Source organism: Aquimarina mycalae, from assembly GCF_029906345.1.
Taxonomy (GTDB): Bacteria; Bacteroidota; Bacteroidia; order Flavobacteriales; family Flavobacteriaceae; genus Aquimarina.
The window spans coordinates 1-57671 of record NZ_JARYGY010000005.1 but is presented as its reverse complement, the minus strand read 5'-3'; the positions used below and the strand labels follow the sequence as shown (position 1 = coordinate 57671).

Annotated in this window: 62 protein-coding genes (1 of these 62 running past the window's edge); 52 read left to right on the top strand and 10 right to left on the bottom strand. The window is 31.6% G+C overall.

All coding sequences use genetic code 11. From position 1 onward, the window contains the following. A protein-coding gene (locus tag QBK95_RS12635) for a DMT family transporter (RefSeq protein ID WP_280934276.1) crosses the window boundary here: on the top strand, nucleotides 1-384 show its final stretch. Its footprint begins 450 nt before the window's first position; the window shows 384 of its 834 coding nt (coding positions 451-834); the start codon falls outside the window, past its left edge; it ends in the stop codon at nucleotides 382-384. Between the two features lie 11 nt (nucleotides 385-395). On the opposite strand, the gene QBK95_RS12630 is transcribed toward QBK95_RS12635, so the two are convergent. The 3 genes from QBK95_RS12630 to QBK95_RS12620 form a co-directional block, all read right to left on the bottom strand. After that, a complete protein-coding gene (locus QBK95_RS12630; protein ID WP_280934274.1) occupies nucleotides 396-2009 on the bottom strand; it encodes an FAD-binding protein in 1614 nt (537 codons plus the stop codon). Nucleotides 2010-2039: 30 nt separating this feature from the next. Then, on the bottom strand, nucleotides 2040-2363 hold the full coding sequence (locus QBK95_RS12625; RefSeq protein ID WP_280934272.1) for a hypothetical protein: 324 nt from the start codon (nucleotides 2361-2363) through the stop codon (nucleotides 2040-2042). Nucleotides 2364-2749: 386 nt separating this feature from the next. Then, nucleotides 2750-3001, bottom strand: a complete 252-nt coding sequence (locus tag QBK95_RS12620; protein WP_280934270.1) for a hypothetical protein — start codon at nucleotides 2999-3001, stop codon at nucleotides 2750-2752. Between the two features lie 196 nt (nucleotides 3002-3197). Between QBK95_RS12620 and QBK95_RS12615 the strand changes: the two genes are divergently transcribed. From QBK95_RS12615 to QBK95_RS12580, 8 genes are all read left to right on the top strand, one after another. Continuing rightward, the gene (locus tag QBK95_RS12615) at nucleotides 3198-3866 is read left to right on the top strand and encodes a DUF2293 domain-containing protein (RefSeq protein WP_280934269.1); all 669 of its coding nucleotides are present in this window, start codon (nucleotides 3198-3200) and stop codon (nucleotides 3864-3866) included. A 61-nt stretch (nucleotides 3867-3927) separates the two neighbouring features. Continuing rightward, complete coding sequence (locus QBK95_RS12610) at nucleotides 3928-4095, top strand: hypothetical protein (protein WP_280934267.1); 168 nt, start codon at nucleotides 3928-3930, stop codon at nucleotides 4093-4095. Continuing rightward, complete coding sequence (locus tag QBK95_RS12605) at nucleotides 4092-4478, top strand: YchJ family protein (protein WP_280934265.1); 387 nt, start codon at nucleotides 4092-4094, stop codon at nucleotides 4476-4478. Before QBK95_RS12610 ends, QBK95_RS12605 begins: the two co-directional genes overlap by 4 nt. A gap of 375 nt (nucleotides 4479-4853) precedes the next feature. Then, nucleotides 4854-5066 carry a hypothetical protein gene (locus QBK95_RS12600; RefSeq protein ID WP_280934263.1) on the top strand — a complete coding sequence of 71 codons (213 nt, stop codon included), beginning with the start codon at nucleotides 4854-4856 and terminating at the stop codon, nucleotides 5064-5066. 132 nt (nucleotides 5067-5198) lie between these two features. Then, nucleotides 5199-6422: a radical SAM protein gene (locus QBK95_RS12595; RefSeq protein ID WP_280934260.1), complete on the top strand. Its 1224-nt coding sequence runs from the start codon at nucleotides 5199-5201 to the stop codon at nucleotides 6420-6422. An 85-nt stretch (nucleotides 6423-6507) separates the two neighbouring features. After that, complete coding sequence (locus tag QBK95_RS12590; protein ID WP_280934258.1) at nucleotides 6508-6816, top strand: hypothetical protein; 309 nt, start codon at nucleotides 6508-6510, stop codon at nucleotides 6814-6816. Between the two features lie 104 nt (nucleotides 6817-6920). After that, on the top strand, nucleotides 6921-7739 hold the full coding sequence (locus QBK95_RS12585; RefSeq protein ID WP_348637338.1) for an OmpA family protein: 819 nt from the start codon (nucleotides 6921-6923) through the stop codon (nucleotides 7737-7739). 74 nt (nucleotides 7740-7813) lie between these two features. Beyond that, a complete protein-coding gene (locus QBK95_RS12580; protein ID WP_280934254.1) occupies nucleotides 7814-8383 on the top strand; it encodes a hypothetical protein in 570 nt (189 codons plus the stop codon). A 6-nt stretch (nucleotides 8384-8389) separates the two neighbouring features. Here QBK95_RS12580 and QBK95_RS12575 read toward each other — a convergent pair whose 3' ends face one another. Beyond that, a complete protein-coding gene (locus tag QBK95_RS12575; RefSeq protein ID WP_280934250.1) occupies nucleotides 8390-9262 on the bottom strand; it encodes a pirin family protein in 873 nt (290 codons plus the stop codon). Nucleotides 9263-9424: 162 nt separating this feature from the next. Between QBK95_RS12575 and QBK95_RS12570 the strand changes: the two genes are divergently transcribed. From QBK95_RS12570 to QBK95_RS12445, 26 genes are all read left to right on the top strand, one after another. Further along, nucleotides 9425-10738 (top strand): cation:proton antiporter domain-containing protein, encoded by a 1314-nt coding sequence (locus tag QBK95_RS12570; RefSeq protein WP_280934249.1) that lies wholly within the window; start codon nucleotides 9425-9427, stop codon nucleotides 10736-10738. Nucleotides 10739-10747: 9 nt separating this feature from the next. Beyond that, nucleotides 10748-11422 carry a helix-turn-helix transcriptional regulator gene (locus tag QBK95_RS12565; RefSeq protein ID WP_280934246.1) on the top strand — a complete coding sequence of 225 codons (675 nt, stop codon included), beginning with the start codon at nucleotides 10748-10750 and terminating at the stop codon, nucleotides 11420-11422. 143 nt (nucleotides 11423-11565) lie between these two features. Continuing rightward, nucleotides 11566-11880, top strand: a complete 315-nt coding sequence (locus QBK95_RS12560) for a hypothetical protein (protein WP_280934244.1) — start codon at nucleotides 11566-11568, stop codon at nucleotides 11878-11880. A 22-nt stretch (nucleotides 11881-11902) separates the two neighbouring features. After that, nucleotides 11903-12739 carry a DNA alkylation repair protein gene (locus tag QBK95_RS12555; RefSeq protein WP_280934242.1) on the top strand — a complete coding sequence of 279 codons (837 nt, stop codon included), beginning with the start codon at nucleotides 11903-11905 and terminating at the stop codon, nucleotides 12737-12739. A gap of 219 nt (nucleotides 12740-12958) precedes the next feature. Further along, nucleotides 12959-14374, top strand: a complete 1416-nt coding sequence (locus QBK95_RS12550) for a glycogen synthase (RefSeq protein WP_280934240.1) — start codon at nucleotides 12959-12961, stop codon at nucleotides 14372-14374. After that, nucleotides 14371-15642 (top strand): glucose-1-phosphate adenylyltransferase, encoded by a 1272-nt coding sequence (locus QBK95_RS12545; RefSeq protein ID WP_280934238.1) that lies wholly within the window; start codon nucleotides 14371-14373, stop codon nucleotides 15640-15642. The genes QBK95_RS12550 and QBK95_RS12545 overlap by 4 nt, the downstream gene beginning before the upstream one ends. Nucleotides 15643-15731: 89 nt before the next feature. Continuing rightward, nucleotides 15732-17645, top strand: coding sequence for a 1,4-alpha-glucan branching protein GlgB (glgB, locus tag QBK95_RS12540; RefSeq protein ID WP_280934237.1), 1914 nt, complete (start codon nucleotides 15732-15734; stop codon nucleotides 17643-17645). A 178-nt stretch (nucleotides 17646-17823) separates the two neighbouring features. Continuing rightward, nucleotides 17824-20229, top strand: a complete 2406-nt coding sequence (locus QBK95_RS12535) for a glycoside hydrolase family 31 protein (protein ID WP_280934235.1) — start codon at nucleotides 17824-17826, stop codon at nucleotides 20227-20229. A 124-nt stretch (nucleotides 20230-20353) separates the two neighbouring features. Next, complete coding sequence (locus QBK95_RS12530) at nucleotides 20354-21175, top strand: M48 family metallopeptidase (protein ID WP_280934234.1); 822 nt, start codon at nucleotides 20354-20356, stop codon at nucleotides 21173-21175. An 85-nt stretch (nucleotides 21176-21260) separates the two neighbouring features. Continuing rightward, nucleotides 21261-22553, top strand: a complete 1293-nt coding sequence (locus QBK95_RS12525) for an MFS transporter (protein WP_280934232.1) — start codon at nucleotides 21261-21263, stop codon at nucleotides 22551-22553. A gap of 305 nt (nucleotides 22554-22858) precedes the next feature. Continuing rightward, on the top strand, nucleotides 22859-23338 hold the full coding sequence (locus QBK95_RS12520) for a lipocalin family protein (RefSeq protein WP_280934229.1): 480 nt from the start codon (nucleotides 22859-22861) through the stop codon (nucleotides 23336-23338). 16 nt (nucleotides 23339-23354) lie between these two features. Further along, nucleotides 23355-24047: a YiaD family glycine zipper/OmpA-like lipoprotein gene (locus QBK95_RS12515; protein ID WP_445012627.1), complete on the top strand. Its 693-nt coding sequence runs from the start codon at nucleotides 23355-23357 to the stop codon at nucleotides 24045-24047. 189 nt (nucleotides 24048-24236) lie between these two features. Further along, nucleotides 24237-24719, top strand: coding sequence for a lipocalin family protein (locus QBK95_RS12510; protein WP_280934223.1), 483 nt, complete (start codon nucleotides 24237-24239; stop codon nucleotides 24717-24719). A gap of 39 nt (nucleotides 24720-24758) precedes the next feature. Further along, entirely contained in the window at nucleotides 24759-25448 is a 690-nt protein-coding gene (locus QBK95_RS12505) for a YiaD family glycine zipper/OmpA-like lipoprotein (protein ID WP_508093694.1), read from the top strand. 78 nt (nucleotides 25449-25526) lie between these two features. Continuing rightward, nucleotides 25527-26654: an NAD(P)/FAD-dependent oxidoreductase gene (locus QBK95_RS12500; RefSeq protein ID WP_280934219.1), complete on the top strand. Its 1128-nt coding sequence runs from the start codon at nucleotides 25527-25529 to the stop codon at nucleotides 26652-26654. Continuing rightward, nucleotides 26648-27325, top strand: a complete 678-nt coding sequence (locus QBK95_RS12495; RefSeq protein ID WP_280934217.1) for a methyltransferase domain-containing protein — start codon at nucleotides 26648-26650, stop codon at nucleotides 27323-27325. Before QBK95_RS12500 ends, QBK95_RS12495 begins: the two co-directional genes overlap by 7 nt. Nucleotides 27326-27377: 52 nt before the next feature. Beyond that, a complete protein-coding gene (locus tag QBK95_RS12490) occupies nucleotides 27378-28430 on the top strand; it encodes a type III polyketide synthase (protein ID WP_280934216.1) in 1053 nt (350 codons plus the stop codon). 26 nt (nucleotides 28431-28456) lie between these two features. Continuing rightward, entirely contained in the window at nucleotides 28457-29563 is a 1107-nt protein-coding gene (locus tag QBK95_RS12485) for a retropepsin-like aspartic protease (protein WP_280934214.1), read from the top strand. A 3-nt stretch (nucleotides 29564-29566) separates the two neighbouring features. After that, entirely contained in the window at nucleotides 29567-30046 is a 480-nt protein-coding gene (locus QBK95_RS12480) for a hypothetical protein (protein ID WP_280934212.1), read from the top strand. A 12-nt stretch (nucleotides 30047-30058) separates the two neighbouring features. Then, on the top strand, nucleotides 30059-30490 hold the full coding sequence (locus QBK95_RS12475) for a 3-hydroxyacyl-ACP dehydratase FabZ family protein (protein ID WP_280934210.1): 432 nt from the start codon (nucleotides 30059-30061) through the stop codon (nucleotides 30488-30490). A 14-nt stretch (nucleotides 30491-30504) separates the two neighbouring features. After that, nucleotides 30505-31404, top strand: coding sequence for an alpha/beta hydrolase fold domain-containing protein (locus QBK95_RS12470; RefSeq protein WP_280934208.1), 900 nt, complete (start codon nucleotides 30505-30507; stop codon nucleotides 31402-31404). Next, on the top strand, nucleotides 31397-32671 hold the full coding sequence (locus QBK95_RS12465) for a beta-ketoacyl-[acyl-carrier-protein] synthase family protein (RefSeq protein ID WP_280934206.1): 1275 nt from the start codon (nucleotides 31397-31399) through the stop codon (nucleotides 32669-32671). Before QBK95_RS12470 ends, QBK95_RS12465 begins: the two co-directional genes overlap by 8 nt. A gap of 14 nt (nucleotides 32672-32685) precedes the next feature. Further along, on the top strand, nucleotides 32686-32940 hold the full coding sequence (locus tag QBK95_RS12460) for an acyl carrier protein (protein ID WP_280934204.1): 255 nt from the start codon (nucleotides 32686-32688) through the stop codon (nucleotides 32938-32940). Beyond that, a complete protein-coding gene (locus tag QBK95_RS12455) occupies nucleotides 32937-33482 on the top strand; it encodes a 4'-phosphopantetheinyl transferase family protein (RefSeq protein ID WP_280934201.1) in 546 nt (181 codons plus the stop codon). Before QBK95_RS12460 ends, QBK95_RS12455 begins: the two co-directional genes overlap by 4 nt. 73 nt (nucleotides 33483-33555) lie before the next feature. Next, entirely contained in the window at nucleotides 33556-36402 is a 2847-nt protein-coding gene (locus tag QBK95_RS12450) for a M16 family metallopeptidase (RefSeq protein ID WP_280934199.1), read from the top strand. A 186-nt stretch (nucleotides 36403-36588) separates the two neighbouring features. Continuing rightward, the gene (locus tag QBK95_RS12445) at nucleotides 36589-36735 is read left to right on the top strand and encodes a hypothetical protein (protein ID WP_280934197.1); all 147 of its coding nucleotides are present in this window, start codon (nucleotides 36589-36591) and stop codon (nucleotides 36733-36735) included. 22 nt (nucleotides 36736-36757) lie between these two features. Here the strand turns inward: QBK95_RS12445 and QBK95_RS12440 are convergent, their stop codons facing one another. Then, the gene (locus tag QBK95_RS12440) at nucleotides 36758-37363 is read right to left on the bottom strand and encodes a YceI family protein (protein WP_280934196.1); all 606 of its coding nucleotides are present in this window, start codon (nucleotides 37361-37363) and stop codon (nucleotides 36758-36760) included. A gap of 196 nt (nucleotides 37364-37559) precedes the next feature. On the opposite strand from QBK95_RS12440, the gene QBK95_RS12435 reads away from it, so the two are divergent. Further along, entirely contained in the window at nucleotides 37560-37733 is a 174-nt protein-coding gene (locus QBK95_RS12435; protein WP_280934194.1) for a hypothetical protein, read from the top strand. Nucleotides 37734-37757: 24 nt separating this feature from the next. On the opposite strand, the gene QBK95_RS12430 is transcribed toward QBK95_RS12435, so the two are convergent. Further along, complete coding sequence (locus QBK95_RS12430) at nucleotides 37758-38954, bottom strand: multidrug effflux MFS transporter (protein ID WP_280934192.1); 1197 nt, start codon at nucleotides 38952-38954, stop codon at nucleotides 37758-37760. Between the two features lie 97 nt (nucleotides 38955-39051). Here QBK95_RS12430 and QBK95_RS12425 point away from each other — a divergent pair, with 97 nt between their 5' ends. From QBK95_RS12425 to QBK95_RS12405, 5 genes are all read left to right on the top strand, one after another. Further along, nucleotides 39052-39744 carry a DUF6090 family protein gene (locus tag QBK95_RS12425; protein ID WP_280934190.1) on the top strand — a complete coding sequence of 231 codons (693 nt, stop codon included), beginning with the start codon at nucleotides 39052-39054 and terminating at the stop codon, nucleotides 39742-39744. Nucleotides 39745-39895: 151 nt separating this feature from the next. Beyond that, nucleotides 39896-40996: a type 1 glutamine amidotransferase domain-containing protein gene (locus tag QBK95_RS12420; protein ID WP_280934188.1), complete on the top strand. Its 1101-nt coding sequence runs from the start codon at nucleotides 39896-39898 to the stop codon at nucleotides 40994-40996. Nucleotides 40997-41111: 115 nt separating this feature from the next. Beyond that, entirely contained in the window at nucleotides 41112-42167 is a 1056-nt protein-coding gene (locus tag QBK95_RS12415) for a helix-turn-helix domain-containing protein (protein WP_280934187.1), read from the top strand. Between the two features lie 99 nt (nucleotides 42168-42266). Beyond that, nucleotides 42267-43394, top strand: a complete 1128-nt coding sequence (locus QBK95_RS12410) for a helix-turn-helix domain-containing protein (protein ID WP_280934185.1) — start codon at nucleotides 42267-42269, stop codon at nucleotides 43392-43394. 301 nt (nucleotides 43395-43695) lie between these two features. Beyond that, entirely contained in the window at nucleotides 43696-45036 is a 1341-nt protein-coding gene (locus QBK95_RS12405; protein ID WP_280934182.1) for an amidohydrolase family protein, read from the top strand. Nucleotides 45037-45099: 63 nt separating this feature from the next. Here QBK95_RS12405 and QBK95_RS12400 read toward each other — a convergent pair whose 3' ends face one another. Further along, the gene (locus QBK95_RS12400; RefSeq protein WP_280934181.1) at nucleotides 45100-45987 is read right to left on the bottom strand and encodes a LysR family transcriptional regulator; all 888 of its coding nucleotides are present in this window, start codon (nucleotides 45985-45987) and stop codon (nucleotides 45100-45102) included. Nucleotides 45988-46121: 134 nt separating this feature from the next. Between QBK95_RS12400 and QBK95_RS12395 the strand changes: the two genes are divergently transcribed. The 7 genes from QBK95_RS12395 to QBK95_RS12365 are packed head-to-tail and all read left to right on the top strand — an operon-like array spanning nucleotide 46122 to nucleotide 51026. Beyond that, a complete protein-coding gene (locus QBK95_RS12395) occupies nucleotides 46122-46427 on the top strand; it encodes an NIPSNAP family protein (RefSeq protein WP_280934178.1) in 306 nt (101 codons plus the stop codon). A gap of 15 nt (nucleotides 46428-46442) precedes the next feature. Then, nucleotides 46443-46835, top strand: a complete 393-nt coding sequence (locus QBK95_RS12390; RefSeq protein WP_280934176.1) for a rhodanese-like domain-containing protein — start codon at nucleotides 46443-46445, stop codon at nucleotides 46833-46835. Further along, entirely contained in the window at nucleotides 46829-47287 is a 459-nt protein-coding gene (locus QBK95_RS12385; protein ID WP_280934175.1) for a GNAT family N-acetyltransferase, read from the top strand. The genes QBK95_RS12390 and QBK95_RS12385 overlap by 7 nt, the downstream gene beginning before the upstream one ends. 6 nt (nucleotides 47288-47293) lie before the next feature. Further along, complete coding sequence (locus QBK95_RS12380; protein ID WP_280934173.1) at nucleotides 47294-47629, top strand: avidin-fold protein; 336 nt, start codon at nucleotides 47294-47296, stop codon at nucleotides 47627-47629. Nucleotides 47630-47635: 6 nt separating this feature from the next. After that, complete coding sequence (locus QBK95_RS12375) at nucleotides 47636-48766, top strand: trans-sulfuration enzyme family protein (protein ID WP_280934172.1); 1131 nt, start codon at nucleotides 47636-47638, stop codon at nucleotides 48764-48766. 2 nt (nucleotides 48767-48768) lie between these two features. After that, nucleotides 48769-50211, top strand: a complete 1443-nt coding sequence (locus tag QBK95_RS12370) for a pyridoxal phosphate-dependent decarboxylase family protein (RefSeq protein WP_280934169.1) — start codon at nucleotides 48769-48771, stop codon at nucleotides 50209-50211. Next, a complete protein-coding gene (locus tag QBK95_RS12365) occupies nucleotides 50211-51026 on the top strand; it encodes a PhzF family phenazine biosynthesis protein (protein WP_280934167.1) in 816 nt (271 codons plus the stop codon). The genes QBK95_RS12370 and QBK95_RS12365 overlap by 1 nt, the downstream gene beginning before the upstream one ends. Before the next feature lie 56 nt (nucleotides 51027-51082). On the opposite strand, the gene QBK95_RS12360 is transcribed toward QBK95_RS12365, so the two are convergent. Both QBK95_RS12360 and QBK95_RS12355 read right to left on the bottom strand, forming a co-directional pair. Next, the gene (locus QBK95_RS12360) at nucleotides 51083-52462 is read right to left on the bottom strand and encodes a 2OG-Fe(II) oxygenase (protein WP_280934165.1); all 1380 of its coding nucleotides are present in this window, start codon (nucleotides 52460-52462) and stop codon (nucleotides 51083-51085) included. A gap of 73 nt (nucleotides 52463-52535) precedes the next feature. Next, on the bottom strand, nucleotides 52536-53132 hold the full coding sequence (locus QBK95_RS12355) for a Crp/Fnr family transcriptional regulator (protein WP_280934163.1): 597 nt from the start codon (nucleotides 53130-53132) through the stop codon (nucleotides 52536-52538). 145 nt (nucleotides 53133-53277) lie between these two features. On the opposite strand from QBK95_RS12355, the gene QBK95_RS12350 reads away from it, so the two are divergent. Genes QBK95_RS12350 through QBK95_RS12340 form a run of 3 tightly spaced genes read left to right on the top strand, consistent with a single transcriptional unit; the run spans nucleotide 53278 to nucleotide 55890 of the window. After that, nucleotides 53278-53850 (top strand): TetR/AcrR family transcriptional regulator, encoded by a 573-nt coding sequence (locus QBK95_RS12350; RefSeq protein WP_280934162.1) that lies wholly within the window; start codon nucleotides 53278-53280, stop codon nucleotides 53848-53850. A 55-nt stretch (nucleotides 53851-53905) separates the two neighbouring features. Next, the gene (locus QBK95_RS12345; protein WP_280934160.1) at nucleotides 53906-54727 is read left to right on the top strand and encodes an oxidoreductase; all 822 of its coding nucleotides are present in this window, start codon (nucleotides 53906-53908) and stop codon (nucleotides 54725-54727) included. 59 nt (nucleotides 54728-54786) lie between these two features. Further along, nucleotides 54787-55890 (top strand): MBL fold metallo-hydrolase, encoded by a 1104-nt coding sequence (locus tag QBK95_RS12340; RefSeq protein WP_348637337.1) that lies wholly within the window; start codon nucleotides 54787-54789, stop codon nucleotides 55888-55890. Nucleotides 55891-55903: 13 nt separating this feature from the next. On the opposite strand, the gene QBK95_RS12335 is transcribed toward QBK95_RS12340, so the two are convergent. After that, nucleotides 55904-56803 carry an EamA family transporter gene (locus QBK95_RS12335; protein WP_280934157.1) on the bottom strand — a complete coding sequence of 300 codons (900 nt, stop codon included), beginning with the start codon at nucleotides 56801-56803 and terminating at the stop codon, nucleotides 55904-55906. A gap of 168 nt (nucleotides 56804-56971) precedes the next feature. Here QBK95_RS12335 and QBK95_RS12330 point away from each other — a divergent pair, with 168 nt between their 5' ends. Continuing rightward, entirely contained in the window at nucleotides 56972-57592 is a 621-nt protein-coding gene (locus tag QBK95_RS12330) for a LytTR family transcriptional regulator (protein WP_280934155.1), read from the top strand. Nucleotides 57593-57671 lie beyond the last annotated feature (79 nt).

Sequence of the window (57671 nt, the reverse complement as noted above, 5' to 3'; positions counted from 1 at the left end):
ATATTCAGTGGTGTGGTCTATGTATTAATCAACAAGATAGGTGTAAAAGATCATCCTGTGGTTATTGTTAACTATTTTATGTGCATTGCTACTTTGCTTGGAGGGCTTTTATCTATTTTTAATTGGAATAAAACTCCAGAAGGTCTTGAGTGGCCATTACTACTAAGCTTAGGTGTTTTTGGTTATTTTGGTCAGTTATTTATGACGAAAGCATTTCAATCTCAAGCTACCAATAAGGTGGTTTCTTTAAAATATATGGAAGTCATTTTTACCATGGTTGCTGGAGTTTTCTTATTTGGTGATATGTATCCTTTTTTGAGTTTAGTAGGAACTGTAATGGTAATTACAGGTCTTGTACTTAATATGTTTTATAGATCTAAATAAAGAATATAAATTTAAACAATTGCCCCAGTTTTTTTATCAAGACCACATTGTTCGATAAATTTATTAGTAAATACTTCTCTAGTATCATCATCTAAAAGATCATTGCGTGAATCTATCCAATGTTGTACAGTGGCAGCACCATACATTTTTTGAATTCTATTAAAATTAAGGTTGAAATTAATTTTACCCCAATGTAGTGTATATGGTATATTGATTGCTTCGAGTCTATTCCATATTTTTTCATAAAAATTTCTGGTTACTTTAGAATCAACACCATCTAGTTCTAATACACAGCTTTTCGAAAACTTAGTAAAACCCAATAAAGCATCGGTTCCTTTTACATAGCGTAAAGATATACCACCAGGAAAAGGGTCTCCGTTTTCGATAATATTCAGTATTTCTTGTACTACTTTTGTACTATCTTTAATATCAATTCCAAGAGCAGCACTGGCTACTTTTCCTCTAAATTTGGTATTATTATAGGTTTCACCAATCGTACCTTCTAATGCAGCAGTTTCTTTATAAGCCAAAGGAAACAATAGGTTTACCAAACTAGGAACCAACTTTACAGATAACGACCCAAGGCTATCCATCATGGTTTGTATCAAACCTAATAAATCATCTCCATAAGTTAATCCATTACTATCTCTGGTTCTACGAGTGTAATCATCTCGATACTTTCGTTTATATGCAACTTTGATAAAAACTCCTTTATCCGTATCATTGGGTTTAAAATCATAGGGATTTATTAAGACTTCAAAATGGTATAATTCTCGATCTGGAGAAGATTGTGGAAATGGTAATATATTCTCTATAGCAGAAAAGTTCTGAGTAGTCATGGTATTTTTTAATGCACTGTTGTATGCAATTTTATCTATACGATGCTCTTCTAATAAAAATTTAGGCTCTGTTTCTATTAAAACTCCATGAATAAAACCAAAACTACCAAAACTCACTAAAGCAGCTTTAAACATAATATCATCCTGAATACGTTCTGCTCCTAACCAGTTTACAAATTTATCAGACATGATTGGGTTAGAATGTGGTTCTAACCATATATGCCGATCCTTACCAACTACTATATGTAATCCAACTACAAAATCTTGTAAAGATCCAACATTAAACGCCGAACCATGAGTACCTGTAGATAATGCTCCTGCAATCGTCTGTCCATTACTAGCGCCTGATGCTTTAATAGACCTACTAGGTCTTTTTTCTTTTTCTAGTTTAGAATTCAGCTGTAGAATAGACATCCCACATTGTGCTAAAAACAAATTTTCTGGAGCGCCTCCTTTGTTTAAATAATCATCAGCAACATAGGATTTCGAAACAGAAAATGAGAGGCGTAATGATTTAGTATCAATGATTCCTCCAGCTGATACAGCAACCTTAGAAAAAGACCAACCACTGCCCATCGCCCGAAGCCTGATGTTATTTTTGATAGCGTGGCCAATTAACCATTGGATATTTTTAGTAGTAGCTTTATATTTTTCTGAACTTTTAGATAACGAATGATCATTCCTAATTTTAAAAGAAGCATCTTTCGTAAGCTTTTGTTTAAAATTTTTATGTCTGTTTTCCCAGGATGTGATTGGTAATATTTCAATGCCCTTTGGTAATGCCATGTTTGTTGTTTTTAATTTTGTTAAATGATATTACAAATCCTCAATAGGAACATCTACAGGAGCACATTCCCATGATACCGTTTGTGGAACTACAATACCAATCGTTATTGCCGATATTAGTATATATCCAAGATTGGTAGCGCTTGTTACAGAACTCATCCGTTTAGATTCACATCCAGGATCAATATCTTTGGGTGTAACTAATCCCCAAGCATAACTCCATGAAGTTTTAGAATGTTTAACTACAGAATCATTATCAAATTCACTGACAACGCGGGTTGACATACAACTCTGACAACCAATAATGAGTATTAATAATAGACTAATACTTCGTAATCGAATATAATTTTGCATACCTCTTATTTTTTAGAGGCAATTAGACGGGTAATATGGGTATGTATACGTTATGAGTTAAAAATACGTATATAAAATAGAGAATAAAAGGGGGTTTTAACTGTTTTTTCCTAAGAGTATAAAACTATATAAGGAAATCCCCAATAATTAAGGGCCGATCGTATTATAGTAGAATAAATAAAGGAACATATAGGGTATGATTATATGTTCCTCAATTAATTTGGTGTGTATTAGTAGATATGTTATGAGAGTCTATGAGTAATGAGAGATTTGGTGAATTGTTTACGCTAACAACTTAAAAATTTGGTTTCAATAAGTGGGGCAATTGTTTTAATTATAGAAACTAAATTAAGTCTCATTAGACTCATACACTCAAAATAATAGTATTAATTGAAATCTTCTCTAAGATAGAACATCAATTTAGCTTTGTCTGTAAAGCTTTTAATAGTTATGATTTCGCCATTCAATTTATTGTATATTATTTCGGCAAAAAGAAAGTCGATATAAAATACACTATAATAAAAATCACGATTAGTATCATTGATAGAAAATAAATGAATGCCTTTGTTCCAAATGTTCCTATATTTTTCTGATAAATCTTGTGAATTAAAACGTTTTTCAAGAGTAGTTTTTTGCATAAGTATTGTATTAATAAGATTAAGGGTTGAAACCAAATTACGGAAAAACCGTAAATAAACAAAGATAAAAGCAGAAAAAAACTATAAATTCCCCATTTATTACTAGTATATTATTAAAAACAGTGATAAAAAGAGGTGTTTGGTCGAGATATAGAATCGAATAAAATCTTATTTTCGTGCTGTAAAATACATTTGATTGGCTACTATTTCTCAAAATATATTTCTAACTAAAAAGGAAAAACTATCGTGTAAAACTTGTGGTAGAAGAATTTCTCTAGGAAAATCTTTTGTTGCAGAAAGTGAAGATCATAAAGGGACTTGTTTTGGGTGTTCTCCATTTGTTGGATATGTAATGCTTCCGCCAGGAGATGCAGCTATGACAAGAAGATCCAAAAAACATTCTACACTTTGTGGTGTAGTTTTGGCTTGGAATCAACGCCGAAAAAGATACGAACGTAGAGGACAATTGGTAGAAGAAGAAGCTATAGAAAAAGCACGTTTAGAATGTGAAAAAGACCAAGCTGCCAGAGATCTTAAGAATAAAAAAGCAGCCATAATTAGAGCACAAAAGGATCGTGAATATATAGCTGATTTTGCAATGGCTATTAGAGAGAGGTATCCTAATTGTCCACCAAAAAGAGAGCTTGACATAGCTATTCATTCTTGTGAAAAACATAGTGGAAGAGTAGGGAGAACTGCCGATGCTAAACAATTTGATCCTAAAATGATCGATCTTGCTGTAACGGCACATATTAGACATAAGGAGACCAATTATGATGCACAATTTGGTAAAGGAAAGCGTAAAAAAGAAATTAGATCTGATATACAATCAGATGTGAGTGCTATTTTAAGGAAGTGGCAATAATGTAAAGAAGTTACGTAATATTCTTTATTTTTAAATGTTCTAATTGATTTGAATCCAGGAAATGGGAAAAAAAGGAAGAGAAAAAAATACTGAAAATAAAGCGAAACATGCTAAACTCATGAATCGTAAAAAGAACAAACTCCGGAAAGAAAAAGAATTAAGAGCCGAGCGATTAAAAGCAATTGTAAAAAAAGTGAATGAGTCTAAACAAAACGAATCCAATTCATGAGTACATGTTATTGTGGAAGACCTCAAACATACGATAATTGTTGTGGTAAAATTCATAAGGATATTGCCCAAGCGCTAACAGCAGAAGATTTAATGCGTTCTCGTTATAGTGCTTTTGTAATGGCTAAAGGTGATTATTTAATGAAAAGTCATCATAGTTCTACACGACCTATTAGGGAAAAGAAATCTATTGTAAAATGGACTAAATCGGTAGAATGGATCAAGCTGGAAGTTCTAAATACTACCAAAGGTTCCCAAAAGGAAAAAGAAGGAACAGTAGAGTTCAAAGCTTTTTTTTATGAAGAAGGTACAATGCAAGTAATTCATGAAAATTCCTACTTTGTTAAGGAAAAAGGGAATTGGGTGTATGTAGGAGAAGTTTAGCGATATTGATAAATCATTTTTTACATCTATACATTGTGTTTTGCTGTGATTGAAGTATTACTAATCTCCAATTATAATACCTTTTTAATGTGATCTCAGAATTTCTTATCAAGTGATTCCTAGGGCATCTTTCAGCTTTCTATTGTATACTATAAGAGGTAAAATATTTCCCATATAATTTCATTTAAATACAGTTTTATCATTCACAACTGTTCTACCCATATCTGTGCCAATATCCTACTTTTTTAATAAAGGGTAACAAAATTATTGTTTGTGTATATAAAGGTGTAGTATCAAAAAGCGCGCTTGATAAATACAACTTTTTGAGGTAGCCGAAAATCATACAGAGTAGGCGAAAATTTAAACATACAAACAATGAAAAAGGTATTCTTATTACCAAGAGGCTTAGACAAATTTTCTGCACAAGAACTTAAAAACATGGAAGCTATTTTAGGTGGAGCAGTAGATGTTCCTGTTGAAACATATTATCCTACCAGTGGTGGTAGAAGATGTATCGACGGACAAGTTTGGTCAGAAACACTTCAGAAATGTGTACCCCTAGTAGCGGTTTCACATCAACGTAGATAATTTATTTATAAAAGATTGTTTGTACAATCTATAAGGTACTGAGCGAGGTTGGAGAAAACTTGTACATAATATGATCTCCAAACTTCGCTTGGTATTATAAAGTGGATCACCTTAATTTTTAAAAACTAACTCATGCAATTTGATGCCTTAATACTAAAAGTCGCCAGTAGATGTAACCTTAATTGTTCTTATTGTTTTATGTACAATCTTGGAGATACAACCTATAAAGGCCAGCCAAAATTTATGTCTTATGATATGATTGATTCAATTCTAGAAAAGACGAAAAAATATATTTTAAAATATAATAAAAAAGAGTTCTCATTTATTTTTCATGGAGGAGAACCATTACTTATAGATAAAGATTTTTATAGGACATTTATAGCTAAGGCAAACAAGATTCAAGATGAATTGAAGGATGTGGTTTTTAAATATGACGTACAAACAAATGGAGTACTAATCGATAAAGATTGGTGTGCACTATTTAGAGAATTACAAATATACCCAAGTATAAGTGTTGATGGTACAAAAAAGGCTCATGATATGTTTAGGGTAGATCATAAGGGTAATGGAAGTTATGATAATGTATTTAATGCAGTAAAATTACTCAAAAACAAAATTGGATATGCGGATACAGTATGTGTAATCAATATAAAAGAAGAACCTCTTGTGATTTATGAAAGTTTCAAAAAGATGCAAGTTAATTCTGTGAATTTTTTGATCCCTGATTTTACCCATGATAATTACCCATTTGATACAGAAAAAACGATGATGGCAGATTGGTTGGTAACATTATTTGATATTTGGATTAATGATCCAGATAGATATAAGATTCCTATGTTTATAGGTCTTATCAATAGTTTATTAGGAGTGGTAGCACATGATAATAATGAATCAACAGTATTGGTCATTGAAACGAATGGAGAAATTGAAGCGATTGATTCTTTAAAAGCTTGTGGTCATGGATTTACAAAATCTGGTATGAATGTGCAATCCAACGACTTTTCTGATATTAAGAAAGCACCCTTGGGAAAATTATATTTTGAAGATAGTACGACCAAGTTATGCGATAAATGTCTGGAGTGTCCTATAAAAGAAGTATGTAAAGGAGGCAGGTTAGTACATCGATTTAAAAAAGAAAATGGGTTTAACAATCCATCTGTCTATTGTAAAGATCTTATAAAATTTATTGCCCATATTCAGAATAGATTAATCATTCTTTTCCCAGAGCTATATACCAAAGAGAATGTTGATCCTATGAAAACTGATGAAATTACAAGGTATATTAATGATGTTCATGAAAAAGATTTAGGGAACTCGATCTATGCAGAAGAATTATCATATTTCGGACAAAATTAAGAAAGATTCAGCCTTTTATTTTTCAAAATATTGAAATTAACAGTAAATTTAAGTGATAAGAATCCTTATTATTTATGATGTTACTATGAAAAAGAACCTTCAACAAAAGGAGAATTCAATGGGCGAATTTGCCACTGTTGATCAATGCAGCCTTAAAGGACACCTTAAATGTGTGTATACTACTGGTAAAGAAGTGTATCGAGATGGTCGCAATGGTCGTAAAACAATACATTGGTGGCGAATGTCATATATAGGTAGAGCTTGTACCAGAAAATGGGGTAAACGAATGGGGATTTTCTATGAAGCATTATTTGCTGTGCCGCATTATATAGGAATATTTATAGGAAATCTAGCTGGTTATGCTATGTTTTTGTTTTTAGGAGCTAAGAAATGATTCATCTAAATTGAGTATGTTGTTTAAGATAATTTTGATTAAAATTATTTTCTGAATATTACTGCAATAAATGATTTGTTATTGTGTTTAGGTAATGTTCATTTATGAAATGTTTTATGAAAAATTTGCTTATAGTATTTTTATTTGTTTTTGGTTGTTCCTCTATTATAGCTCAAAAGGAGATCAAATTTTCTACTTATTTTAAAACAAATAAAGCCAACTTACGACTTAAAGATTTCTCAAGACTTACTAAATATATTGATTCAATTTCGAAATTGAAAAATGTGAGCAAAATAAAAGTTTTTGGTTACTGTGATGATATAGGCGAAGAAGAGAATAATCTCATGTTATCCCAAAAAAGATCAGAATTTGTATCTGATCAAATCAAGATTAAAGCAAATAAGCATACCGTATTATTTTCTCCGATTGGTAAAGGAGAATTACCAATTGATAATGAAAGTAATTTTTCTATATCAGAACAAAGAAAGAAAAACAGAAGAGTTGATATTATTGTCTATTTTAAGAATAAGAATAAAATAATTGATGATTATCATGAAAAAGGCGATAAAATTGTTTTAGACAATGTATTGTTTAAAGGTGGTAAAAGTTCTTTTTTACCGCGAACGGATTTTGTGTTGCTTAAATTGATCAAAGAATTAAAAGAAAGAAAGAAATTACATATACAGCTTCAAGGTCATATAAATGAACTAAAACCTCAACAGATGGCTGACTCGACGTTGTATAAATCCGATGAAATGAATTTATCTACACGAAGAGCAAAAAAAGTGTATGATTTTTTAATTTCTCATGGCATTGATAAAAATCGATTATCTTATATAGGTTTTGAGGGTAAATTCCCATTAGGTACATATCCACAGTATAATAGAAGGGTAGAAATAGAAATAACAGATATTAAAGAATAATATCAGCTGTTAAAAACTTGTTTTCTTTTTCTCCTAAAAAAACAAGTTCTTTGCCTTCGGAAAAAAAGTAGTCATTGGAAGAACAAGTTGTCACAACAAAGAAATTTACTAGAAATAATTTCTTTAAAAACACCTACTGTGTATTTAAAGGAGTACGTTTAAGAGAAATCTCTAGAAGAAAACCGCATTATCGGAGTGAATCGGGTAGTACCTATTATTATACCACTAATGGAGTATATCGATTATCTAATCATTGGGGAAGAGCAGCCAAGTGTAATTGGAGATTGATCTCCGAAATTCCAGTGGAGATCGATGATCTTCGTTTGGGATATGCAGATTGGACTGACTTTAGAGAAAACTTAGATCAAGATGTAGATGCATATTATATTGCCGTAGATTTCGAAACTAAGACGGTAACTTACAAGCATAAAGATAATCCTGCATATGATCAGATAGCTGTTATTAGACCAGTAGATGCAACACGTAAATTAATCAAGCAAATCAAGAACCTACTAGAAGATCACAAATGGGCTAAATATTATGATTATGATGATCTGGATGAATTTAGAAAAGAAGTAGTTCTGGAACTAATTAATACCGATAAGTCATTGCATGAGATACGTAGAGAGTTGGCTGATTATTAACCGAAATTATTCTGGCATCACTACATAACTATCATCACCCATAACTTTCGGGAATTGTTTGTTTCGCCATTGATTTTTGGCTTCTTCTAGCTTTTCTTTACTGGAAGACACGAAGTTCCAATAGATATAGCGTTCTTCAGGAAATGGATGACCTCCAAATAAAAGAAGGTGTGTATTTGGTTCCAAAACAATAGAGCAACTATCTTCTGTTTTCGAAACCAGCATATTTCCTTTAGTAATAGTGTTTTCACAAGCTTGAATTTCTCCATCAACAATACAAATCCCTATTTCTCCTTGTAGTTCACCTTTAATCTGCAATTCATATCGTTCTGTACTTTGTACCTCTACCATAAACAGTTCTGAATGCACTGGTAATGGAGATTCTTTTCCGTAGCCTTTTCCTGCGATAAGTGTAAACGTTGTAGTTCCATCTGACCAATTCGGTAATTCATTTTTACCTAAATGATGAAACTCAGGCGCTATATCTTCTAAATGTTTAGGTAGTGCAACCCAAATCTGATATCCATGTGTTAAAAATTCAGTACCATCTCGCATGTCTTTGGGCGTTCGTTCTGTATGAGTAACTCCTTTTCCTGCTACCATCCAATTTACAGAACCAGGAGAAATACGTTGATATGTTCCTATGCTATCTTGATGCATAATTTCACCATCTAACAGATAAGTTAAGGTTGATAAACCAATGTGAGGATGTTGATCTACATCCATATACTTCCCTTTCTTAATTATAGTAGGTCCCATATGGTCTATAAAGATAAACGGACCCACCATTCTTTTTTTTCTAAATGGAATCAGTCTTCCAACCAAAAAATCACCAATATCTCGACTTCGTTCTTCAATTATTAATCCTTGATTAGACATTACAATAGTTTTTTTTATAAAATATTTTCTAATTTACACTTTTTGCAGATGGTATTTCGTTAATTAAATATTAAGTACGCTTTACAATATAATAGTGAATGATATACGTTAAATTAATTTACTATCTTTTGCAAACCATTCTTAATTAACCTAAACCAATCCATGGAAATATTTTCTTCTTATAATGTAATCATAGGGATTTCTTTAACGATCATTTTATCTTTTATTTTTAATGGAATAGCTAAAAAAACCAATATCCCAGCAGTTTTAATGCTAATTATCCTAGGAATCTTGTATCAATATGGGATAAAAGCAATTGGAGGAGAAGAGATTGATTTTTTTCCAATGTTAGAAGTATTGGGAATTGTTGGTTTAATTATGATTGTTCTAGAAGCAGCGTTAGAATTAAAACTTAAAAGGGAAAAATTAATTCCAATTCTAAAATCCTTAGCAATTGCTTTAATTGGCCTTGTTGCCTCAGCTTATGTAGCTGCGATTGTATTAAAAGCGCTAATCGATGGAATGACCTGGCAATCGGCATTATTATATGCAACACCTTTGTCTATTTTATCCAGTGCGATTATCATACCTAGTGTAGCTGGCTTATCTGATGATAAGAAAGAATTCCATGTGTATGAGAGTACCTTCTCAGATATTTTGGGAATTATGATGTTTTATTTTCTAACAGGTAAATTAAATCCAGCAGAAGATGCTGGCGTAGCAGGTTTTGCGTTTAACTTGATTCTTACAGTGATTATTTCTTTAATAGCTAGTTACGGGATTATTCTTATTTTCCAAAAAATTAAAAGTCAGGTTAAGCTTTTTCTGTTAATCGCTGTGTTATTATTGTTATATGGTTTAGGTAAAAAGATGCATTTATCGTCATTAATTATCGTATTGATTTTTGGACTTGTAATTGCTAATATGAAATTATTTTTTAAATGGAAACTAGAAAGTCTTCTAGATTTTGAAAAAGCTAAATCCATATATCACGAACTACATGTAATCACCGCTGAAACTGCTTTTGTGGTTAGAACGCTGTTTTTTGTGATTTTCGGAATCACAATCACACTTTCTTCATTATTAAACCTGAAAGTAACCTTAATAAGTATCTTAATTATCATATCTATTTATGTGATCCGTTATGGATTGTTACGATTGTTTATGGGTAAAGATATCTCTCCGCAATTGTTTATCGCTCCAAGAGGATTAATTACAGTATTATTATTTTATGCAATACCAGCAGAAGCAATGGTGCCAGGATTTGAACCAGGAATTTTACTATTTGTAATTATAGGTACCAGTTTGATTATGACAGGTGGAATGATTCGAGATAAAAAAATAAAAGGTGCGGTTTTAACCCCTGAAGAAATTGAAGAAGCTGCCGAAGCTGAGGTAGAGTTTATTATGAATACAACTACAGATCTTAGTGATATAGAAGATTCATCACATAAGGATGAAGAACCTTATGACTAGCTAGCTATAATGAAAAGATTACATCGATTAACCGCAATTCTAGTAAAACTACAATCTAAAAAAGTAGTACAAGCCTCGGATTTGGCTGATAAATTTGGGGTAAGTATACGTACTATTTATCGAGATATGTTGGCATTGTCTGATGCAGGAGTGCCCATTGGAGCAGAAGCGGGTACTGGCTATTTTTTGGTAGATGGATATTCTTTACCGCCAATTATGTTTACAGAAAAAGAAGCAAATGCATTGCTTACAGCTTCTAAAATTATACAAACCAATAATGATGAGTCTCTCATTGCGGCTTATGAGGAAGCGATAGAAAAAGTAAAAGCGATTCTAAATAACACACAAAAAGAGAAATTAGAACTTTTAGAACAGAGAATTGTTAGTCCACCTTACAAAAAATCTCCTTCAAGTATGTACTTAGCAGTAATTCAAAAAGCAATTACAGACGTAAGAGTGTTGGAGATTGAATATAGTTCGGCATCTAAAGCATATACCAAACGTTCAATAGAACCTCTTGGAGTATATTTTACCAATACGATCTGGGTAATGATTGCGTACTGTAGATTACGTAAAGATTATCGGGAGTTCAGAACCGATAGAATCATGAATCTTATTGAAACTTCAGAATTATTTCCACCTAAGTTTTTCACACTGGAAGATTATTTTAAAAAATATATGTAAAATTAATTTCTACTGCTGACATAAGGTTGTCATAAGCCATTATTAGTTTTGACTAAAATTAAATAATGAATCACTTAATTCACACAATTATGCTTAGTATGTTTTTATGCTGTGCAACCACATTTAGTCAAAATCAAAACCTTATGACAAACAAATCGTATGCAATTGAAGTTGTAATATTCGAAGCAAATCCTGAATATTCTAAAGAAGAAGTAAAAAAAGCATTAACCTCTCTAAACGATATCGTAAAGCTATATTATGGTTTTATAGATAGAACTACAGCTAGTAATGCAGAAGGAAAATATGTTGATATAGTATACTGGACAGATATCGAAGCTGCAAAAAAAGCTGGAGAAGATATTATGAAAAATCCTATGGCAGAGGCTATATTCAAAGTAATTAAACCTGAGTCAGTACAAATGCATCATATGGATGTGTTTAATCAATTCGAAGAATAATCATACCTTTAAATCCATTATTTTGTTAGACGTAAAACCTATTACAAATCATATTAATATGATCCCAGAGCATATTCTTAATAGAAAAGGTCCTAGAAGCACTAAAGATCTTAATCCAGAAGTAATCAAATACCTGAACCAAGGTCTTATTCAAACTGCAAATCTTATGGAATGGCTTGCTGTGGATCAGCTGATCTTATTAGAACAGATTTTAGATACAATTGGAAAATCAGAATGGTATGATAACTTCTATGAAGCAGTTTCAAATCAAAAAAAGCCCTCTGCTAACTCTAATGCAAAGGTAATAGGAATGACTTTTACGCAACTAACCAATGATCAGACTATTATTGATTATTTGTCAAATCATGCCTCAGATATTCCTAGATGTTGGGCTGCTCAGTATTATGGAACTATAGAAATGTCAATCACAGAGAGATTGCATACTATCAAACCATATGCTGCCGATCTACATTTCGGAGTTAGAGAAGTGGCAATATTTGCAACTAAAGAATATATTATTGAAGAATTAGATCAAGCTATTATTATATTGTCTAATTGGGCTAAGGATCCAGATGAAAATGTAAGACGTTTTGCTGTTGAGGCTACTCGACCAATAGGAGTTTGGACCAAAAAAATTGATGAGCTTAAGAATCATCCCCAAAAAGGAATCGATATTTTGGAATCTTTGAAGTCAGATACTTCTAAATATGTAAAGGACGCTGTGGGGAATTGGTTAAACGATGCAAGTAAAACTAGACCAGATTGGGTTAAACGTATTTGTGTACAATGGACAGAGAATTCTGCCACAAAAGACACAGCATATATTGTTAAAAAAGCACTTCGAACTATTAATAAATAGATGATAATTGAAATATTAACAATTATTGATTTCTCAGCTATTTCCCCTAATTGTCAAATCAAAAATTATGATATCATATAATTATTAAATTATCATTAATTCTCTTTCTTTTTCGAGTTTATTTAGCAGAATGTTTTAATGTTTTTTATAGATTTAAACTTCTTTAAAAGATATTAACAATAGTTGATCTTTTGACTATAGAATGCTAAATAAAAGTTGATGAGAGTATTGCATACAAGCTTAGAATGTTATCCATTAGCAAAGGTAGGTGGGCTTGGTGATGTTGTCGGTTCATTGCCTAAATATTTAACTGATTTAGATTGTGTAACAGATGTGATTCTTCCTTTTTATGATAATAAAAAGATGAACGAGCTTACGTACGAAAATGTATACTCTGGTACAGTTAATCTTGGTGATAATACTTTTGATTTTTCTATTAAAAAACTGAAATCAACCGAATTTGGGTTTCAGATTTTTTTGGTACATCAAGAAGAACTGTTGTATAGACCAAATGTTTATAGTTATGATGATGATACCGAAAGATTTGTGTTGTTTCAGTTAGCAGTTTTAAATTGGTTATTAGAAACAGACACAAAACCTGATGTTATTCATTGTCATGACCATCATACAGGATTGATTCCTTTCTTAATTTCATATGCTAATAAATATCAAATTTTAAAACATATTCCAACTATTCTTACAATTCATAATGCCCAATATCAAGGGCAGTTTTCTTATGATAAATTATCCTATTTACCGCAATTCGATATGAATAATGTGGGGCTATTGGATTGGGATCATTGTATTAATCCTTTAGCTGCTGGAATTAAATGTGCTTGGAGAGTTACCACAGTTTCTCCTAGTTATATGCATGAGTTGCAACGAGAGGCAAATGGATTAGAAGGATTATTAGCTCATGAGAATGCTAAATGCATTGGTATTTTGAATGGTATTGATCATCAGATATGGAATACCGAAACAGATCCGATGATTGTAAAAAATTATGGAATTGAAACATTGGTTTCGGGAAGAAGGGCCAATAAAGAATGGTTATGTCAAGAATTTAAATTTGATATAGATAAACCATTATTTGCTTTTATAGGAAGATTAGTCTATGAAAAAGGAGCAGATCTATTACCAGATATAATTACAGAGGTATTACAGCATATGGATGTTAATATTTTGATTCTTGGATCGGGTAATCATGAAGTAGAAACCAAATTAGAAGATTTAAAAGAACGTTTTTCGAATTCTTATAACACCTACATAGGATATGATGAAAAACTATCTCATATTATATATGCTGGGGCGGATTTTTTGTTAATGCCTTCCAGAGTCGAACCTTGTGGTTTAAATCAGATGTATTCTTTACGTTATGGTTTAATCCCAATTGTTAGAAGTATTGGAGGATTAAAAGATACGGTAATAGATATTGGTGATGGTGGTTTTGGAATCTGTCACAATCAAGCAAATATTCAGGATGTGTATTATTCAATAAAAAGGGGAGTTGAATTTTACATGGATCAAAAGTATTATAGAGAAACGCAGAAAAAAGTAATACAAATCGATAATTCCTGGAATAACTCGGCTTACCAGTACATAGAATTATATAAAACCTTAAACCAACTAAAATGATTAATAAAAAAGTACTTGCAATTATCCTTGGAGGAGGACAAGGAACACGATTGTCCCCTTTAACAGAAAGTAGATCTAAACCAGCAGTATCTATAGCTGGAAAATATAGATTAGTAGATATTCCGATAACTAACTGTATTCATTCTGATATAAAAAGGATGTTTGTACTTACTCAATTTAATTCGGCATCTCTAAATAGTCATATAAAGAACACTTATATTTTTAGTTCATTTAGTGATGCTTTTGTAGATGTATTAGCTGCAGAACAAACACCTGATAATAAAACCTGGTTTCAAGGAACTGCGGACGCTGTTAGACAATCCATGCATCATTTTTTGAATCATGATTTCGAATATGCGTTGATTTTATCAGGAGATCAACTCTATCAAATGGATTTTAATACGATGATTGATGCACATATTGCAAAAAATGCTGATATATCTATTGCAACCATTCCCGTTAGTCCAAAAGAAGCAACAAGTTTTGGAATTCTTAAAACTGATAAGAATGATTTCATTACTTCTTTTACAGAAAAACCAAATAAGGATCAGTTACCAGGTTGGGAATCCGAAGTAAGTGATGAAATGAAAAACGAAAATCGTCACTATTTGGCTTCTATGGGGATTTATATATTTAATCGACAATTGTTGGTAGATCTTTTATCCAATCCAGACACCATAGATTTTGGTAAAGAAATTATTCCACAATCTATAGATGATCATAAGGTTTTAGCATATCAATACGAAGGATATTGGACTGATATAGGTACAATAGCTTCATTTTTTGAAGCCAATATAGAATTGGCCAGTGATGTCCCAAAGTTCGACTTGTTTAATAATGATCGAAATATACTTACAAGACCAAGAGTACTTCCTCCATCAAAAATATCAGGTACTTTACTAAATAAAGCTATGATAGCAGAAGGATGTTTGATACAAGCAAAAGAAATTTATCAATCTGTTATTGGTATTCGTTCTAGAATTGGTAAGGATACGGAAATAAAAAACACCTATATGATAGGTAGTGATAAGTATCAGGATATGGACGAATTAGAGCTTGATGCCAAAGATAAAAGACCTTATATAGGTGTAGGAGAACGATGTGTGATTAATAATGCAATTCTTGATAAAGATTGTAGAGTAGGTAATGATGTTACTATTATTGGAGGGCCGCATTTAGCTGATAAAGATGAAGAAGAATATGTTATTAAAGATGGAATAGTAGTATTAAAAAAAGGAGCCATTATTCCGAATAATTTTAAAATCTAAGGTTCTGATAACCAGTATCCAGAATATCTTACTCCACTTTCTATTGAAATTAAAATAGAAATTCAATAGAGATTAGCCAACCAATAAATATGAATAAAGTAATTGCATATAGTTTGTTTACAGAATTTGATATCGGCTTATTTAAATCTGGTAAACATTATAGATTGTATGAAAAATTTGGTGCTCACCTTATCACAGTCGATGGAGTAAAAGGTACGTATTTTTCGGTCTGGGCGCCTACTGCTAAGTCTGTATCTGTGATTGGAGATTTTAATTTCTGGAATGAAGAAGAACATGCCTTAAATGTGCGCTGGGATGAATCAGGTATATGGGAAGGATTTATTCCAGAAGTAGGAAAAGGAAATCTCTATAAATACAAAATCCATTCGCATAATAATGATATTCAAACAGAGAAAGCAGATCCTTACGCACGTAGATGTGAGCATCCGCCAAAAACGGCTTCAGTAGTATGGGATGATTCTTATACTTGGGAAGATTCGACCTGGATGAAAAAAAGAAAGCAGTATAATGCTATAAATGCTCCTTTCTCGGTATATGAAGTACATCTAGGTTCTTGGAAAAGAAAAATAGAAGAAGACAGGTCATTGTCCTATACTGAATTATCAGATGAATTAGTGGCATATGTAAAAGAAATGAATTTTACGCATGTAGAATTGATGCCTATTATGGAATATCCTTATGATCCATCGTGGGGATATCAACTTACAGGCTATTTTGCACCGACTTCACGTTTTGGTTACCCAGAAGAGTTTAAATTATTGGTAGATAAATTACACCAAAATGATATTGGAATCTTATTAGATTGGGTTCCTTCACATTTTCCTGAAGATGCACACGGATTGGGATTTTTTGATGGGTCCAGTTTGTATGAACATCCTGATAAAAGAAAAGGATATCATCCCGATTGGAAAAGCTTAATATTCAATTACGGTAGAAACGAGGTAAAAAGCTTTTTGATTAGTAATGCTATTTTTTGGTTAGATCAATACCACGCAGATGGTTTACGTGTAGATGCAGTAGCATCGATGTTGTTTTTAGATTACTCTAGAGAAGATGGAGCATGGGAACCTAATATATATGGTGGAAGAGAAAATCTGGAAGCAGTTACTTTTATGAAAGAATTGAATGAAGAAGTCTATAAAAGTTTTCCTGATGTACAAACTATAGCAGAAGAATCAACATCTTTTCCTATGGTATCCAAACCTACTTTTAGTGGAGGCCTCGGTTTTGGTATGAAATGGATGATGGGATGGATGCACGATACATTACAATATTTTGCTAAAGAATCGATCTATAGAAAACACCATCAGAATGACCTTACTTTTAGCATGACCTATGCTTTTACAGAAAATTTCATGCTTCCTCTATCCCATGATGAAGTAGTTTATGGTAAGAAAAGTATTATTGGTAGAATGCCTGGCGATGAATGGCAACAATTTGCAAATCTAAGATTACTGTACAGCTATATGTTTACACATCCTGGTACCAATTTATTATTTATGGGATCAGAATTCGGACAAAGGGAAGAGTGGAATTTTCAAAGTAGCCTAGATTGGCATCTATTGCTATATGATTATCACTCAGGTGTGAAAAAACTGATCACAGATCTTAATACGATTTATAAAAAGTATCCTGGACTATATCAGAAACAATTTGATGCTGATGGTTTTGAGTGGATTAGTTATGACGATCATGAAAATTCTGTAGTGGCTTATATAAGAAAGGGTAATAAAGAACAAGATTCACTTATAATCGCATGTAATTTTACACCAGTGCCAAGAACTAAGTATCGCATTGGACTGCCGAGTGAAGGTAAATTGATACCTATTTTAAATAGTGATGATAAAAAATATGGCGGGAGCGGTATTTTTAATGAACATGAGATAGAGATCCAAAAGGAAAACTGGCATCATCGAAATTATGCTGCAGAAATTAATATTCCTCCTTTGGGAGTAATGGTATTTGCTATAGATAAGAGGTAAATATTTAGATGATATTTAAAACTTTAATGTTACTTTATTAAACAATTGTTAATTCAATTCAGTTTCAAACGTTTTCGTTAATTTCTCTTAATAAATACTGCATAAAAGAGTTTATTTTTAAAAATAGATATTGTTCTTTTACATAACAAAATGTGTAAGAAAAAGAAACCAACCAGCTATGATAACCAATACTGATTTAGAAATAAAAGGAAACTTATTTCCAGGAAAAATCACTTCGTTTTCACAACATGTAGATAAGATTAACTTTATTACAGAAAATGGTGTAATTCTTCAAGTTACCATTATAAGAGGTAGTGTTATTCGTTTTAGATACGCAACCGATAATAATTTTGAAAAAGATTTTTCTTATGCCATTAGTGAAAAAGGGGTACGAGGATATAGTGAATTAGATGTTAGCGAGTTTGATGATGAGTACGTGATTACTACCAAAAAAGTAAAGGTGTGTATTGCGAAAGCTAATGTTCATGTAACTATTAAAGACAGAGAAGGAAATATCATTTGTAAAGATGATTGGGGGTTTCATTGGGAACAAAGTTATGAGTATGGCGGAAACATCGTTAAGATGAGTAAATCTGCTCCTCAGGGAGAATGCTACTATGGTTTAGGAGATAAACCGATGCATTTGAACTTAAAAGGAAAAAGAATAGAGAATTGGGCTACAGATCAATATGCATTTGGTAAGGATCAGGATCCTTTATATAAAAGTGTTCCTTTTTATATAGGTATGTATGAAGAAAGAGCTTATGGAATTTTCTTTGACAACACCTTCAAAACGTATTTTGATTTTTGTAATGAACGAAGAAATGTAACTAGTTTTTGGGCTCATGGAGGAGAAATGAATTATTATTTCTTTTACGGACCTGATATGCAAGATGTTGTAACCAGATATACGGATCTTACCGGTAAACCAGAATTACCGCCGTTATGGGCATTGGGTTATCATCAATGTAAATGGAGTTATTATCCAGAAAGCAAGGTGAAGGAAGTAACAACTAAATTTAGGGATTTAAGAATCCCTTGTGATGCCATCTATCTGGATATTGATTATATGGATGGTTTTAGATGTTTTACATGGAATAAAGAATATTTCCCAGATCCTAAACGAATGGTCGAAGAATTGGCCGAAGATGGATATAAAACCATTGTGATTATTGATCCTGGTATTAAGATTGATGATGAATATTGGGTATATAAGGAAGCCATGGACAAAGATTACTTTTGTAAAAGAGCCGATGGACCTTATATGAGAGGAAAAGTATGGCCAGGAGAATGTTTCTTTCCTGATTTTACAAACCCTGAAGTAAGAGAATGGTGGGCAGGATTGTTTAAAGAACTTATTGATGAAATTGGAGTCAAAGGAGTTTGGAACGATATGAATGAACCTGCTGTTATGGAGGTCCCAGGAAAAACATTTCCAGATGATGTTCGTCATAATTATGATGGCAATCCATGCAGTCACAGAAAAGCACATAATATCTATGGAACACAAATGGCGAGAGCAACCTATGAAGGTATAAAAAGATTTGCGTATCCAAAGAGACCGTTCGTAATTACTAGATCTGCATATTCTGGAGCACAACGATATACTTCTTCTTGGACAGGTGATAATGTTGCCACTTGGGAGCATCTTTGGATAGCTAATATTCAGGCACAACGCATGAGTATGAGTGGTATGTCTTTTACTGGTAGTGATATCGGTGGATTTGCAGAGCATCCAACTGGTGAATTATATGCACGATGGATACAATTAGGTGTGTTTCACCCTTTCTGTAGAACCCATTCATCAGGAGATCATGGAAATCAGGAACCTTGGACTTTTGGAGAAGAAGTAATAGATGTAACCAGAAAATATGTGGAATTACGTTACCAATTATTACCATATTTATATACTATGTTCTGGGAATATGCCGAAGAAGGAATACCAATGCTAAAGTCCTTGGTATTGTATGATCAATTAGATCCCCAAACGCATTATAGAACAGATGAGTTTGTGTTTGGAAATCAAATTTTAGTATGCCCAGTACAGGAACCTAATGCAAAAGGTAGAAGGTTATATGTTCCAAGAGGAAATTGGTATAATTACTGGACTCGAGAGTATGTCAAAGGAGGAATGGAGCAATGGGTAGATGCTGATTTAGATACAATCCCACTATTTATAAAAGAAGGAGCTATTATTCCTAAATATCCTATTCAGCAATATGTTGGTGAGAAGAAAATAGAAGAACTTAAGTTAGAAGTATACTATAAGTTAGGAAATAAAGAAGTTTCTAAAGTATATGAAGATGCTCAAGATGGATATGATTATGCAAAAGGTAGATTTAGCCTTAGAAGTTTTTCATTTACTGGAAAAGAACATGAGATAATTATTCAGCAACATAAAAACGGTACGTTTGTTACGGAGTATGACCGTATGAAAATAGAATTGATCGGTGTACCTTTTGAAATTGATGAAATTGAAATTGATAATGTAGTCGTACCTCTAGAAGAACTTACATTCAACGAGAAAGATAATACTCTTATCGTTCCTAAAGATTTTGCAGAGTTACACATTACGGCAAAATAAAACAGTTTATCGATAATTAAGGTCTTACATAGAATTTAGTGAATAAATAGATTCGGATTTATTAAAAAGGATGTGCTGAATTTTGTAATTTTAACATACGAAATTCACATCTATCCATAATATTATGAAAAAGAGAAAATTAATAGTTGCATTAGGATCTGTATTCCTTTTTCTGTCTTGTGCAACCAATCCATTTACAGGGAAACAGACATTGGCGTTAGTACCTAATTCACAAATATTACCAGCAGCTTTTGCTCAGTATAATCAAGTATTAGAGGAAAGTAAAGTAGTCAATGGTACATCAGATTCGGAAATGATCAAACGTGTTGGGCAGAAGATTGCTAAAGCGGCAGAAAGATGGTTAAATGCTAATGGTCATCAAGGTTACCTAAAGGATTATAAATGGGAATATAACCTTATAGACGACAAAGCAGTAAATGCATGGGCTATGCCAGGAGGAAAAATTGCATTTTATACGGGTATTTTACCAATTGCAAAATCCGAGACAGGTGTTGCTGCTATTATGGGACATGAAGTAGTACATGCGATTGCTAATCATGGACAACAGCGTATGAGTGCAGGACAAATCCAGCAGGTAGCAGGTGTTGCGACAGCCGTTGCTGCAAGTGGACAAAATGAACAAACTCAGCAAATTATAGGAACTGCTTTCGGATTAGGAAGTCAATTAGGAGTAATGCTACCATTTAGTAGAAGTCATGAAACCGAAGCTGATAAAATAGGGTTGACGTTAATGGCTATAGCAGGATATAACCCAGATGAGGCTGCAGAACTTTGGAAACGTATGAAAGCAAATAGCGGAGGTCAAGCACCACCCGAATTTATGAGTACACATCCATCAAATGATACTCGTATTGCAAATCTCAATGCTTGGGCACCTGCAGCAAAAGCAGAAGCTAGAAAATTTGGAGTTACAAGTTTTAAATAATTGTAATTTTACAATTCTTACAAAGATTATACTTATTTTAGAAGCTGTTCTGGAACAACCCAGAACAGCTTTTTTAATATAAAAGATGCGAGAAATACTACCAAAAGGACATAAGAGATTACTAAACGCCTGGGCTTTTTATGATTGGGCAAATTCTGTATATAGTTTAACTATAGTATCAGCTGTATTTCCAATTTTTTACGGTTCATTATTTGAAAAGGGAGAAACAATTGAAATTTTTGGAGGAGCCATAAGAAGCACACCACTGATTAACTACGCAACCGCTATTGGATTTATAATAGTAGCCTTAGTGTCTCCAATATTATCTGGTATCGCAGATTACTTGGGTAATAAAAAAACATTCATGAAATTCTTCAACTATCTAGGTGCATTATCTTGTATTGGATTATACTGGTTTAGTGTAGATCAGATATATTTTAGTCTATTATGCTATGTTTTGGCACTTGTTGGGTTTTGGGGAAGTATCGTTTTTTATAATTCCTATTTGCCTGACATTGCATTTCCCGAGCAGCATGATAGTATAAGTGCAAAAGGATATTCTTTAGGATATATTGGGAGTGTTATCCTACTTCTGGTTAATTTAGGAATGGTAATGACTGCACCAACAGACGAGGCTAGAATCGATGCTATGAAATACTCTTTTATTATGGTAGGAGTATGGTGGATTCTTTTTAGTCAATTTTCATATTATTATTTACCCAAAGGAAATACGGGTCATAAATTAACAAGTAATGTTTTGTTCAACGGTTTTAGAGAGCTAATGACCGTTTGGAAAAACATGGGCGATAATATTAAGCTTAAGCGGTATTTAGTAGCCTTTTTTGTATATAGTATGGCAGTGCAAACAGTGATGTTAGTAGCTACCTATTTCGGAGAACAAGAGATAAACTGGGGAGGCGATAGTGAGAAAACAATGGGATTAATACTTAGTATATTGATTATTCAATTAGTAGCAGTTGGAGGCGCGTTTTTGACTTCTATGTGTTCAAAAAAATACGGCAACGTCCCAACGTTAATCGGTATAAATATCATTTGGGTAATACTCTGTGTCTACGCTTTCTTTGTTACAGAGCCTATTCAGTTTTATGGTACAGCTGGTTTTGTAGGACTTGTTATGGGAGGTATTCAAGCATTGTCGCGTTCTACATATTCTAAATTTTTACCAAAAACAGAAGATACAACCTCGTATTTCAGTTTTTATGATGTTTCAGAAAAAGTTGGAATTGTCATCGGAATGGGAATTTACGCGACAGTAGATTTGATTACTGGAAGTATGAGGAATGCTGTGTTATTTTTAGTAGTATTCTTTGTTTTAGGTATTTTTCTTCTTTTTAGAGTACCTAAGGAACAGAACTAATCTTTTTCAAAAATTTAAAAATATATTAACTCATGCTGTTAAATTCTGTTAACCGTAAGAATTAATATATGATAATATTCTTTATTCCGTTTTAGAATTTACATACCTTAGTATATAACTTTTAAAACCAAAAACTCACCCATGATATTACAGAATAGTGTTCAAATGATTTTTATCCAAAATCTTTGCATTTTATCTAATTAATAGCAAAAGTTTACACGGATTTTTAGAGGAAGTATTCAGATATCTTGATATTTGAATAGTAAACTGGTAACCAATTTTACTTACATAAATTTATAATCTTTATGAAAAAATTAATCTTATTACTCACAATTATTTTGTTGGCTTCTTGTTCTGCCAGTCAGAAAACCATTATAGCTGCAAAGAAAACATTAAAAGGAGAATGGTCATTGGATAAAATATCGTACGATCGTTCTGGAGTATTTGAAGTTACGCTGTATAATGATGCTTCAGCAGAATGTCTTACAGGAGGTATCTGGAAATTTATTCCTAATAATAATACTGGTATGTATACCGTAAATGATAGTCAATGTGTTTCTACAGGAGCTCGTAATTTTAGGTTTACTATTCCTGCGCCAGCAGATAATGGCGATTATAGTTTTCTTTTTAAACCAATTGACGAAAAGAAAAGAAGTACAAATAATAATAAAGGATACAGAATGACGCTGAAACATCTGGATGAAACAACAATGACTTGGACACAAACAGTAAGTTTAGAAGGTAAGCCATTCGTTATTACAATGAATTTTAATAAAATACAGTAAAAAAAACAACACAATGATAAAATCAAGCTTTAAAAAAATAGGAGTGATATTGATCGCAACCACATTATTAACTGGTTGTGATGCAGTACAAAATGCTAATAATACACAAAAAGGTGCTGTAATAGGTACAACCGCAGGAGCTGTTCTTGGAGGAGTGATCGGTAATAATGTTGGTAACAAAGAAAATTCTGTATTAGGAGCTATAATTGGAGGTGTTGTTGGTGGAGTTGCTGGTGGAGTTATCGGTAAACAAATGGATAAACAAGCTCAGAAAATTGAAGAAGAACTACCAGGAGCAGAAGTTACACGAGTAGGAGAAGGAATTGATATTATACTTGATGAAAACAGTGGTGTGTATTTTGACACCAATAAATCTAATATTAATACAAAATCAAGGGAAAACCTTGATAAACTTGTTAGAATTTTTAAAGAGTATCCTGATACTAATATTATAGTTGATGGACATACGGATAGTTCTGGTGATGATGCTTATAATATGGAATTATCTAAAAAACGTGCAAATTCGGTTACAAGTTACTTGATTTCTCAAGGAATAAGCAAAACCAGATTGACTACCTATTTTCACGGAGAAACGCTACCTAAATATGATAACGCAACTGCAGAAGGAAGGGCTAAAAACAGAAGGGTTGAGTTTGGAATTTTGGCTAACGATAAAATGATAGAAGACGCTAAAAAAACAGTGGATTAAACAATACACTTTATAATAGTATATTTCCCCAATAAAACAATTGTTTTATTGGGGATTTTTTGTTTCTACTAATATGGTAACCCCCTGAAAACAGTGGTTTTGTTTTCACTATTTATGATGTGGTTTGGAACGAGCAGGATCGTGATATTTGTACTGTAAAGTATAATAAACCTCTTTTAAACCAACACCTTGAAAACTTCTTTTACACTTTTAATATGCGCGCTCTTATTAAGCTGTGGAGCATCAGATAAATTAACTAGAGCAGCAGAAAATTCTATTAATGGAGTATGGATATTAAAAGAAGTAAATTATGATACTAATCGTAAGGGAACATATAATATCAGTATACTAGATAATATCCCTTCTACTTGTATTGAAGATACCAATTGGGAGTTTATTGCTAATAATAATACTGGCAGTTATGCTTTATCTGGTTCTAGCTGTTCTACTAAAGGTATTCAAAACTTTATATGGTCTGTGCCCAAAGAAATGTATGGTTTTAACCACAGCATTATATTGAAACCAGTCAATAAAAAAATGAAAAGTGTAACCAATAATAAAGGCTATCGTATGCAATTATATGAATTAGAAGCCACGACTATGATTTGGAGTTATGATACCATTGTTGAAGGAGAAAAGTTTACGCTAATGCTAAGTTTTACTAAGCAATAATATTGGATAAATTAAGACCAACAATTAATATAATATTTTATGAAATCACACACAATCAACAAAACAAAGAAACTTGTACCTATAGTAATATTACTTATAATAGTAAGTTGTAAATCCATGAAAAACGCAGAAATAGGTGGTTTTGTAGGTGCTGCTGGAGGTGCTATTATTGGAGGAGTAATAGGTGATAATATTAGCGAAGAAGCAGAAATTGGAGCAGTTATCGGTGGAATTGTAGGTGCTACGGTTGGTACTGTGATTGGAAATCAAATGGATCAACAAGCAAAAAAAATAGAAGAAGAGATTCCAAGTGTAGCAGTAGAAAGAATAGAAGAAGATATTAATATTGTTTTTGACGAAGAAAGTGGTGTGTATTTTAGAAGTAATAAATACGAGTTAAATGAAACATCTAAGGAAACAATTAAAAAGTTAGCTCATATCCTGCAAGAATATCCTAACTCAGAGATATTGATAGAAGGTCATACCGATAGTGTCGGAAAAGAAGAATCTAATTTTATTTTATCAAAATACAGAGCACAATCAGTTAGGGACTATCTTGTGTCACAAGGGATTGAACAACAAAGATTTACTGTGAAATACTATGGAGAATCTCAACCTAAATATGATAATAATACTGCTGAAGGTAAATCCAAAAACAGAAGAGTAGAGGTAACAATCTCACCTAATGAGAATATGAGAAAGCAAGCAATTGCGCAAACAAAAGGGTAAAACCTGTAATTGATTATGAAAAATCCCGACCTACTGGTTGGGATTTTTTTATGCTTAAAAAATATGTATCTTCAATAAATGAATAGTCATAAACACATACTGATTATTGGTGGCGGTTTGGCTGGTTTAACGAGTGCTATCCATTTAGCTAAGTTTCAGATACCAGTAATGCTCATTGAAAAAGACACCTATCCTAGACATAAAGTTTGTGGAGAATATATTTCTAATGAGATACTGCCATATTTTGAATTTTTAGGCATCGATATCGATGAATTAAATCCTGTTGAAATTTCAGAATTAAATATTAGTACTTTAAAAGGGAAGATGATTAAAAGTAAACTTCCTTTGGGCGGTTTTGGTATTAGTCGATATGCAATGGATCATTATTTATGGAATATAGCCAAAGATTTAGGTGTAGAAATGCTTAATGATCAGGTTTTGGATATTGAATATAAAGGAGAAAATATAAAAGTAAAAACAGCTAATAATGAGGTGATAACCAGTCAATATGTTATTGGGGCATATGGAAAACGTTCAATATTAGATAAAAGCTTAAAACGTAACTTTAGTAATAAAAAATCACCTTGGTTAGCAGTAAAAGCACATTATATATCAGATTTTGATTCTAATAAAGTGGCATTACACAATTTTGAAGGAGGATATTGCGGATTATCTATGGTAGAAAATAATATCGTAAATGCTTGCTATTTGGTGAATTATAAAACTTTTAAGAAGTATAAAGATATTGATAGTTTTCAAGAGGAAGTACTCTTTAAAAACCCTCATTTAAAAGATTTTTTCAAACATTCGAAACCAGTATTAGAGAAACCAGTTACCATTAGTCAAATCAATTTTGATAAAAAAGAACCTGTAGAAAATCATATATTTATGACAGGAGATGCAGCAGGATTAATACATCCTTTGTGCGGTAATGGAATGGCAATGGCGATTCAAAGTGCTCAAATTTTATGTGAATTATTAGTAAAAGAGTATAAAGGCATAAAGTATTCAAGAGAAGATATTGAAGCCTTATATCGTTTACAATGGAATACCACTTTTTCTAAAAGATTGTATGCAGGTAGAATTCTGCAAAAGATACTATTGCATCAAGGATTTCAGCAAATTGCTCATAATGTTGCGAATATTATTCCATCAATTGTTCCTCAAATAATTAAACAAACTCACGGAAAACCATTAGCATGTTGATAAATCTAAGACATAGAAGTAACGAGGAAGAACTTATGGATGATCCAGAAGTTGATGAACAAGCTTTAAATATAGCTTTACAAGATATTTCTAGAGCAAATAAATTATTAGGAGGAAATAATGTAACTATCAAGACGGTTTTTAATCTAATACAAAAAGAAGATGTAGTTAAGGAATGGGTTATTATAGATTTTGGGTGTGGAGACGGAGAGATTTTAAGGCAATTAATTAATTCTTCAAGAAAAAAAGGAATTAAACTAAAATTAATTGGTATTGATAATAACGAAAAATGTGTAATTCAGGCTAGGAAATTAAGTATATCTTATCCCGAAATAGAGTTTTTTCATAGAGATATTTTGACAGTAACAAAACAGGATTTTCATTGTGATATAATTATTTGCACACTCACATTGCACCATTTCGATGATGAGCAGATAAAAAATGTACTTAAGAAAAGCATATCCTTAGTGTCTAAAGCAGTGATTATTAATGATATTCATAGAAACAAGGTTTCGTATTACCTGTTTAAATTATTTAGTTTCTTTTTTATCAAAGGATATATTGCGAAATATGACGGCTTGATTTCAATCAAAAGAGGGTTTAAGAAAAGGGAATTAGTTGATTTTGCAAAAGAGTTACAAATTAGTTCGTATCAGTTAGATTGGAAATGAGCTTTTAGATATCGTTGGATTATCAATAGTTAATAAATTAAAGGGAGAAAGATTGAGTGTAAAAATAACAACGGTAGCTAAGGAGTTGCCAGAATACGTTAGAGAAACTAAGGAAATATTACCTTTTGTTTCAACTTGGCTTACAGGACAAGAAGGTCGTTTTAGAAGAAAAGTACTTAAAATTTTTGAAAACGCTGCTGTCGATAGACGATTCGGAATCATGAGTATAGAAGAAGTTTTTACAGCTACTTCTTTCCAAGAAAAGAATGATATATATATTCGAGAAGTAAAAAAATTAGGAGAATCTGTTGTAAAAAAGGCATTGGATAAAGCAGGATGGGATTCAAAATCATTAGATTATATAATCACAGTAAGTTGTACAGGGATTATGATTCCATCACAGGATGCTTATATTATCAATGCATTGAATTTAAGACAAGATATCGTTAGACTTCCTGTTACAGAAATGGGTTGTGCTGCAGGAGTTTCAGGAATTATATATGCTAGAAACTTCCTTAAAGCTAACCCAGGAAAAAGAGCTGCTGTTATTGCAATAGAATCTCCTACGGCTACATTTCAACTTGATGATTTTAGTATGGTAAATATTGTAAGTGCTGCCATTTTTGGTGATGGAGCTGCCTGCACCTTACTTTCATCCGAAGAAGATGCTAGTGGTCCAACTATTATTGCAGATGAGATGTACCATTTTTACGATGCTACTACGATGATGGGATTTAAATTAACAAATGGAGGGTTGCAAATGGTATTGGATAAAGAAGTTCCTGAAAAAATTGCAAGACATTTTCCAGATATAGTACATCCATTTCTAAAAAAACATGGTAAATCTATTGAGGAAATAGATCATCTCATTTTTCATCCTGGTGGTAAGAAAATAGTACAAACTGTTGAAGAGCTTTTTGGAGCTCTAGGCAAAAATATAGATGATACTAAAGCGGTTCTGAAAGAATATGGTAATATGAGTAGTGCTACCGTTCTCTATGTTTTAGAAAGATTTATGGATAAAAAACCAGCAAAAGGAGAAACAGGACTTATGCTAAGTTTTGGCCCTGGATTCTCAGCACAAAGAATATTATTAGAATGGTAAGAAGTAATACTAGATAATTGTAACCTATGAAAATAAAAACTCTTATTCTCTTTTTGATTTGTAGTGTGTCTTTATTTGCTCAGAAACCATTTAGAGATACAATTCCGTTTAGAAATGATTTAGGCTTGATTATTATTCCAATTCAGTTTAATGGAGTAGAAAAACAATTTGTTTTTGACACTGGAGCAACACATTCTGTAGGGTTTTCCTGGGTAAAAGAAGAGCTTAAGAAAACATCAAAAACGCAAAGAATGACTTCTTCCAGTAAAGAAAAAAGCAGGTTGCGATATTACAAAAGTGATTCTGTAAATTTAGCTTCAGCAAGAATTACAAAACATAGGATTCTTAAAACCAATGATAGTGATATCTTTTCTTGTTATAATATCGATGGGATTTTAGGAGTAGATATTATTGCACATTTTAACTGGATTATCAATTATAAAGAAAAATATGTGGTGATGTATAATCATGATTTCTATCCTGATGATCTCAAAGATATGCATATAATTGATTTTGATTATGCCGATAAAAGACCTTATGCTTTTCTAAATTTTAATGATGAACGATTACGTTTCTTATTAGATACCGGTGCAACTTTTTCTGATGTATATATTAAAAATTACAATCAAATAAAGGCTCTTGATCATAAAAGAAAGGATGTGTATAGCGGATTTTATGATTTCAACGGAAAACTAAGTAAAGAGAAGTCATCTGTATTAGAGTTTTCAAATATTAAAACAAATAAGATCGAACTAGCAGGGATATTTGATTTTAGTAAAAAAAGTAACAAAATTGGGAACAGTTTATGGGGAGATAGCACGCTTTTTTTAAGCCTGAAAAATGATAAACTTTATACAAATCAATTGTGCATTGAAGAATCTAGAAAGGGATATGGTTGTGCATTCGTTTTTGAAAATAATAAAATTACAGTGGTGAAAGTAATTGTAGACAGTGAAGCGTGGAAACAAGGATTACGACAAGGATCGGTTATACAAAATATCAACGGTAGAACATTTACAGATTTCTGTAGTTTAGATTCTTATCAAAGAGATTTTTTGGCTAAAGAAGAAGAATTATCTATTACACTACCAGACAATAGTGTTGTTATTCTAAAAAAAGAAAACATATTCTAGATTATGAAAAATATAATGACATATATACTCATAGTAACGATTTATATGACTGCTTGCGCAGACAATAATAGTACTGAGATAGAAAATAATGTAGCTCCTCAAATCATGGCAGATGTGATAAACATATTTGTGTCTGGTGAGGACAGCAATTATACATTTAATGTAGAGATCAAAAGTCCAGATCTGGGATGTGATCAATATGCGGATTGGTGGGAAATTATTTCTGAGGATAAAACATTAATTCATCGTAGAATACTAGCGCATAGTCATGTAAATGAACAACCGTTTATAAGATCTGGAGGACCAGTGAATATAAAGAAAGATCAGGTAGTGTACATTAGGGCACATATGAATAATAAAGGGTATGGTAATAAGGTTTTTATGGGTAGTGTATCTAAAGGGTTTTCAGCGCAGATTATAGAGACTAATTTTGCTGATGAACTAGAAACTGTAGCACCTTTGCCTAATGGATGTGCTTTTTAAAATAGAATTATTTTGACAGAAAAACAGATTATTGAACGGTTACCATACGAAACTCCTTTTTTGTTTGTAGATGAAATTATTGAAGTTGATAATGATCGAATTAAAGGAAGTTATACATTAAAAACGGATGAATACTTTTATAAAGGCCATTTTAAAGATAAACCAATCACTCCAGGTGTTATTCTTACTGAGATTATGGCGCAAATTGGATTAGTATGTCTCGGAATATATATAAGTAAAGATCAATTAAGCAATGATGATATTCAAGTAGCAATGAGTAGTACTGCAATTGATTTTTATAAATCAGTATTACCAGGAGAAAAGGTTTTTGTTATATCCGAAAAGCAGTATTTTAGGTTTAATAAACTAAAATGTAAGGTTGCATTATATAATATGGAAAATACCTTAGTCGCAAAAGGCGAAATAGCAGGAATGATTGTCTAGTTAAAGAGTAAAGAATGAGTTTTGGATATTCAATAGTAAAATTAATACTAAAGTTAAAAAAGGTAAAGAAATCTTGGTCTCAAGATCCTATTGATTATGTAAAAAAAAGAAAAGATGATATCCATGTTCCCAAAAAACGATTGGTTAGAGGAAAAAATGTAAAGACTTTAAAAGTTGATAAGAGTATAGTTCAGATCATTAATCCCTATACCATACAAAAGGACCAAGTAACAATTTATTTTCACGGTGGAGGCTTTGTGTGTGGACCAACTAAAGAAAATTGGCAATTTATTTCTAAAATAGTTTCTAGTACTAATAGTGCAGGTTGGTTAGTAGATTATCCTAAAGCTCCAGAACATACTATTGATATAATTACTGAGAACGCTTATAAGGTGTATTTAGAAGCTCTTAAGAGTTATGATGGTTCAAATATTGTTTTAATCGGTGATTCTGCAGGAGGTAATTTAATACTCACACTTGTACAAAGATTGATAAAAGAAAAACTTACACCTCCAGCTAAGGTTATACCGATTACGCCAGTGATGGACGCAAGTTTAACGAATCCTAAAATAAAGGAAAAAGACGCTAAGGATTTAATATTAGGTATAAAAGGTGTTTTATCAGCCAATAAAATGTGTGCAGGTTCATATGCGTTAACCAATCCTATTATTTCTCCGTTGTACGGAAGTTTTGAGAGCTTTCCGCCGATATATCTTTTTTTGGCTACAGATGATATATTAGCACCTGATCAAGAAGTTTTTATTGATATTTTGAAAAAAAATATGATACCTCTAGAAGTTATTCTGGGTAATAATATGCCACATGTATGGCCATTATTACCAGTGATGCCAGAATCCAAAAACGCATTAGGAAAAATAGTAAGTATCATTAATTCTTGTAGAACTGATGGATAGAAGACAAGTGGTGATTACTGGTTTGGGTGTTGTTGCACCAAATGGAATGAACGTTTCAGAATTTAAAAACTCTATACTAAATGGTATATCGGGTATTCGCTATATAGACGAATTAAACACGTTAAATTTTTCATGTCAAATTGCTGGTAAACCTATGTATGAAAATGATTACTTAAACAATTACTTTAACTCAATTCAATTAAAAGGATTAAAGGCTTCTGGATTAGAGTATGGAGTTATTGCTGGGTTAGATGCTTGGAAAAATGCTGGATTACCTATCATAGATAAAACATCAGAACCCTTATGGGATGCAGGAGTAATATTTGGAACTGGAATATTGGGAGTTGATAAATTTAGAGAAGCCATTTATAAAGTAGACGAAGGAAAGGTTAGAAGACTAGGAAGTACTTCTGTGATTCAAACCATGGCGAGTGGTATTAGTGCTTTTTTAGGAGGAATGATAGGTTGCGGCAATATAACTACAACAAACTCTTCTGCTTGTAGTACAGGTACTGAAGCGATATTGATGGCTTATGATCGAATTATATCAGGTAAAGCAGAAATTATATTAGCAGGTAGTACCAGTGATAGTGGACCCTATGTTTGGGGTGGATTTGATGCTATGCGAATACTTCCTCATAGATACAATGATAATCCCATTGCTGCGTCTAGACCGATGAGCGCTACAGCTAGTGGTTTTGTTCCTGGTAGTGGAGCAGGAGCTTTGGTCATTGAAAGTTTGGATAGTGCTAAAAAAAGAGGAGCCACAATTTATGCTGAAATTTTAGGAGGACATGTTAATAGTGGTGGTCAGAGAAACGGTGGTAGCATGACTGCTCCTAATAACGTAGCGGTGAAACAATGTATACAGAAAGCTGTCATACATTCTGGAATAGATGCTAACAATATCGATGCAATAAATGGACACCTTACTGCAACTACAAAGGACGCAACAGAAATCAAAAATTGGTGCGATGCGCTAGGTAGAAAAGGAAAACATTTTCCTTATATAAATTCATTGAAAAGTTTGGTTGGACATTGTTTAGCTGCTTCTGGTAGTATTGAAAGTGTGGCAACTGTTCTGCAACTAAAAGAAGGGTTTGTATTTGGTAATATAAATTGTGAAGACTTGAATCCAGATATTGAAGCTATGATTGCCAGAGAATGTGTCCCCACAAAAACAATTGAAGAACCTCTTAACATAGTTGCAAAAGCAAGTTTCGGATTTGGTGATGTGAATGCTTGTGTTATCTTTAAAAAATATTAATAATTTATAATTTCATGACAAAAGAAGAATTACTGTCTAAACTAAAAACTATTATAGAACCTTATGTGCAAAATCAGGAAGGACTACAACAACTTTCTGAGGATACAAATTTCATAAATGATTTAGAAATCAACTCTGCCAATTTGGTAGATGTAATTCTTGATGTTGAAGATGAATTTGGTATTGAAATAGATAATGATGGTATGGATAAAATGCTTACCGTAAAGGCTTCTATAGAGGTAATTCAGGATAAATTGGATGCAAAATGATAGGTAATGATATCGTTGATTTTAATCTAGCTTCAATACAAAGTAATTGGCGTAGAAAAGGATGGTTGCAAAAAATATGTACTTCGTCTGAACAATCTATGATACATACTGCACAGAATCCTAATCAAATGGTTTGGAAGTTGTGGAGTATGAAAGAAGCAACATACAAGGCTCATCAGAGACGTTTTTCAGTTTCACCTAAATACAACCCTAAAGATTTTATATGTACTAATGATATTGTTACTGTAGATAATTATAAATACATAACGAGTTCTTGGATTACAAAAGAATATGTACATACCATAGCTACTTGTAATTATAACCAATCTTATGTTTATAAGATATTAGATAATTCAGCATTAAAATATAAGAGTATACTTAAGGATTGTATTGCCGATATATTTGAGATCGAAGAATCATCGATTGCTATTGAAAAAGATAGAAATCATATTCCAGTGATTAGTGTAAATAATCTCCTGTTGGATACTAGTATTTCGTTGTCTAATCACGGAAGGTTCTCAGCTTTTACAATTAATTTATAATATAATAGTATTTGTTTTTATATTTTTGACTCTTAACTAACTTAAATATTCATTAATCAAAATAATTGCACGCATGTCATTTTTTAAAAAAATCACTGCTATTACTGCATTTTCAGTGATAGTTTTCTCCTGTTCTACATCCGAAGAAAAAGCCGAAATTTCAGATACTTCGGAAACATCAGAATTCAAAATAGATTATGAAAAATTTACTTTAGATAATGGGTTAGAAGTAATTCTACATGAAGATCATAGTGATCCCATTGTAGCTGTAGCAACGATGATGCATGTAGGTTCTAATAGAGAAAAACCAGGTAAAACGGGGTTCGCTCATTTTTTCGAACATATGTCGTTTAATGACTCAGAAAATACACCAGTTGGTGCAAATAGAAAATTAATTCCTGAATGGGGTGGTCAAAGAAATGGCGGAACCTGGACCGATGGTACTGTATATTATGAAGTAGTCCCAAAGGATGCATTTGAGAAAATCTTATGGATAGATTCTGATCGTTATGGGTATATGATTAATACGGTAACTGAAGCTGCTTTAGAAAGAGAAAAGCAAGTCGTTAAAAATGAAAAACGTCAACGTGTGGATAATGCACCATATGGGTATACAGATGAAATCATTAGAAAGAATTTGTATCCAGAAGGGCACCCATATAGTTGGACGGTTATCGGATCTTTACCAGATTTACAATCTGCTACTTTAGAAGATGTTAAGGAGTTTTATAAAAAGTATTACGGAGCAAGTAATGGTTCTTTGGTGATCGCAGGTGATATTGATGTAGAAAAGACTAAAGAATTAGTTAAAAAATGGTTTGGTGAAATTGAAAAAGGACCAGAAGTAGAACCTTTAACACCTATGCCTGTTACATTATCAGAAAGTAAGTCACTGTATTTTGAAGATAATTTTGCAAAATTACCAGAACTTAGAATGGTATTTCCAACTGTAGAAGAATATCATAAAGATGTATATGCATTACAGATTTTAGGTCAGTTATTAACTGGTAGTAAGAAATCACCGTTATACAAAGTACTGGTTGAGGAGAAAAAATTGGCTCCAAGACCTTTTTCTTTTCAAAATTCTAATGAATTGGCTGGAGAATTCACCTTTGGAGTTAGAGCGAATGTTGGAAAAGATTTAGATAGTATAAAAGCAGCTATTACTGAAGGTTTAGCAAGGTTCGAAAAAGACGGATTTACGGATAATGAATTAAAAAGAATAAAAGCAGAATTAGAAACAGGATTGTATCAAGGCTTTAGTACTGTACTAAATAAAGCCTTTCAATTGGTGCAAGATAATGAGTTCAATGGAGATCCAGGATATATTTCTAAAACCGCAAAGTTAACCAATGCGGTGAGTAGAGATGATGTAATGAGAGTATATAATACTTATATAAAAGGTAAGAATTATGTAATGACTAGTGTAGTACCAAAAGGACAGTTAGAGCTCGCTGTTACTGGATCAAATCAGGCATCGGTTTGGATAGAAGAAGTTAAGAATGATGTTGCAAATGAAGAAGTAAGTCAGGGAGAAGAGGCAGTATATGAAAAAACACCATCTACTCATGATCGCAGTGAACCAGACTTTGGAGAACTGCCTTTATTTAAAGCACCAGCCGTATGGACAAGTGAAGCTTCTAATGGTATTAAAATCTTTGGTATTGAAAATAAAGAATTACCATTAGTAAGTTTTGATATTACAATAGATGGAGGGCATTTATTAGATCCATTGGATAAATCAGGAATATCTAGTTTAATGACAAGTCTAATGATGGAAGGAACTGCTAGTAAAACCCCTGCAGAATTAGAAGAAGCGATTGGGTTATTAGGAGCTTCAATCAACATGTTTAGTGGTAGTGAAGAAATTCGTATAACAGGATCTTGTTTATCTAAGAATTTTAAAGAAACTTTAGCATTGGTTGAAGAGATTTTATTGCAACCTCGCTGGGATGAACAAGAGTATAATCGTTTAAAACAAGCGTTACAAACAAGTTTAAAAGGTAGAGAAGCCAACCCTAATTCAATTGCATCTATCAATTTTAATAAACTAGTGTATGGAGATCAACATATATTGGGAACACCTAATTCAGGAACATTAACAACAATTAATAATATTACACTAGAGGATGTAAAAGCACATTATAACACACTTTCTTCAAAAAATGCAGCTTTTCACATCGCTGGTAATATTACTAAAGAAACAGTCAATGATGCATTATCATCCTTAGCAACAAATTGGAATACCGAAAAAGTAGAAATCCCTCAACCAGAAACGGTAATAAACAATAAAACAGATCAATTATATTTTATAGATGTTCCAAATGCGAAACAATCTGTAATTTTCATAGGTAACTTAGCACTATCAGCTTCTAATGAGGAATTTAATAATCTAAATTATGCCAATGAAATACTTGGAGGAGGATCTAGCGGAAGATTATTCCAAACATTAAGAATTGAAAAAGGGTATACGTATGGGGCATATTCAGGGATTCGAGCGTTAAAAAATATTAGCCCTTTAGCGGTAAGAACAAGTGTTCGTGCAAATGCAACGTTACCTTCTTTAAAAATTATTGAAGGAATGATCACTAATTATGAAGAAAGTTTTGATAAGGATGCAGCAGAAACTACAAAGACTAAAATTCTGAAAGGAAGTACTAGGGCTTATGAAGGTTTAGGTGATAAATTAAATATCCTAAGAGAAATGAGCAAATACAATAAGTCTGAATCGTTTATTGAAGATGATCAAAAAGAACTTGTTGAAATGAATGAATTAAATTTTAAATCAATCATTTCTAAATATTATAAAGAGAATGAAATGATTTATCTAGTTGTAGGAGATAAAGCAACGCAGTTGGAAGAGGTTAAAAAACTAAATAAAGTGGTTACAGAATTAGATATCCACGGAAATAAAATCTAAACTATATATCAATTATCATAGTGAATCATTAAAAAAAGGTCTGATATGGTAATCAGACCTTTTTTTGTGAAAAAGAATAAAGGGTTTAAATCCCCTAATAAAAACCGTATTTATACCCTTATCTGGCTTATGATTACTGTGTAACTTTGTACATGGGAATATTGGATACATAAAAAAACAAATCACATGATAAGTCGATCAATTTACAAGGAGAATACAAAGGAGCGAGATAATAAGATTAAAATTACTCGATTAAAAGAAATGAATATAGCATACAATGTAGTACTATCGACTTCAGAAAGACTCGCCAAAGCATATAATATTAATATATAAAATTTTAACTTGTAGTTTAGAGTTACTTCAGAATTGGGAAGTCAAAAACAATATTTAGTTTGTTTTTTTCACGTTCATCGTGAATGTTGACACCATAATCACTAGTGTAAATCGTAGTTTTTCCTGCAAGTTTTGTAGTAATATCTAAGGTAAAGTTAATAATTACTTCTTTAGTAACACCTTTAATAGTCAAATCTCCAATTACTTTGTAATTATTGTTTCCAAAATGAACAACTTGGGAGCTTACAAAAGATATTTTTGGATATTTCTTTTTATAGAAAAACTTTTCCCACATAAGATGACCATCTCTTAAAAAGTTATCGGTATCTAAAGTATTTACAAGTGCGGTACCTTTAAAGTATGCATTATCAGGATCTTCGGGATTAAATGATATTTTAAAATCTAAACCACCAATAGTACCACTAGTATCTTCAGAAACAAAATCGAAAGATACCTTAGAGTTTTTTACATCAAATTCTAATTTAACTACGTCATTAATTAATGCATCTTCGTGACCTACATACCCATCAGATACATTCGTGATATCACTGCTTTCAGAAGGGAATTGAGCATAGGTAAATGGAATCAAAAGAATTAAAAAAATAAATGAATTTATATATGTTTTCATAACCAAGGTATTTTCTAAAGATAAGAAAGAACAATAATCATTCCAATAGTGTTCATAATAAGGCAGAGGAAAATTAGAGGAAAATCATCAAAATAATTATAATTTGATGTTAAGAAATTAAATAAATTCTAAAAAAAAATATAACTTAGAAAGGAAATTAATTGTTAATCAAGCAACTAACGTTAAAATATATCATATGGAACATCAAAATAAAGAGAAATCTTGGCGAAAAAGAAAATTCGCAGATTTCCAAAATAAGTACCGTCGATCTTCTAATTTTGGATATGGATCCAAGAGAGATAAGTTTGCAATTGTAGGTGATGGAGAATTATCTATTCCTCAAGATACTGATAGTAAAAAAAAAGCTTAGCATGTGCATGTTTATCTTGTAATTTTACTTTTTCTCAGAAACTTTTAGATATACCAAAATTACTATAGAAAGCACAGCACAAATCAAGAATCCAATAAATAGTGGTAAGGCAGTATCTGTGACAAATCTTCCGATATATGTACTAATAGGAACAGCCATAATAGTAGAGATAAATCCTGTAATGGCTGCAGCTATTCCTGCGATATGACCAACAGGTTGCATGGCCACAGCTCTTAAGTTTCCGAACAAAAACCCAATAGCAAAGAATTGCATCCCGAAGAAAAACAAAAGCACTACAATATTAGGGTTAGCTTCTCCATAAAATAATATAATATATAGTAACGAAATCCCAAAATACCCTAACAGGGAAACAGTAATCAATTTCTCCATACCATATTTTAATACTAGTGTACCATTTAAAAAAGTGGCTGTACCAATAGAAATAGCTAATAATGCGAATATATATGGAAATTCATCTTTGAGCTGGTATTGTTGCTCAAAAATTTGTTGAGAGCTACTCAGGTACACTAAAAAGGATCCTACAATAAAACCAGAAATCAATGTATATCCAATTGTAGTTTTGTATTTGATAAGTTCTTTTAGACCATCTGTAAAAATAGAAGATGTAAATTTAATGCGTTTGGATAGATCTAAGGTTTCATCTTGCCGCTTCCAAAACCAAAAGGTAACTAATACACCAAATACTAACTGTATATAAAATATTGCCTGCCAGTTATAATGGTCTAATACGGATTTACCAATAGCAGGAGCAATAATAGGAACAAGAATAAAAACTACAGTAATAAATGACATAATACGAGCCATATAATCACCTGTATATATATCTCGTATCATTGCAATTGCGATGGTTCTAGGTGCAGACAACCCAATACCTTGAAGAATTCTACCTGTAATCATTACCGATAGACTGGTAGAATAAATACACATGAAACTGGCAATAATGAATAGTGTAAAACCCATATAAACCACTGGTTTTCTACCGATACTATCGGATATTGGACCAAAAATCAATGGACCAATTCCAAGACCCAAAAAAATCATAGTGATTAACAATTGGTTATCAGCTAAATCTGTAGTACCTATAGTAATACCAATAATATCTAATGCTGGCAATAAAGCATCAATTGCTAGCGCTACAATAGACATTAATGATGCCATTAATACGATAAATTCTAGCTGTGCAAACTTCTTTTTTAGCATCTGCCAAAAGTACGTCATTTAGACAATAGAATATGATTAGTATGATGTGTATTTTATTGTATATTTAAAAGCGGAAAAATAAAAGTCACTAAACTTCATGTATAAAAAAAGAGTAAAAAAGTATCTATTCTATTCGATTGGTGAAATCTTTTTAGTTGTTATAGGGATTTTGATTGCTGTAAGTATTAATTCTGCTAATGAAATAAGAAAGAAAAAAAAGAATTTAAGAAATACCTTTGTTACCTATAAAGAGGATTTAAAAATCGATACGTTGTCCATAGGAAGTGTATTAAAGCAATTAGAAGTTAAAAAGAAAATATTTGATCAATTTTTGAGTGATACAGTTACTATAGAAATGTATAAAAAAAATCCTCAAGCAATGGGACTTGTACTTAGTTATGCACCATTTGAACTACAGAAAAAAGGTATTAGAATGCTAGAAAAATTTGAAGTTGCTGATACCGAACAAACGGATAGTTTGCTAGTACAAATTTTAGCAAATCATAATGTGTTTGATGTATTGTTAAAAGAAACTCATGAACGGATAGGAGCGGATATTTCTGAAAATATGGAATACCTAAAATATAACCATACCTGGATTGGTGATTTGTTATTAGGTAACATTGATAATCCAGATATGTATGAGTATTATGTTAGTGATACTTATAGAGCTAGGTTGGCTATACATTATATGCTAGTATATAAAAATCTAAAACCGATATTAGATAGTTATATGAAAAGTGCTAAGGATGTATTAGATAAAATAGAAGAGAAGACTAAGGAATATTAATGTCATATTCGAATATTCACTCGATATGGATTGCTAATCACTGATATAAACTTTTCATAGATATATAAATTACTCTGACGGAATTATCATTTCGACAGTCTTTACGGTATGTATACTGTTACTTCGTACTATAATTTTATAAATTAATAGTATGTTTAAGAAATATCGAATCCTTAAATGGATCTTAATCGTTTTTACTGGTATTATTGTGACACTTGTTGTTTTTGGTTGGTGGTTTATGAGTTTGTTACCATCAGCAGAAAACAACATCGATATAACAACCTCTCAAATATCAGATTTACCCTATGTTTCCGAAAATATCATACCCAAACGGGGAAAAATATTGGCAATCGTTACAAGTACCGATACTATGGGAAATACTGATAAAAGTACAGGTTACGAACTCACCGAATTGTCACGAGCATATTATGTTTTTCAGGCAAATGGATTCGAAGTTGATATTGCTAGTCCTTTGGGAGGTGAACCACCTATGGTGATTGATGATGAGGATATGGGAGCATTTGATTTTGCTTTCCTAAATGATAGTATTGCACGATATAAAACCAAAAATACTATTCCAGTGAATGATATAGATCCTTCTAATTATGAAGGAGTATTCTTTGCAGGAGGAAAAGGAGCTATGTTCGATTTTCCAGAAAATAAATCCATACAATCTATAATACGTTACTTATATCAATCTAATAAGGTGATAGGTGCTGTATGTCACGGACCTGCAGCGTTAGTTAATGTGCAACTTGATAATGGTACATTTTTATTGGAAAACAAAAAGGTAAGTGGTTTTACGAATGACGAAGAGTTATTACTTATTCCAGATGCAGCGACAATATTTCCTTTTTTATTACAAGATAAGTTAATATCCCAAGGCGCAAGTTTTAGCGAAGGTACAATGTACTTAGAAAATATTAGCCATGACAAAAATTTGATAACAGGTCAAAACCCTTGGTCCACTTGGGTTCTAGCCGAAACTATGATCACTCAATTAGGGTACACACCAAAATATAGAAAAATCACAGCAGAAGAAAATGCAATTAAAGTATTAAAAGTATATGAAAAAGAAGGATCTAAGAAAGCCAAAGAATTAATTAAAAAAATATGCACAGTCGAACACAAACCATTTGATCGAATATTAATAGCAAAGCACAGTATAATCTCTGCAATGCAAGGAAAAATCGGTAGATTTTTTAGCCTTGTTGGATTAACGTCATATGCAAAAAATATCACAATTGATTAGGGTTAATTTCTGAAGTCAATTGTGATAATAATTATAGATGCAAAGTATAATACCTTCGGTTAGTTGATACTTTCCTGAAAGATCAAATATTCCTAAATTTGGAAAAAATAGTCTATTGAGTTTTTTAGATATATTACTTGTTATTATTAGTAGTGCAGGACTATTGCACGGAATACTATTTGCGTTTTACTTAATTGTTTTCAAAAGAAAAAAAACACTTACTAATGTTTTACTTGGATTGATCCTAATCTTTATGGCATTTCGAATTGGGAAATCGGTGATGCTTAATTTTGGTGATGATTTGGAACCTGTTTTTATATTTATAGGATTGGCATTTTTACTATTGATTGGACCATTTTTTAGATGGTATATTTTAGGTATGACACGTCCAAGTTTTAAGTTGCCTAAATATTATTTTGTAGAACTTCTTCCGTTTGTGTTGTTTTTTTGCGCAAGCCTTTTTGTTAGTAAAGAGTGGTATGAAAACAGCAAACTGGTAATTATAATTTTTGGTAGCGGTCTTATTTTTATTTACTTGCATTTGGCTTTTTATATTACTTCTGGAGGTTTGATATTCAATAAAGCAAGAAAACAATACATACCAACATTACAAACAAAATCTCAAAAATCAATATTAAGTTGGTTACAATACCTTATTGCTGGATTTGTGATTATCTGGATCACCTATGTTTTAAATATATTGGATGACGCATTACCCTATATTGTGGGACCAATAGGCTATTCAATAATTATTTATTTTTTGAGTTATAAAGCTTTTCAACTAAAAGCTACGGATCTTGATGGAAATGTATTTAAAGTAAATGATGACAAGGAATTGTTTGAACATATTTCGAAATTAATAACTGATAAAAAGCTGTATCTTGAATCTGATATATCACTTGTAAAATTGAGTACACTGTTAGGAAAAAGTACACAAATTACATCCTCTGTAATTAATCAATATGCCAAACGAAATTTTAATGATTTTATAAATCATCATCGAATCCAGGAAGCAAAGAAATTATTATCCTCAACAGAAGGAGAGAAGTATACAATTTCATCCATTGCTTTTGACATAGGTTTTAGTAGTCTTTCTTCTTTTAATAGTGCATTTAAGAAATTTGAAGGTATTACACCATCTTCTTATAGGAAAGGTAATATGGATAGTTAAAAAGACCTGTCTGCCCATTTTAATTTTTACAAAATAATAGAATCCTTTTGTTATAGCTTAAAGAATATTTACTACTTATATTTGACACAAAAATTATAGGTGAATCTGGTATATGATTTTCTTTATATTGCTGGGATGCTTTTGTCCAGCATTTATATTTATATTTTTTATAAATCTAAAAGTAATGGACTGTCCAAATCAATTCTAATTGTTTTTTTTGGAATATTAGTATTTCTTTTACTAGAATCGTATGCATATATTCATAAAATCACTGTATTACAAAGGATTAGTTTTTTACCTACTCAAGGCGCTAAAATAGCATTAGGACCACTGTTGTTATTATATATTCAGTCTTTATTTTTAGAAAATAAAAAAGTATTAAAAAATGGAATAATTTACTTAACACCATTTGTGGTTTTTGTGATTTTGGTTTCACTTCCACAACTAATTGCAATTATTACAGAAGAGTATTTTATTGGATATAAAGATTTTATTGTTAAATACCATCCGATAAAACGAATTCTTTTTGACCTTATTTTTTTATTTTTCTTATTCAGAAGTTTTAAAACCTATTCCAAATTCAAACAACTGCTAAAATCTAACTACTCTCATATTGAGTATAATAATTTCATTTGGGTTCGATATTTACTAATAGCATCACTTATAGTAATTTTTATTGATTTATTTTTTGTGGGGTATCAATTGATTTATGGGTACCTAGGATGGCGCACCCAAAATATGATTATGGTTTTTACAGTGGCGTCAATTTTTTATGGTGCTTACTATGGTACTAAGCAATCTAAGATATTGGTTCCTTATTTTTTATTGGAAAATGATATAGCTACTACTTCAAATAAAGATATATTAACTAAAGAACAAGAATCCGAGTTTTCGGCATTAGAAACGGTACTTGTACATTATATGGAAACAGAAAAACCATATCTTGATGAAGAGCTGACTTTAAATAAGCTTGCAGTGGCAATAGGAACTACAGATAAAAAATTATCTGCGGTATTAAATCAGTATATCAAAACTTCTTTTTACAATTTTATCAATTCTTATCGGATTCTAGAATTTAAAAAAATGATTGTATTACCAGCATATACAGATTATACCATAGAGGGAATTGCTTATGAATGTGGTTTTAAATCTAAAGCTAGTTTTTATAGGTTATTCAAAAAAGAAACAGGTCAATCTCCTTCAGAATTTAAAGCTAATCTTAAATAATCTTATTTTCTAGTCTCTTTGGATGCAGTGAGACTATCAATCCCTGGTTTTTCTATTATTTTGAGCTTTTTAATAATCACTTTAAAATTCATCAAAAGAAAATGAAACGTACATCAATCAAAAAATCAGTATTAAGAATACAAGAACGATTCAAACATTATTACAAACGGAAACTATTTAGCCCACGTAACATTATATATGATGTTACCAGTTCTAAAAAATGCTAATAATCCAAATGTAAAATAAATATTAATCAGTATTAAAATAGATATCTGATTTAAGTATTAAGAAAATAGAAAAAATGAATAAAATAAATTATTTAGTAATAATGGTTAGTCTTTTATGGGGATGTGCAAACAATGCACAAACTTTTAAGATAACAGAACAAGAATCAGTCAAGGCTTTCATAAACGTACACGTATTAACCATGGAAGATTCAATTCCTAAAATGTCTCAAACGGTACTTGTTAAAAATGATAAAATCATATCGATTGGAGAAAGCAAAGACATCGAGATTCCTGTTGGAGCTAAAATAGTAGATGGTAAGCATACAAAATATTTAATTCCTGGTCTGACAGATGCTCATGTACATTTAGGTCATAAAGGTTCAGAAGAATGGATTAGAGCTTATATTAATAGTGGTATCACTACAGTGCTTAATCTTGGAGGTTCAAAGAAGGTTTTGAAACTAAGAGAAAAAGTTAAAAATAAAATAATTGTAGGTCCAGATATTTATACGGCTGGTCGAGGAGGAGTAGTACGAGAATTGAATCGTAAAAATTTTAAAGAAGTATCCTTGTCCAAAATAGAAGAGAGAATTATAGAAGACAAAGAGAAAGGATATGATTTTATAAAAATATATGGGCAAATGACCATACCTCAATTTGAACATATGCTTAAAATTGCTAAGAGAGAAGGGGTGCATGCAATGGGACATATCCCTAGGAACTTAACTGCAGATGAAGCATTACGAATTGGGCAGAAATCTATAGCACATACAGAGGAGTTTATCTATACACAATTTACAGAATTTGATGAACAAGAAGTAATCGATTTTGCTGCAAAAGCAGCAGAACAGGATATTTGGTTAACTGCCAATATGATAGCTTATGAAAAAATAGAGCAAACTTGGGGAAAACCACAAGTAATGGATTCGATACTTAAATCCCCCCATACTAAACGATTACATCCTAGGATTAAAAAAATATATAAAGAAGATTGGTATGGGTCAAGAGATGTTAAAAGCAGACCATACATAGAAAAAGTATATAAATTTCATTTCCCAATAGTAAAACATTTTCATAAGGCAGGAGTAAACATACTAGTAGGAACAGATACCGCTTTTCCTGCAGCAGCACCTGGAGAATCAGCAATTGATGAAGTAAAAAACCTGACCAAAGCTGGATTAAGTAATTATGAAGCTTTAAAAGCAGGAACAGCAAATGCTGGAGTGTATATAAACCTTTTTATAGATAACAATTACCATGTTGGAAAAATAAAAGAGAATTATACTGCTCATATGGTATTATTACCGTCTAATCCGCTACAAAACCTGGAAGTATTAAAATCTCCAGAAGGTGTAATGTTAAGAGGGCATTGGTTTAATAATGAAGATCTCAAAAAAATGATACAATGGGATTAAGTTATTTTAAAACTGTATTTAACCTTTAATAAAGTTTAGAATACGGGTACATTTTGGTGAAAATTATTTAGAAGAAAAATCCTCTTCAAAATTATTGATAAAATCGTCCATATACTTTTTATCCTTATCATCTTTTCGTACTACTAAATAATGAGCTCTTTTAAGTCCTTGAATACCAATTTGTTTAAACGTAACATTTTCAGGGATCTTAAAAGGGCTTAATACCCACTTTGGTAAACACATAATTCCCATATTGGCTGCGATCATTTCCAAACAAATTTCAGTATGAATTCCTGCAGAAATTTTTATGGGATCTATATTGTTAGGTTCTAGAAAATGTTTGTAAACCGAAACGGTTGATAAAGGAAAAGACTGAATTATTAAATGCTCATTCAAAAAATCAGATGCTTCAAGAAAGTTTTTTGACGCTAATGAATGTTCATTGTTCATTAATGCCATAACATCATCTTCATAAAACTTAAGGGATAATAACTCTTTAGAAGTTGCTGGAGAAGTAACAATGGCAGCATCAATTTCTTTAGACAGTAACTTAGTAAATGATTGATGCGTAGCATCCGTCAACGTTATTTCGATTTCGGGATATAAAATTCCCATTTTCTGAATAAACTTTGGAATTCCTTGATAAAAAGTAGAACATTCAGTACTTAATCGTATAGAACCTTTAGCACCTTGTTTAATACTTTTTATATTATTAAACCCTTTTTCGATAGATATTAAAATCTCATTTGCTAACTTATATAATTCTTCTCCTTCTTCGGTTAGTTTCCATTTATTTCTAGACCTGTGAAATACTTTAAATCCAAGGCGCTCTTCTAAGACTATGAGTTGGTGACTTAGTGCCGATTGTGTTAAAAATAATTTTTCAGAAGAGTTTACAATATTTCCTTCCTCAGCAATGGTCTTTATCAGTCTAAAATATTTTAATTCCATAGAAACAAAGTTACATGAATTGATACTTTTTGTGGATGAAAATATTTCAGAACCATATCAAAAACTCTTCATATAAATATGATGTATTGAAGCACTTATAGCTATAATTTTGAATCAACTTAAAACTATAATTCATGATTACTTGTTATATCGATTATGTTATAAATACATCCAAAGTCGAGGAATTTAGAGTTTATGCAACCACATGGATTTCTTTGGTAAACAAATTCGGCGGACAGCATCATGGGTATTTCTTGCCTTGTGAAGGCGCTAATAATAAGGCATATGCATTATTTAGTTTTCCTTCTTTATCAGAATATGAAAAATATAGAAATGATAGCTTGAACGATGATGATTGTATCCAAGCTTATGAATATGCTAACAAAACCAAATGCATATTGAGTTATCATCGAAGCTTTCTTAAACCCTTATTTAATTAAATATATTAGAATACTATGAAAAATCAAATTAAACACTACGAAAACAAATTGGCTTATGAAATGGATCCGTCGGATTTATATGAAGGTTTTGAAAATGGAGAAGATCTGATAGCTGTTGATACAAGGAAATCTTTTGGCTACGATAAGGAACATATTCCTACAGCAATTAATTTACCACATAGAGAAATGACTATAGAAACTACAAAGCATTTAGATAAGTCTAAAACGTATATCTGTTATTGTGATGGTATTGGTTGTAATGCATCTACAAAAGGAGCTCTTAAAATGAGCAAACTAGGTTTTAAAGTTAAAGAACTTATTGGTGGAATAGAATGGTGGAAATTTGATGGATATGCTACAGAAGGAACTAAAGCTACTTCTGGGTCAATGTTCGAGTGCGCATGTTAAACAATCAACCAATTATTAGATTAGCTAAAATAGAGGATGTCCAACAACTTATTGCATTATGCAAAGCGCACGCATCTTATGAAAAGGCAGATTATGATACATTAGGAAAAAATGAATTATTGGTTGCTCATTTGTTTCCTAACAATGAAAATATCAAATGTATTGTAGTTGAAGAGCATAATAAGTTGTTAGGATATTCTACTATTTTAAAGCAATTTTCAACTTGGGATGCTAATTTTTATCTTTATGTGGATTGCCTTTATCTTAAGGAAAAAGCTAGAGGAAAAGGATTAGGTCGTAAGATCATGAATGAGATAAAAAAGTATGCTCAACAAGAACAGTGTAATATACAATGGCAAACACCTCTTTTTAATACCAATGCTATTAAATTTTATGAATCACTTGGTGCAATACATAAAACTAAGGAGCGGTTTTTTTGGAACATATTATAAATTAAGATGAAAATAAACCTAAACGATAAAAAATTTAAACCTAAAGAAACGGTTGATAATGGAGATGTAAGTATGGATACCGTTTTCCATTACAGACAAGATGGAAATGCGATTTGGGCTAGTTATAAAGGAGGTAAAATTGTAACAGGAACTCTTATTGGTAAGATAAAAAATGATAGAATTTCTCTAATATATCAACAGTTAAATGAAATAAATGAATTTCTAACTGGGTGCTGTGAAACGGTTATATCTATAAAAGGTGGGAAAGTTTATTTAGATGAAACTTGGCAATGGACCTGCAAAGATTATTCAAAAGGACACTCTTTATTAGAAGAAATATAGATATTTATGAAATCTGAAACATTAGCGCTACAATACACAAAAGGTACTTATGAAGAAATTCGTTCTGTTGATATCCCGCTACACTTATCCACGACGTTCTTGAGAAATGATGATGGTAGTTTTACAAATGATTACAGATACTCTAGATTAGATAATCCGAATAGGAGACTATTAGAGAAATGTTTTACAGCATTAGAAAAAGGAAAAGTAGCATTTGCTTTTTCTTCTGGTATGGCTGCTATACAAGCAGTTATTCAATCTTTAAATACAGGAGATCATGTTGTACTGCCAGATGATGTTTTTTTTAATGTAAAAATGCTTGTTAAAGATATCTTTAAGCAATGGGGGTTAACATATACTTATGTCGATATGACAAATTCGGATAAAGTTGTTCAGTCCATTCGACCTAATACTACATTAATATGGATAGAAACGCCTTCCAATCCACAATTAAAAATTACTGATATAAAAGAAATCGTACAAATCGCTAAGTCTAACGATATACTAGTTGCTGTAGATAATACATGGTTTACACCAATATTACAAAATCCAATCGAAATAGGCGCAGACATTGTAATGCATTCCACAACCAAATATTTTGGTGGACATAGTGATGTGATGGGAGGATGTTTAGTGCTAAAAGAGAAGAACGAATTAAGTAATAAAATTAGACAGATTCAGCTATTGTCAGGAGCAGTTCCTTCTCCTTTTGATTGTTGGCTTATTATGCGTGGTATCAAAACGTTACCGTTACGAATAAGAACGCAATCAAGTACTGCTAAAAAATTAGCTGAGTATTTAACAGAGCATCCAAAAATTGAAAAGGTATATTATCCTGGCCTTCAGAATTATCCTCAATATAACATTGTGAAAAATCAAATAAAAAAGGGTTTTGGAGCGATGCTTTCTGTATTAATTAAAGGAAATAAAAATACCACAATCAAAATCTCAAATGAGTTAAAACTATTTACTACTGCTACAAGTTTAGGTGGAGTAGAAAGTTTAATTGAACATCGTGCATCTGTAGAAGGAAATCATAGTACAACTCCTAATAACTTATTACGTGTCTCAATAGGGTTAGAACATATAGATGATTTAATTAGAGATTGGGAAAAGGCTTTAAAAACCATAGCATAAATATGACTTTAGATCAACCTATAGCACAATTCCGAGCTCAACTACATCAAGTAGCGGATATGGTTGCTGATATGTATACTAATATAGAAAATCAACCCGTATATAATAATCCCGATCCCGATATTGTAAGAGCAATGTTTTCGGAGTCAATCCCTAAAGATCCGAGCTTAATTGAAGACATTCTTGTAGCAATTAAAGACAATATTATTCCAAATGCAACCAAGCACTACAGTCCTCATTTTTATCCTTGGGTTACTTCTTGTGCTTCGCAAGCAAGCATTTTAGGTGATTTTATAGCTACAGCGTTAAATGTGAATGCTACCACTTGGATGAATGCTGCGTCAGCTAGTGAAATAGAGAAGCAAGTAGTACAATGGGTAGGACAGTTTTCTGGTTATGATTCTAATGCTTCAGGTGTTTTATTAAGTGGAGGTTCAACAGCTAATCTGACTGGATTACAGGTCGCAAGATGTGTACAATCTAAAGATAATATAGCTATAAATGGATTAAAACATCTTGATCAATATACAGTATATGCATCAGAACAAACTCATTTTTGTATTGATAAAAGTATCAATGCATTAGGTATAGGTACAAAATATCTTCGTAAAATAGCTACATTATCAGATTTCACAATAGATGTACAAAAATTAGAATACCAAATTAAAAAAGATATCTCTTCTGGATTAAAACCAATGTGCATCGTTGGTAATGCAGGCACTGTAAATACTGGTGCTATTGACCCGTTACTAGAACTATCTGCCTTATGTGAAAAGTATGATATGTGGTTTCATATTGATGCTGCCTACGGAGGTTGTGCTGCGGATATACCATTAACTAATAAATTGTTTGATGGGTTTCATAAAGCAAATTCTGTAGCGATTGATTTACATAAATGGATGTTTGTACCTTTTGAAGCAGGATGTATTCTTGTCAAAGATAAAAATCAGTTAAGAGATACATTTAGCGTAATACCAGAATATCAAAAATTTGATTATAATCAGGATCGACAAGTGGATTTTTCTGAATATAGCTTTCAACAATCTAGAAATTTTAAAGCATTAAAAGTTTGGATGAATTATAAAGCGTATGGAGAGAAAAAACTTAAAAAAGCAATAACGAATAGCATTCACTTGATGAACTATTTGGCCATTTTGGTAAAGGATTCAGAGGATTTCGAGTTAATTACTCATAATCTGTCAATTGTTTGTTTTAGATACATCGGAAACTATAATTCTGCCGATCTTAGATTAATAAATAATCTAAATCTTCAATTAATAAAAGACGCAGAAACAGACACTCGTGTTTTTATCCGTGATACTAAATTAGGAGATATGGTTGTATTAAGAGCATGTTGTACTAATTTTAGAAGAGAGAAAAAACATATTGAATACCTGATAAAAGTTTTAAGAACTTTAGGAACACATATAAAAGAAATAAATTGATGATAAAGACATGTATAGTAGATTCATTTACCAATGAAGCATTTAAAGGTAATCCAGCAGGAGTTTGTACGGTTGAAACCAATATTAGCGAAGACAATATGCTCTTAATAGCGCAAGAGTTGGGTTTGTCTGAAACAGCATTTATCAAGAAACTAGAGAAAGAACATGCATATTCTATCAGGTATTTCTCTCCTAAAATGGAAATTCCATTATGTGGTCATGCAACCCTGGCGGCGGCTAAAGTAATTTTTGAAACAACCAATTTTAAAGAAATTCATTTTAATACGATTCAAAATATAGACTTACATATTGTACATAAAAAAGATGGGATCGAAATGAGTTTTCCTGTGTATCAAACCATACCCACAGAAGTTCCTTCATCGTTGTTAAAAGCACTTGGGATTGAAAAGATTGTAAATACTGAATATAATAAAGAAACCAATATTATATTAATAGAAATGGATGATACTGTATTATTACAAAAGCTAAAACCTGATTTTGAAGCATTATATAAATCCATAGATAGTATTAATGGAGTATTAATAACAGCAGCTTCAACTGGAGATGATTATGATTTTCATTCTCGCTATTTTTGGCCTTGGAGTGGTACTAATGAAGATTCAGTAACTGGTGGTACACATACTTTTTTAACTCCTTATTGGAGTAAACGATTAGGAAAAACAACCATGAAATCTTTCCAATCATCCAGTAGAACAGGATATATGGAAGTTACATTGATTAATGATCAAAAGCTAGTTATAAAAAGTAATGCTGTGATTGTCTTTGAAGGGAATTTAAAACTGGATATAAATTAAGAACCTATATCAGTAGGAGTGAAGCAAGTTTTATACTTAGATAGTACGTAGAACTACTATATCTTTCTTATGGCTATATTTCCATCATATCCCGAACAATACAGCTGATCTTTTAATATAATGAGGTCTGTCATAAAATTATCAGCTACCATTAGATCTGTTGATTTTTTAGTTTTTGTATTTATTGAGACTACTTTATTATCCTCTCCACAGGTATATATGTGATCTTTATGGCATACGATAGAACGAATTATATCAGAATGGACTTTATACTTAAGTATTTTTTTAGTATTCCTGGATAGTTGAATTAAAGTACCGTCTTTTGATCCAATAAGAATAACATCTTTCTTTTCTGTATTTATACAAAATAATGGCTGATCATGTTTGTAAATACATTCCGTTTTTTCTGATATTACATTTGTTATATGTACAGAGCCATGTTCGCAACAACTGATAAAATCATCGTTTTCCATAATTGCTAATCCCCAAACCCAATTCGTATGAACTTTGATCGTTTTAATAATCTCCAAATTCGTGCTCAGTACATAGATTTTACCACTAGTACCGGTTGCTATTATTTGATTGTTTTTTAATGTCTTTATATTTAGTATCATCTCATTAAGATGGATATGAGATAGCACTTTTCCAGACATATTCCATTTTTTAATAGAGAAATCTCTTGAACAGGATATAAATTCATCTTGATTGAGCTGTATTATTTTAAGTACAGAGTTTGAATGAACTTCAATGATATGTTTACATTCTAAATGTGCATCCCAGCATTTGATTTTTCGATCTCTACCGCAACTTAGAAACTGTTCTTTAGTAATGGGCAGTAAATTCCATATGTATCCATCATGATTAGTATTTTGTTTTTTTCTTTTTACTATTATGTCAGATCGAAGAATATATTTATTTCCTTGGGTAACTTTAGCTCCTTTATGCCATATCTGATGATCAAATATTACTAATTTTCCTTTTTTTGGAATAATCGTTTTTTGAGGAATGTCATCCGTTTTTTGATTATAGAATTCTGTTTCACCTGCATCGAATGATGCATGGTCATTTAGATATAATAGTACTGTGTATTTAGTCTCTTGTTCAGTATTTGGATAATATACTCCATCTTGATGCTTAGAAAACAATTGCCCTTTTTGATATCTGCAAAATCTAATTCTATCATTTATCGCTAGAAAACTCCTTTCAGACTTCATATTTGGGATGCCTATTTGTTTTAGTTTATTAAACAATTTTGTAGCTAAAACTTCATTATCTTCAACTAAGCGATCGTTGTTTCTATAATAATTGGGATAATGTGTTGATGCTTTTTCGAAAAGAAGTTTTCTAGGTGTCAATATTTCATCAACTTCTTTTTCAGAAAGGAAGTCTTCAATTTCTATAATTTGTAAATCATTTATAACGCTATTCTTATACATGTCAAATAATTAAGATTTCTATACATCAAAGTTCCTTGAAATAGAAATCATATGCATTGATGTATGGTAGGATTTATTTTGTAAAAGAAGTTTTACGAATACGACTCAATGATTCTGGTGTTATGCCAAGATAAGATGCTATAAAATGATGCGGAATCATATTTAAAAGATCAGGATATAATTGGATAAATTTTGTGTATCGCTCTGAAGCACTTTGGTATTGTAAAGATTCTATCCGTTCGATAGCTAAAACGTAATTAAATTCAGCCATTAATCGACCAAAAGTATTTAATGCATGACTTACAGAATAAAAGGATTTCCAATGAGAATAATTAATAGAAATTAATTCTCCCGGAATAATACATTCTATGATTTCTTTACTGGGTTGTGCTTTCAATAAACTTACAAATGAAGCTACAATTGGGTTTCTGGATTCATAGTTAAAATAACTGGTAATTTCCTTTCCATCTTTTATCTGATACACTCTATACACACCAGAAATTACAAATTTTATAGTGGTACAGACTTGTTCTTGTCTAACAATCTTATGGCCTTTATCAAAGTGTTCAATAGAAAGTTTATCTCGTAGTTGATCAATATCTATTGGTGAAAATGCTACCCAGTTAGAAATAAAATCTATTAACTTTTGATATTTTGTGAGTTCGTTCATTTGAATCAGAATAGCAATAAAACTACAAACTTTAATCACTAATACAATTTTATCCCGTTGATTTTCTTTTGAGCTGTATCTGTTAAATATTTCAAAAAAACATTAAAATCGAATATTTATTCGTTTTTAATAATATATTTGCAATGTGCGAGTAAAAGATGAATCAAAAAGGTTGGCAATTGTAGAAAACACCTTGGATATTGTGTTCGAAAAAGGTTTTGCAGGTGTTAAGATGTCACTACTGGCTAAAAAAGTTGGTATTTCTGTCTCAACACTCTATGTGTACTATAAAAACAAAGAAGATTTAATAGTATCTATCGCTACAGAACTTATAGAGAGTCAAACTAAAAAGAGTGCTCAAGACATTACCAAAGAGTTACCCTTTAAACTTAAAATGAAAAAGATGTGGTTATATTGGATTAACTATAGTATCAACCACAGTAAAGAGATGAACTTTATTACACAAGTAAAACAATCTCCTTATTATGATAAGGTTCCAATAGCGGTCAAAGAAACAAAAAACCGATTAGGAATAGATCTTTTTGAATTAGGAAAAAGAGAAGGGTTAATTAGAGATATAGATAATGAAATACTAGAATCTATTATGGTAGCTATTTTGTTTGAAACCGTCAATTTAATTCTGAATAAAAAACTAACACTTAATGAAAATGATATGGATGTTATGTTTTCATTTGCTTGGAATGCGATAAAAAGTTAATTTTTTTTAAATCAAAAAAGAATATTTATTCGATTATAATATAAATAAGATCAAAATGGCAAAAGTAGTATTGATAACAGGAGCTTCTTCGGGAATAGGAAAAGAAAGTGCAAAGCTGTTACTTAAAAAAGGATATGTGGTATATGGTTCTGCCAGAAGAACTGAGAAAATGAAGGATATCGAAGAACTAGGAGTTAAGTTGCTAGCAATGGATGTTACCAAGGATGATTCTATGACCGAAGGTATACAAACCATTATAAATCAAGAAGGACATATAGATATCCTAGTAAATAATGCGGGTTATGGCTCATATGGATCGCTAGAAGATGTACCTATGGATGAGGCAAAATATCAATTCGAAGTGAATGTTTTTGGGTTAGCAAGACTTACACAATTGGTATTGCCTTATATGCGTACACAGAACTCTGGAAAAATCATTAATATATCTTCGATTGGAGGAAAAATAGGGGAACCTCATGGATCTTGGTATCACGCTACAAAATTCGCAGTAGAAGGCTTAAGTGATTCTATTCGAATGGAATTAAAGCAATTTGGTATTGATGTAGTGGTCATTCAACCAGGTGCAATAAAAACCGAATGGAATAAAATTGCTCGGGAGAACTTGGCCAAAGTGTCTGGAAACACTGCATATAGCACTTTAGCTCAAAAACATGTAAAGTTGTTAGAAAAAGCTGATGATAAGTATGGTTCAGAGCCAATTGTGATTGCAAAAACAATTGCAAAAGCGATTGAAGCTAAAAAACCAAAAACTAGATATGTTTCTGGAGGTGGCGGAAAACTAATTTTAAGGATTAGAAAAATGGTGTCAGATAGAATGTTTGATGCAATCATGCTAAACCAAATGAAGAAATTATAATATTCAAAACTAATATAAGCAGTATAGTGAAACGTACATTTTTTAAATATATAAAACGAATGATGATAGGTATCGGAATCATAATAGGAATAATAGTAATCATACTGTTTATTAATATAAGCCCTCAATTTGGCGGAAAACCAACAGAGGAACAAAAAGCAATATATGCTGCATCAAAAAATTATAAAGATGAAAAGTTTGTGAATACAAATGAGGTGCAGCTAGATATGAGTCTTAAGGATATGGGGAAAAGCCTTGTGGGTTATTTTAAATCTAATCCTAATACTATTCCTAAAGAAAACCTTGCTGTAGAGAAAATAGATTCTTTAAATATAGCCACATATAAAGGTAAATCACGTCTTATTTGGTTTGGACACTCTACATTTTTAATGCAAATTGATAATAAGAATATTTTGATTGATCCAATGTTAGGAGAAGTTCCAGCTCCACATCCTATGTTGGGTAGTAAGCGTTTTAGTAAAGAATTACCTATTCAAATCGAAAAAATACCCGAAATAGATGCCGTACTTATTTCCCACGATCATTATGATCATTTGGATTATGGTTCGATAAAAAAACTAAAGAATAAAGTAAAGATGTTTTATACACCTTTAGGAGTTGGAGTGCATTTACAAGAATGGGGAATAGAAAAGGAACGAATAGTAGAGTTGGATTGGTGGCAGGAAACCGAGCTGGATGGAATACGTTTTATATGTACACCTGCACAACACTTTTCTGGCAGAGGACTTACAGATAGAACAAAAACCTTATGGAGTTCTTGGGTAATCAAATCAAGTACTGATAACATTTTCTTTAGTGGTGATAGCGGTTATGCAGATCACTTTAAAGAAATAGGTAATACATATGGACCTTTTGATTTTGCAATGATAGAGTGCGGACAATACAATGAAATGTGGCCTGATATTCATATGTTTCCAGAAGAAACGGTGCAAGCAGGATTAGACGTGAAAGCTAAAAAAATAATGCCAATTCATTGGGGAGCATTTAAGCTGGCTATGCATACTTGGACAGATCCGATAGAACGAGTTACTAAAAAAGCAACTGAACTGAATGCTAATATTATTGTACCAAAAATAGGAACATCTATATTTTTGGATGAAGATACTAAAGTAGAAGAAGAGTGGTGGAATTTGATGGATTAACTTTTATATTCATCTAAGAATATAAAATTAAAAATACCCCAATCATAATACCAAATAAAGGAATTAGTTTTTTACGTTTATTTTTTTCCTTAAAAACAAGACCACCGATCACCACAGCTATTAGTATTTGACTGCGTTTTATAGCAGATAATAACATGATTAGAGCTTCAGGATCTTGCAATGCTTTAAAGTAAAAATAATCAGCTGCTTGTAATAAAACACCAACAGCAACAATAGTCCAACGCCAGGTAAATGCTTTTCGTTTTTTAGAATTTGGAAGCCATATTATGGATAAAATGAGTAATAGAATTAACAAAGTATACCAACAAAACCAAAATTGTAATGTTTGTGGATTTAATGTCAGACTCTGAATTAAAAACTTATCATATAATCCACTCGATGCTCCTAAGAATGTGGCTCCAATAATGGCAAATATCCATTTATTCTTCTTGAAATGGATGCCTTCTTTTTTACCTATTCTAGAATATAGTAATACAGATAGAATAATTAAGAAAAAACCAATCCATTGTAAAAAGTTAGGTTTTTCTTGATAAATTAAAATAGCACCGATAAAAGTGAAAAATGGACCAGCAGATCGAATCGGAGTCACTATGGTTATTGGTAGATGTTTTAACGCTTGATATGCCAATACCCAAGAAGTCGCCATGATCATGGATTTGATAAAAATAAAGCCATGTGTTTTCCAAGGAATAGGAGTGATGTATAAACCTATCTGCTTAGTATATTCTGGAAAATATTGAGAACCAATAAACAATGGAATAATTAGTAAAAAACCAGAACCTATAGTGACAAAAAGTACAGGAAAAACCTCGTTTCCTTGTACAGCATGTTTTTTGCATAAATTGTGTAATCCTAAAAAAAGTGCAGCTAATAAACCTAAATACATCCACATGCCGCGAATATAAGTTTTTAACTTATTTTATTGATGACCAATACCAAGTATTTAAAGAATGCTAAACCTATACCTGTAACAAAAACTGTAACTAAATTGATTGGGAATTATGGTAAAAGCTATTAAATTTATTACTATTATATTTAGTTTAAATATTACAAATTAAAAGTGTTTAAAAAACAATATCCATTTACTCCAAAAACAAAAGATCATCTCTTAATTATACTAGGACTTGTCTTGTGGATATTCTTATTTCTATTTTTTATTAAGCCTTTAACTGTTGAAGAATTGCCTTTAAAACTGCAAGTTGTTTTCTTACCGATGTATGGCGTAATCTGCGGTTTTTCTTATGGTTTGATCATTTTTATTCAAAAATATTATTTTAAACAACAGCAACAACAATGGTATGTATACAATGAGATTTTAATAGTAATATTGATTTCGTTTTTATCATTGATACATACTTGGTTGTTTTTTAAGCATGTTGTTGCAGTTAGTAACCCTACCGATATTATTTATACTTTTCAGAAATATTTTGTCGAAATATTTTTGCCAGCACTTTTAATTATTCTTCCCTTAGTAAGTATTTCACGTTATTTTTTTGGAAAACAATCTCAAAAAAGAAAGCAAAAAATTACCATAAACGGAAGTGGTAATTATGAGCATCTCCAAATTTTTGTAGAAGATTTCTTGTATATAAAATCATCTGGTAATTATGTAGAAGTTTTTTATTTAGATAACAACGTGGAAATTCTTGCCAAACTGACCCACTTAATCCTGCGAAAGTGACCCATTGAATCCTATTTAAAGTGACCTGGGTATTCCTGTTTAAATTGACCCACCCCTAAAAAGAGCGTGTATTAAATAA

What these genes read in the sequence shown, in the direction of transcription:
- QBK95_RS12390 (WP_280934176.1), top strand. Translation starts at nt 46,443, where the DNA reads ATGAAAAATCAAATTAAACACTACGAAAACAAATTGGCTTATGAAATG.
- QBK95_RS12560 (WP_280934244.1), top strand. Translation starts at nt 11,566, where the DNA reads ATGACAAACAAATCGTATGCAATTGAAGTTGTAATATTCGAAGCAAAT.
- QBK95_RS12610 (WP_280934267.1), top strand. Translation starts at nt 3,928, where the DNA reads ATGGGAAAAAAAGGAAGAGAAAAAAATACTGAAAATAAAGCGAAACAT.
- QBK95_RS12365 (WP_280934167.1), top strand. Translation starts at nt 50,211, where the DNA reads ATGATAAAGACATGTATAGTAGATTCATTTACCAATGAAGCATTTAAA.
- QBK95_RS12485 (WP_280934214.1), top strand. Translation starts at nt 28,457, where the DNA reads ATGAAAATAAAAACTCTTATTCTCTTTTTGATTTGTAGTGTGTCTTTA.
- QBK95_RS12525 (WP_280934232.1), top strand. Translation starts at nt 21,261, where the DNA reads ATGCGAGAAATACTACCAAAAGGACATAAGAGATTACTAAACGCCTGG.
- QBK95_RS12595 (WP_280934260.1), top strand. Translation starts at nt 5,199, where the DNA reads ATGCAATTTGATGCCTTAATACTAAAAGTCGCCAGTAGATGTAACCTT.
- QBK95_RS12520 (WP_280934229.1), top strand. Translation starts at nt 22,859, where the DNA reads ATGAAAAAATTAATCTTATTACTCACAATTATTTTGTTGGCTTCTTGT.
- QBK95_RS12500 (WP_280934219.1), top strand. Translation starts at nt 25,527, where the DNA reads ATGAATAGTCATAAACACATACTGATTATTGGTGGCGGTTTGGCTGGT.
- QBK95_RS12550 (WP_280934240.1), top strand. Translation starts at nt 12,959, where the DNA reads ATGAGAGTATTGCATACAAGCTTAGAATGTTATCCATTAGCAAAGGTA.
- QBK95_RS12395 (WP_280934178.1), top strand. Translation starts at nt 46,122, where the DNA reads ATGATTACTTGTTATATCGATTATGTTATAAATACATCCAAAGTCGAG.
- QBK95_RS12545 (WP_280934238.1), top strand. Translation starts at nt 14,371, where the DNA reads ATGATTAATAAAAAAGTACTTGCAATTATCCTTGGAGGAGGACAAGGA.
- QBK95_RS12530 (WP_280934234.1), top strand. Translation starts at nt 20,354, where the DNA reads ATGAAAAAGAGAAAATTAATAGTTGCATTAGGATCTGTATTCCTTTTT.
- QBK95_RS12355 (WP_280934163.1), bottom strand. Translation starts at nt 53,132, where the DNA reads ATGAACGAACTCACAAAATATCAAAAGTTAATAGATTTTATTTCTAAC.
- QBK95_RS12630 (WP_280934274.1), bottom strand. Translation starts at nt 2,009, where the DNA reads ATGGCATTACCAAAGGGCATTGAAATATTACCAATCACATCCTGGGAA.
- QBK95_RS12420 (WP_280934188.1), top strand. Translation starts at nt 39,896, where the DNA reads ATGTTTAAGAAATATCGAATCCTTAAATGGATCTTAATCGTTTTTACT.
- QBK95_RS12565 (WP_280934246.1), top strand. Translation starts at nt 10,748, where the DNA reads ATGAAAAGATTACATCGATTAACCGCAATTCTAGTAAAACTACAATCT.
- QBK95_RS12430 (WP_280934192.1), bottom strand. Translation starts at nt 38,954, where the DNA reads ATGCTAAAAAAGAAGTTTGCACAGCTAGAATTTATCGTATTAATGGCA.
- QBK95_RS12335 (WP_280934157.1), bottom strand. Translation starts at nt 56,803, where the DNA reads ATGTGGATGTATTTAGGTTTATTAGCTGCACTTTTTTTAGGATTACAC.
- glgB (WP_280934237.1), top strand. Translation starts at nt 15,732, where the DNA reads ATGAATAAAGTAATTGCATATAGTTTGTTTACAGAATTTGATATCGGC.
- QBK95_RS12460 (WP_280934204.1), top strand. Translation starts at nt 32,686, where the DNA reads ATGACAAAAGAAGAATTACTGTCTAAACTAAAAACTATTATAGAACCT.
- QBK95_RS12450 (WP_280934199.1), top strand. Translation starts at nt 33,556, where the DNA reads ATGTCATTTTTTAAAAAAATCACTGCTATTACTGCATTTTCAGTGATA.
- QBK95_RS12480 (WP_280934212.1), top strand. Translation starts at nt 29,567, where the DNA reads ATGAAAAATATAATGACATATATACTCATAGTAACGATTTATATGACT.
- QBK95_RS12360 (WP_280934165.1), bottom strand. Translation starts at nt 52,462, where the DNA reads ATGTATAAGAATAGCGTTATAAATGATTTACAAATTATAGAAATTGAA.
- QBK95_RS12575 (WP_280934250.1), bottom strand. Translation starts at nt 9,262, where the DNA reads ATGTCTAATCAAGGATTAATAATTGAAGAACGAAGTCGAGATATTGGT.
- QBK95_RS12620 (WP_280934270.1), bottom strand. Translation starts at nt 3,001, where the DNA reads ATGCAAAAAACTACTCTTGAAAAACGTTTTAATTCACAAGATTTATCA.
- QBK95_RS12585 (WP_348637338.1), top strand. Translation starts at nt 6,921, where the DNA reads ATGAAATGTTTTATGAAAAATTTGCTTATAGTATTTTTATTTGTTTTT.
- QBK95_RS12435 (WP_280934194.1), top strand. Translation starts at nt 37,560, where the DNA reads ATGGAACATCAAAATAAAGAGAAATCTTGGCGAAAAAGAAAATTCGCA.
- QBK95_RS12600 (WP_280934263.1), top strand. Translation starts at nt 4,854, where the DNA reads ATGAAAAAGGTATTCTTATTACCAAGAGGCTTAGACAAATTTTCTGCA.
- QBK95_RS12425 (WP_280934190.1), top strand. Translation starts at nt 39,052, where the DNA reads ATGTATAAAAAAAGAGTAAAAAAGTATCTATTCTATTCGATTGGTGAA.
- QBK95_RS12505 (WP_508093694.1), top strand. Translation starts at nt 24,759, where the DNA reads ATGAAATCACACACAATCAACAAAACAAAGAAACTTGTACCTATAGTA.
- QBK95_RS12370 (WP_280934169.1), top strand. Translation starts at nt 48,769, where the DNA reads ATGACTTTAGATCAACCTATAGCACAATTCCGAGCTCAACTACATCAA.
- QBK95_RS12470 (WP_280934208.1), top strand. Translation starts at nt 30,505, where the DNA reads ATGAGTTTTGGATATTCAATAGTAAAATTAATACTAAAGTTAAAAAAG.
- QBK95_RS12625 (WP_280934272.1), bottom strand. Translation starts at nt 2,363, where the DNA reads ATGCAAAATTATATTCGATTACGAAGTATTAGTCTATTATTAATACTC.
- QBK95_RS12400 (WP_280934181.1), bottom strand. Translation starts at nt 45,987, where the DNA reads ATGGAATTAAAATATTTTAGACTGATAAAGACCATTGCTGAGGAAGGA.
- QBK95_RS12345 (WP_280934160.1), top strand. Translation starts at nt 53,906, where the DNA reads ATGGCAAAAGTAGTATTGATAACAGGAGCTTCTTCGGGAATAGGAAAA.
- QBK95_RS12385 (WP_280934175.1), top strand. Translation starts at nt 46,829, where the DNA reads ATGTTAAACAATCAACCAATTATTAGATTAGCTAAAATAGAGGATGTC.
- QBK95_RS12340 (WP_348637337.1), top strand. Translation starts at nt 54,787, where the DNA reads ATGATGATAGGTATCGGAATCATAATAGGAATAATAGTAATCATACTG.
- QBK95_RS12570 (WP_280934249.1), top strand. Translation starts at nt 9,425, where the DNA reads ATGGAAATATTTTCTTCTTATAATGTAATCATAGGGATTTCTTTAACG.
- QBK95_RS12605 (WP_280934265.1), top strand. Translation starts at nt 4,092, where the DNA reads ATGAGTACATGTTATTGTGGAAGACCTCAAACATACGATAATTGTTGT.
- QBK95_RS12375 (WP_280934172.1), top strand. Translation starts at nt 47,636, where the DNA reads ATGAAATCTGAAACATTAGCGCTACAATACACAAAAGGTACTTATGAA.
- QBK95_RS12535 (WP_280934235.1), top strand. Translation starts at nt 17,824, where the DNA reads ATGATAACCAATACTGATTTAGAAATAAAAGGAAACTTATTTCCAGGA.
- QBK95_RS12440 (WP_280934196.1), bottom strand. Translation starts at nt 37,363, where the DNA reads ATGAAAACATATATAAATTCATTTATTTTTTTAATTCTTTTGATTCCA.
- QBK95_RS12465 (WP_280934206.1), top strand. Translation starts at nt 31,397, where the DNA reads ATGGATAGAAGACAAGTGGTGATTACTGGTTTGGGTGTTGTTGCACCA.
- QBK95_RS12455 (WP_280934201.1), top strand. Translation starts at nt 32,937, where the DNA reads ATGATAGGTAATGATATCGTTGATTTTAATCTAGCTTCAATACAAAGT.
- QBK95_RS12380 (WP_280934173.1), top strand. Translation starts at nt 47,294, where the DNA reads ATGAAAATAAACCTAAACGATAAAAAATTTAAACCTAAAGAAACGGTT.
- QBK95_RS12445 (WP_280934197.1), top strand. Translation starts at nt 36,589, where the DNA reads ATGATAAGTCGATCAATTTACAAGGAGAATACAAAGGAGCGAGATAAT.
- QBK95_RS12590 (WP_280934258.1), top strand. Translation starts at nt 6,508, where the DNA reads ATGAAAAAGAACCTTCAACAAAAGGAGAATTCAATGGGCGAATTTGCC.
- QBK95_RS12405 (WP_280934182.1), top strand. Translation starts at nt 43,696, where the DNA reads ATGAATAAAATAAATTATTTAGTAATAATGGTTAGTCTTTTATGGGGA.
- QBK95_RS12495 (WP_280934217.1), top strand. Translation starts at nt 26,648, where the DNA reads ATGTTGATAAATCTAAGACATAGAAGTAACGAGGAAGAACTTATGGAT.